The organism is Bartonella sp. CB10SXKL (genome assembly GCF_042195515.1).
Lineage (GTDB): Bacteria > Pseudomonadota > Alphaproteobacteria > Rhizobiales > Rhizobiaceae > Bartonella.
This window is the reverse complement of record NZ_JBHION010000009.1, coordinates 13,516-71,186: the sequence shown is the minus strand read 5'-3', so window position 1 is coordinate 71,186 and position 57,671 is coordinate 13,516. Positions and strand designations below refer to the sequence as shown.

Here is a 57,671-nt window from a genome sequence, read left to right as displayed (position 1 = left end):
GCATTATCTGCTCTGTCCCCACATTATCCCCCATCTGCGCTGAGGCATTTTGCTCTTCTTGAAAAGAGTTTTGCGCCTTTATCGCAATTTTATGAATAAGTGAAGCCGGTAAAGGCGAATAGCGTAAGAGATCGAGCATAATCTCAGGCGTTGTAAAATTTTGCATCAAAGGCAGCAATTGCATGATCAGTGCAAAAGTACGCTCTTTTTCATTAAGACTTGTTGGCGCATCATCCACGACAATATCATATTCCAAACTTGTCACCATTTCGCGTGTCAGCGGCACATACTGGGCATTTTCATCACCAGCAATACGCACCAACCGCCCATCGGACAGATAATTTTGAATAAGATAGAGAATAATTTTTCCCTGTCGTTGCCGATATCGACGCAACCCATCAAAAAAGGAAGCCAAAAGATTAAGTGACGATTGTCGCCGTTGTTGCTCAAGAATGCCGGGCTGATTGACAGCTCGCGTCCCAATAAATTCAGAAGACAACCCCGTCACCTGTTCGAGAGCGCTCTTTGCTTCATTAAACAATTGGAAAAACCCTTGCGGAAATTGTGCCATGGGTTTAGGCTGGATTCTTCCCCCAGACACCGCCCCACTTTTCAACCAAGTAATACTATCGGCTCTAGCCCAACTCTCGAGGGCTTGTCGATCATCATCAAAAGCATCGCGCTCTGCCATAATTCCGCCTTTTGATTGGCTATTGAGCAAATGCATCACTTGACTAAAATATTTGTTTGCCCACCGTTGCGGATCTTTTGTAGGGCGCACAATTCCATAAAATTGCCGGCTTAACTTATCAAAAGTACCGGTAATACACTCCCATCCCAATTGATTGGGTGGAACCAAAGGCTTATCAGGCGCTTCAAGCAGCTTTCTACCTAAAAATGCCCGTTTGACAATTTTTCTGTTCAACCTTGTTGCTTGAACATGAGGAAAGGTTTTGCTTAAATTTTGGAAATCCTGCTCTGAATAATCGACAAACTTTCCACTTAGAGGCTCAAGAACTTTATAAACCACCTCGCGTTCAAACCAGCGACATTCTACCAATGTCACCATTTTAGGACGTTGATAACCACTCCCCTCTTCTCCTTGAGACCCCCTCTCGGACTGATAACTTTGTGTCATCCCATCGCTGGTTGAATGTAAAAAACTCTGATGTTTAACCCAATCAGCATTAAGGTCACTCCAATGAACATGGGGAAACATTTCCTGCGCCACAGCAAGGGGTTTTTCATCAATATACCATAAGCGTTGTGCATCAATAAGATTAGACTTGACAGCACTTGCATCCCACACCATTTTCATCGGGTCTAAACGTGCAATGATTGGTTTTCCTTGCGGATCTTGTTCATAATCAAGGCGTGTATCTGTCCAGCCCATTCCGCAAATAATTGCATCTTGAAAAGCATCGGAATCTTCGTATTCCCCGTCAGCTTCATCACGAAACCACTCAGCCGCCCCTGTCAAAATCTGGTTTGCAAAGGCAGCCCCTTCTTGTCGTGGAATAAATTGCACTTGTCTTTTATTATTGCGCTCAGCCCCAATCACGGCATTAATTAAAGGCGCAATACGGTTAAAAGTCATAACCGGTCTGTTTTGTTCGTGCAAGACAGCCAAGTCTTGCTCATTCCATTGCCGTCCATTATAAAAATCGTAATCTTCTTGGGCATTTTTTCGCCATTTTTCGACATGATCAATATCATCCTGATACCAACCCACGAGTTTTTTAAAGAGAGCTTGATTTTCAAGCGTTTCGATTTGATTAAAAGAAGAATCTGTAGAACTATTCATTAAAAAGCCATCCATGAAGTTTGAGAATGGTGAAACGAGCGATAAGGTTTTTTTCGCGCTCTAGCATTTGGCTGTTCATAAGCCACACACATCAGTCCAAAGGCATCGGCCCCATGGCTTGCCCAATCATGTTCAGCGCCTAGTCCGATATTGCGCTGTTCGTCGCGCTTTTCATGATACCAAGCAAGCGCTTTTCTGCCCGCACATGTCGTTTCACGATTAAACCATAGTGCAGGAAACAACCGCCTTACGGCTTCGATACGCATTTTCACAGCGCCTGTTCCTTGGTTAGGAATTATTTTGGTTTGAAAACCGGCTTGTTGAAGGGCACTTTCAAAACTCACATTATAGACACGATCTTTTGTTGCGCCATCATGAGGCAAAACCATAAGAGCCTTTTCATATCCCCTTTGAAAGACCCACCCCACATGTTCTGAGAGAGGTTGACCTTGGGCTTCATAATAATCGAGCACTCGGATTTCCCGTCCAACAAACTGCGCGACCCACAATGCGGTAGCATCAGCCTTTGCGCCTGTTCCCCCGATATCCCAAAAGATTCTCACCTGCATCAAAGGATCACGTGGAACAGTGGTAATCCGCCCTTCCATTTCGGCTTCGAGAAGACATTTCTGATAATAAGCCCCTTGGACAGCTTGGAGATATTCGCCTTCCCAAATATGGTTATACTGCTCTGGTCTTTGCTGCAAATCGTCCATTCGATCACGATTGAGTTTTTCAGGAAATTGCGGATTATCACGCCAATTGATTTCCACCCCTTTGATATGAGGATTATCGACATTTCGGAAACGTTTTTCCACGGCTGCATTTTCATGGCACGGGTTCCATGTGACCCATAATTCTGCATTCCAATCTTTTCCTTCTTCGCGCAAAGTTGGAATAAGTGTTTGCCAAGCAGTCTCAGTCACGGGCTCGGCTTCATCGACCCAACAAAGGAAAACGCGCCCCATTGATTTAATACTTGCGATATTGCGATCAAGCCCAGCAAACACATAGACAATCCGTCCATCTTTTGACTTAATATATTTATCACCGATTTCATAATAATCTTGTAAAAAAGGATAAGCTTCGATAGCGCGTTTAATTTCTTCCAAAGAACTTTCATTAAGAGAATTTTGAAATTGCCGTGCACAAAGAATAATACCGCGTTCTCCAGCCATTCCATGGCGATATCCCACCACAGCTGACATCAAAGCAAAAGAACGTGTTTTTCCAGAACCGCGTCCTCCCCAAGCGGCTCGCACATCGGCATTTCCAGTAAAAACAGGAATAAGCTTTGGAATAAGAGCCACTTGAGCCGTATTCTGCTCAATTTTTTGAGAAATTTTCTGAACAGTTTTCATTATAAATTTTTCATACTTTAGCAATAATTGCGCTTCACTCTTTTGCTTATCCCAAGTTTAATTATCCCAGAGCAATTGAACGAAAAACGCCCTTCTCAAAAGCAGCGCTTTACCTTCCTTCATCCTAATATTCAATAAATTTCACTTTTTTTGCATGAGATCCCCTTGACCACACCTATGCGCCCCAAAGTCCCTATCCCCCCAAAGATCATTATCTCCAAGGGGTCCCTATTTTCCCCCATCACCGCCCCTCAAACACCGCGCCTGTCATCCCCCAACCACAAGCACGGTATCCCCCACCCAAATCATAGCCTCAGCACATAGCTCTCGGGCATATCCAAAGCCCAATATCCTCCAATATCATGCCCTCTCAAGCATCACCAATCCTCACACTTGTCTATCCCCCAAGATACCCCCACCAAAACACATGTATCCCGCAAGCATAACACTTCTCTCAAGTTTCATGCCCTCACCTATCAAAACACTGTTCCATATCCACCACACAAATACCCTGCACCAAATCCCCTCCAGCACACGGGCCCTTACGGCATCATTCACCAAAGCCCCTTCCCAGTATCACGAGCGCCCACAAGCACGATAGCCTCCGCTTCAATTCCCTCAAGATAGGCAATCACCAAAGCAGCCCCCTTCCAAGACATCACCCCACATCACCCACCTCAGCCTAACATTTTTCAATATCACAAGCCTCAGTTATCGAGGTATCACACTTCTCCGGTTCGCTATTTTTTGCATTCACTGGTACAATCTCAATACGCGAAACTGTTTTTGATATCTCCACACCTTCAATAACGAGAAAAGACCAAATCTTCACAAAAATCCAAAACAGTAGATAACATCACGCCCCCTAAGCATTGTACCTCTCGAGTATCACCTCTTCAGCACACGCCCCTCTGTCATCGCCCATAAAATCCGGCGTCTCCACGTAGGAAGCCCAAATATCTCCCACCAAAATATTCTGCTCTCCAGTAAATGCACAAACATCACAGCGCCTTCTTCAAGCCTCAGTTATCGAAGTATCACACTTCTCCGGTTCACTATTTTTTGCATTCACTGGTACAATCTCAATACGCGAAACTGTTTTAACCTGCCCTTCTCCAGCCCCCTGAAGAGGCAACACTTTTGCCAGCAGCGAAAAAAACGGTACGGGATTATTGAGAGCATGATACTGAAGATAAGACACCAGCCCATCTTCACCATAGTGATATCCAGCCTGCTCCGCCGCTGTCAAAAGAGCTTCATTAAATCGCTTTGTTGTTTTATTTAAAGCCCCTTTTTTCCGCCCTCTTCGACGTAAGGGAAGACAATGTTCATCTACCATCATCATGTTCCTTCCAACTAAAGAGAAACCAAAACCTCAAACACAAAAAATGACATAAAAATCAGCAACAAAATTTGCCAAGCATTCAACAATTAAAAAATGGGACACACCCAAAAAGATAAGAGCCCACATAAAGCCCAAATCCTCCGCATAATTTTACAGATTCACATTTTTACGCTTTTACATCATTACAGAACGCAGCCAAATGAAACGCTCAAATCACTACCCCGCACCGTTCTGTAAACACGGGTGTGTCAACAAGCTGATTTCTCGTCTATCAGATTTCCCTGCTGATTATTTCATATGGCTATCCCACACTTCAAAGCATGGTGTTTCATCAAACACGCCAGATAAGCTCTGATCTACAATTCGGCTTCAAAAAGCAAATTTTCCTCTGCTGAATAAAGCTTCCACCCCGCACCGGTTTTAAACTATCATCCAACCTCTTACCCAATAAATTCCCCTACTAACATCAGATTACCGCCCCCAAACATTCCTATTTTACAGTATAACAAACTAAAAAATATTTTAATTTTCTTGCCAATCTTCTGAAACTACTTTATTGATAGTTCTGTGTTTTTGATCGTCCACGCAACGGTCAAATAGGGATTTGAAAGCCCGAACGCTCAGTACATAAATTTATCCCGCTTTGCGGATATCCCGGAATTCCGGGAGCTTTTGCTATGTCCAAGTGCTTGTCAGCACTAAAAGCAAAAGGCTGGCTGAGCTCAGTGCTTTCAAACTCCCGGAATACTCATGCGAGGGCGCTCGCAACCGGAGGGGGGCTTGAAGTGCCAACTAAAAATTCACATTTCAACGACATTTCAATAGGTAAAAGAATCCGTTATAGACGACTTTCAATGGGGCTTTCCCAAAAAGAATTAGGAAGCCATTTAGGTGTCAGTTTCCAACAAATCCAAAAATATGAAAAAGGTTTAAATCGTGTAAGCGCGGGGTGTTTGCTCGAAATTGCTAAAAAACTAGAGGTTCCTATGAACTTTTTTTATGCGGATCTTTTAACAGCAGATATTCCCACAAAAGAACATGCCTTACACCACGATCAAGACACATACAGCGAAAAAGAATACGCACTTTTGAAAAACTTTAGAGAGCTCCAGCCGAAAAAACAAAAAGCAATCTTGTGGTTGATTTCTGATTAGACAGTGGTTAATTTCTGATTAGGCAAAAGCGCATCAATCGACATCCGTTGCCAATATTCCCCTCTGCCTAAAGCCTTGCCCGCCTGATACCACCACATCTCAAAAAACGGTTTAGGCACCGGTTTACGACATCATAGGATAACAAACTTCAAAATAGGATAAAAACACCAAAACCTTGGAAAAACATCCCCACCCCTCTCACAGAATCTTATCAAAAGATCTCTTCTGATTTAAACGCACAATTCCGATTGTATCATTATGATACCTTTTTACATTTACCTTGTCAAGTTTTTATATTTTTCTTTTGATATTTTTGTGTTTTCTTTAAGGGAGCCACATCCCTCAAAACACTTTTCCTGCAAAATGCCCCTCATACAAAACACAATGTCTAAAACAACAAGAGCTAAAATAGGATTTTTCCTAAATAGGTATCCCTCTAAATGGGCTTCCCTCTAAATAGGATTTCCCCTAAATAGAATTCCCCCTCTAAATAGGATTTCCCCTAAATAGGATTTCCCCTCTAAATAGGATTTCCCCTCTAAATAAGATTTCCCCTCTAAATAGGATTTCCCCTCTAAATAAGATTTCCCCTCTAAATAGGATTTCCCCTCTAAATAGGATTTCATTGTATTGCTCATTCCACCCGCTTACTAAAAAAACACCTCTCAATGCTTCTCACACCCATTTCACGGATATCCCCCATACAAATATAGATGCAACTATAATTGTTAAGCTCCGCATAGAATATAAACGCCCACCACGATTTTTCTCTCTTCACATCTCTTTACACATCAGCTCTGCAATCTGTTCACAGCCATTCCCCACACACTCTTCTCCAGAAAACGCACTTCAACAGCACTCTTCATCCCAACTTTCTCCTCCATTCACGAAGACACTTTCCCCCAATCCTTCTCACCACTCCATACAATAACAATATATTGATTTATAAGGATAATTTAGCATTATTTATATTGATTGAGAGTTCCGAATATCGTAAGATTCTCTCATTTCAAATCCCTCCCATGTTAAATCAATCAAAATCATTCGCTTCCACGTTAAAAGCGAGGAGAACCCGTGTAAAACTATTAAGAAAGGAGTAAAAATGGCTCTTATGAACCTTTCCAAGAGCTGTCACAACATTAGGGGCTAGCAAATATAATGATAATACCCAGCTTGCTTCTTCATAAGTGTAAAGATAGGGGTGCTCAATGGATTTATCATTATACCATGACAAAAAACACGCACAATATATAAATCCACAAATCCCTCACTTCACTCTTACAGATTCACATTTTTACGCTTTTACACATTTACAAAACGCAGCCAAAGGAAACTCCCAAACCACCACGCGACAATTTGATAAAAACAAAACACCTTTCCAACAATCTCAAACAACAGATTTCTGTAAAGAGTTCATATGAATTTGATTGTTTAGATCTGACTATTAGATTGGCATATAGAGCCGTAGAACAGAAAGTAATTTTCTATAAGACAGAAACGATAAAAGCGCTATATAACTGAGACAGAACATGAAGGATTGCAAACAGATAAAACGACATCTTTCTTCGTTACAACACTGAAATTGTAAACGAGACGACGGATAATTGTCATCTGAATATGTAATTTTCACATCTGCAAATTTTTATTGATTAATTTAATCCCAACACTTCCCCTGAAATACATTTCTTCATTATCTACTTCTTTGAGACAAACCGGCAAAGGGGTTTCATCTATTATAAGTGCGAATATAATAACGCGTTACTCCAACCTCATCATAAGAAACCATAGACAGAATACCTATCTTTATTGGCGTTATTTGATAAGTCAAAATTACACCATTTTGCTGTTTGTTTGGTTGATCTGTATAGATCACGTTATATCCATTCCGTCGCAAGAGATTAATAAATACAGGAGTAAAGTTGTCTTCTGTTTTATTTTTTTTCACAATAAGTGTTGTTGTAGCGGGCGGTAAAGGTTTTTTAAGATTACGAACAAAATCGTTAGCAATTAATTTTATATCATCTTGCGTAATATTTGGACTGACATAATTTGATGAATAATTATTGATAGATGCACAACCAGCCACCAAGACAAGAGGCAACGGAAATAAATATTTTGACATCTAGACTTCCCCTATAAATTGTATTCTCTTCTGAGAAGCTCCTACACCAGAAATAAGAGCATCCTTTCAAAGAATAGCCTTAACAACATACTGCTTTACTATCAAGCATTAGTTAATCACTTTCTCGCTTGTTTAAAAAACGACCACCATCTCTCATAGTACTCAAAGCTTATGTTTAAGACACAAAATATATATGTTAAAAGTACGAAAAAACACATGTAAAGCATATAGTATATGTATACTTACTTTCATGGTGTGTTGCATTACATAAACCAACGCACAGCACCCTTCATTTCCCCTCCATTCACGAAGACACTTCCCCCAATCCTCGCACCAAATTCCACGCCCCCAAAAGCCCAAAGTGACAAAAAACACGCACAATATATGAACCCATAAATCCTCCACTTCACTTTTACAGATTCACATTTTTACGCTTCTCCACATTTACAGAACAAAGCCAAGGAAAGGTTCACCACCCCGTACCACTCTATAAACAACGGTCTGTAAAGAATTCAAATGCTTGCCTAGCAAGTTTCCACCACTGACCACTCATTCGTTTCAGATCACCCCCTTCAAAGAGCTGTGTTTTTACCTCATGAATAAGATAATGAGCGAACCGTCTTTAAAAAAAAGAAACGGCATGGAGATATCAAATATATCAATGGTCGTCATCAACTGTCGTGTTAAGGGGTGTTAACTCTTTATTTTTCTTAATTTTTACAACGCCAATAATTCCCGTGGAAATAATTAATGCGGACATCGCTAAAAAAGAGCTTAACAATCCCACGAGTGCCAAAAGTCCAGCAATAAAGCCAGACATTGCTTCCGCAGAGTTTGCTAAAGTTGAAAAGGTTCCAAAACTCTTACCAAAATCTTCACGACGAGAATATAATTGAATAGCTGAGACTAAACCAATATCCACAAAGGCACCAATAAATCCTAAAACAAATGCTAACACGAGAAGGAATTTTAAATAAATTTCTGCAGCTAAGGGCATAACAAACAGAATAACCCCATAAAGAAGCCAAAATATCATGAGCTTCAACGATGTAATATTTAATATAATTTTACTATATAACAAACCACCAACAATAGTTCCAACAGCCATGAGAGAAAAAATATAACTCACAAAGCTTTCCTCTCCCCCCACAAAAAGAACAAAAGCTGGAATTAAAAATCTTAAAATAGCACCCGTAAAGAGAATAGCAAACGACGATCCAACGAGCGTAATAAATAAATTATTATTTTCTGTAGAAATATATTTAAGATATGAAGCTGTTTCTCGATAAATTTTTATAAAATTGAATGATTTATTCTCGCTTGAATTTAAATTCATGAGATTAAATAACATGATAATAGATATAAAATAGGTAAAAAAATAAAAAATGAGTACTGCCGATTTATTTGCTAAAAAAAGCAGTATGGAACAAACCAAAGGGCCAATGACGGCTGCCGTTTCCATGATAATTTGAGCAATGCTATTGGCCTTTGTAAGATCTTTTATTGAAAACATTCTGGGAATAGCAGCTTGAAAACTTGGTTGGAAAATACTTCTTCCTATCGTTGTACATATTGCTGCAAAAATAAGAACAATGATATGTGCCGTACCTGTTATATAAGTTATAAAAACAAACAATGAAGCTAATAATCTAACAACTTCACTTAAGATCATATTTTTCTTCAAAGAAAAATTATCCGCTAACCAACCTCCTATAGGGCCAAAAAAGAGAAAAGGGATAAATCGAAAAAAATACACAAGACCTGTAAAAAAGGTGTTATCTGTTAATTCTAAGACCAGTAAAATAAAAACAACTTCATAAGCATAATCACCAACTTTGGAAATAAAGAGAGAACAAAAAAGAGCTAATGGACTCTTTTTTAAAAACAAATTCATATCAACCATCCGATATTAAACTTTTCTACACTTAAAGTTACACTTCCTTCGATACAATTGGTGATATGAACTTCAGAAGAGTCTTTTATTCTAATAAATCGCTTAATAAGTTAAGTGAAAATTTTTAAAGAAATACTCCTCTTGATATAAGCATTTACTCTAATATCAAGTAATATATTAATTTTTCTTGCTTATTTGCTTTAAAAAAAGAAAGAATGTAAAAATTATGAGATCAAAATCTGCTATATTAGTACACTGACTTCCAGCCCACGTCTCAAAGAATGAAAATTCCCAACCAGCACTAATCTACAATCCCACGTCAAAAAGCAGCTTTCCCCACAAAATAAAGCTTACACCCACCCACTCCTCAAACGACAGCACTTCGTCAGGCTCAACAAATCAAGCCCTATCTCCTCGCCATCCATCACGCATCTCTTTGCACCACCCGCCTTACCCACACTCTCCTCTTATCCATGCGCACTCTCTTCATCCTCCATTCCCCCCTTTTCTCTCCCATCACACACTTAACAACTGAACACCCCTCTTCCTCCCAGCTTCCCCCTCCATTCACGAAAACACTTCCCCCCAATCCTCGCACCACATTCCACGCCCCCAAAAGCCCAAAGTGACCAAAAACACGCACAATATATAAATCCACAAATCCCCCACTTCACTTTTACAGATTCACATTTTTACGTTTTTACATCATTACAGAACGAAACCGACGAAAGGTTCACCACCCCACACCGCTCTATAAACAACAGTCTGTAAACGAACAAAGCTTTTTGCCCAGTACCCTTAAACTTCAAATCTCCCTCAAACAAAAGCACTTCATCAGGCTCAATAAATCAAGCCCTGCCCTCAAATATTCTAGCTCTTCACTCCCCCTAAAAGAGCAGTGTTTTACGGCATAATAGAATAGAAAATTTTTAATTTTTCTTGCTAATCTTCTGAAATTACTTTATCACTTAAAGTGTAATTTTGGTCGCCTACGCAACGATCAATAGGGATTAAAAACCCGAAGACTTGACACATAAATTTATCCCGCTTTGCGGGTATCCCGGAATTCCGGGAGATTTTGCTATGTCCAGGTGCTTTAGCACTAAAAGCAAAAAGCTGAGTCAAGTCAGTGTTTTTAACTCCCGGAATACCAATGCGAGGGCGCTCGCAACCGGAGGGGGGGCTTGAAGTGCCAACTAAAAATCCACATTTTATCGACATTTTGATAGGCAAAAGAATCCGTCATAGACGCATTTCAATAGGACTTTCCCAAAAAGAATTAGGAAGCCATTTAGGTGTCAGTTTCCAACAAATCCAAAAATACGAAAAAGGCTCAAACCGTGTAAGTGCCAAATGTTTACTAGAAATCGCCCAAAAACTAGAAGTTCCCGTAAACTTTTTTTATGCAGACCTTGCCACAAAAGAAGATCTTTCAACAAAAGAAACTCTCTTACACCACGATCAAGAAACCTATAGCGAAAAAGAACAGGCACTTTTAAAAAACTTTAGAGAGCTCAAATCTAAAAAACAAAAAGCAATCTTGTGGTTGATTTCTGATTAGGCAAAAGAGCACTAATCAACGTTATTCGTTAATATATCAAACAACAAAACATCCTTAAGTCAAATTCAGATCAGCTCCCCACACCCCTTCAAAGAGCAGTGTTTTACGGCGGATAAACGGCATTTCTCTTTTACGCACAAAGCAATAAAGCAATCCCGCTTGTGACTTCACTTATAACATTGCAAGAAAATAGTTTTCACGACAATCAGAAGTAAAAGAATCCTACGATATTCGAGAACGCTCATTTAACATGCAAAAACACCGACCACTCCCTTTGCTTTGCAATAAAACACCGCTGCCTCATCGTGAATTTTTCTAAATCAGCACGCTTCAAAGAGCGGTGTTATCGCATAATAGGATTATCACCGCCCTTTATAGCGTGAATTTTTCCACACTTAATCTTCAGGCAAAAATTCCAACCGATCTCCTTGTTTTGTAATTTTCACCGTCGTCTCATCGTGAATTTTCCCAAATAAGATATTTTCCGCCAGTGGATCTTGAATTTCTTTTTGGATAATCCGTTTAAGCGGACGCGCACCATAGAGCGGATCATAGCCCTTATCGGCAAGAAATTTTCTCACCTCTGGCTCGATTTGCAAAGTTATTTTGCGTTCATTGAGCAAATTTTGCAAATGTTCTATCTGAATATCGACGATCGCTTCCATATCGTGACGTTGCAGCCTTTGAAAGAGAATAATCTCATCAATACGGTTTAAAAACTCAGGACGGAACGCGGCTTTCACGACATTCATAACATCATTTTTTGCCTGCTCAACGGTTTGCCCTTCAGGCAAAGCAGTTAAAAACTCAGCACCAAGATTAGAAGTCATAATCAGCAAGGTATTGCGAAAATCGACGGTACGTCCTTGACTATCGGTCAAACGTCCCTCATCCAACACTTGCAACAAGAGATTAAAAATATCAGGGTGTGCTTTTTCAATTTCGTCGAATAGAATGACCTGGTAAGGTCTTCTACGTACAGCTTCGGTCAGCACCCCACCCTCTTCATATCCAACATATCCAGGTGGCGCCCCAATCAGCCGCGCCCCAGCATGCTTTTCCATATATTCCGACATATCGATGCGCAACATGGCATTGGAGTCTTGGAAAAGAAAAGCCGCGAGAGCTTTGGTTAATTCGGTTTTTCCCACACCGGTAGGACCCAAAAACATGAAAGAGCCAAGCGGGCGATTGGGATCTTGCAACCCTGCGCGCGCACGGCGTACAGCGCGAGAAACAGCTTGAACAGCCTCTCCCTGCCCAATCACACGTTTGCTAATTTCATCTTCCATACGCAACAGCGCCTCCCGTTCTGCCTCCAGCATTCGATCAACAGGAATACCGGTCCAGCGTGAAACAATCCGCGCCACATGTTCAGCAGTAACCGTCTCTTCAACGAGATGATTTTGTTGATCATCATTTTCCGCAATGCTCAATTGTTTTTCGAGTTCAGGGATAACGCTATAAGCGAGCTCTCCAGCGCGTTGGAATTGTCCATCACGTTGTGCAATAGCCAAAGCATTACGTGCTTCTTCGAGTTGTTTTTTCAAATCAGCAGCATGCCCTAATTTTTGTTTCTCAGCCTGCCAAGCACTTGTCATCTCAGCGGACTGTTGTTCCAATGTTTTGAGTTCCTCCTGCACATTTTCCAAACGTTCTTTTGCTGTTGGCTCGACATCTGTTTTCAAAGCTTCCCGTTCGATCTTCAACTGTAAAATACGCCGATCAACAGCATCGAGTTCTTCCGGCTTTGAATCGACCTGCATGCGCAACCGTGCCGCCGCTTCATCGATAAGGTCAATAGCTTTATCCGGCAAGAAGCGATCCGTAATATAGCGGTTAGACAAACGCGCCGCCGCAATCAAAGCACTATCAGCTAAGCGCACTTTGTGATGTTGTTCATATTTTTCCTTAATACCGCGCAAGATAGAAATAGTATCCTCTAAAGAGGGTTCCGGTACAAAGACAGGCTGGAAGCGTCGTGCAAGAGCAGCATCTTTTTCGACATATTTTCGATATTCATCGAGCGTAGTAGCCCCCACACAATGGAGTTCTCCGCGTGCAAGAGCAGGTTTTAACAAGTTAGAAGCATCCATAGGACCGTCAGATTTTCCAGCCCCAACGAGATTATGCAATTCATCGATAAACAAAATGATCTGCCCATTTTCAGCTTGCACCTCTGCCAACACCGCTTTGAGGCGCTCTTCGAATTCCCCACGATATTTTGCACCAGCGATAAGCGCTCCCATATCCAACGCATGAAGCTGTTTATCCCGCAAAGTTTCAGGCACATCGCCATTAACAATGCGCAATGCCAACCCTTCCACGATAGCTGTTTTCCCCACCCCTGGTTCACCAATAAGCACAGGATTATTTTTGGTCCGCCGAGAGAGCACCTGAATAGTGCGGCGGATTTCCTCTTCCCGCCCAATCACAGGGTCGAGTTTTCCTTCACGGGCATCTTTTGTGAGATCACGGGCATATTTTTGCAAAGCATCATATTGGCTTTCGGCATGGGGGCTTGTTGCTGTTTTTCCTTTCCGCAAATCATTAATAGCCTCATTAAGCGCCTGCGCTGTCAACCCTCCGTTTGTAAGAATATCAGCAGTTTTTGCGGTCTTTTCCATGATCAGCGCTTGCAACACACGCTCAACGGTCACAAATTGATCACCGGCTTTTTTCGCCAAATCTTCCGCCATGTTAAAGACTTTTGCCAACGGCTGAGAGAGATAGAGCTGTCCATTCCCCCCTTGCACTTTAGGCAAAGCATCAAGTGCTTCGTTAAGCGCCTTTCGAATAAGAGTAAGATCACCACCCGCTTTTTGGATCAGTGATGCTGCCAATCCTTGAGAATCGTCTAACAACACTTTCAACAGATGCTCCGGCAAAAACTGCTGATGATCAGAAGCAAGGGCACCACTTTGTGCTGATTGTAAAAAACCCTGCACGCGTTCGCTATATTTTTCCAAATTCATTTTTTTTCCTTAAATCTCAAGCCACCACCGCACTTTAAATTCCCCCAACATTCCACAAAAGAGACATCTTCAAAGGACAGCCCCCCCCACAAAACACCGCAAATGATGCCGCATGAAGAAGAACCGTAGTGCTAAAAAGAATATGGGTTTTTACACGCCTCATAGCAAGAGGGAGAAAAAAATACGCTATCAATTTAAACAAAAACCGCAACTCCCCTATACGCCCCACCAGCCCAGCCTCCCCACCAGCCCAACCCCAACCGGCCTAGCCGCACTATTACAGTCTCTTCACCCCCAATGCTCCCATCGATGTCAGACAAAAGCCCACCATGACAAAAACACGCACCACACATAGCCCCCCACTCCTTTTTCACAAACACATTTTTACGCTTTTACATCTTTACAGAACGAAGCCAACGAAAGGCTTACCATCCACACCGCTTTGTAAACACTGTTCTGTAAAAGAACCCAGCTTTTTGCCTAGTACCCCCCTTACAGTCTTCAGACTCCCCTCCTCAAACGACAGCACTTCATCAGGCTCAACAAATCAAGCTCTATCTCCTTAAATCACCATTCCTTCACACATCTCTTTGCACCACCGCCTTACCAACACTCTCCTCCTATCCATGCGCACTCTCTCCATTCTCCCTTCCCGTTTTGCTCTCCCGTCACACACTCACAACTTAACAGCATTCTTCCTCCCAACTTCCATTCACAGACTCTTTCCCCCATTTATCTCGCCACATTTCTCACCATGACAAAAACACACACCACACATAGCCCCCCACTCCTTTCTCACAAACACATTTTTACGCTTTTACATCTTTACAGAACGAAGCCAACGAAAGGTTCACCACCCCACACCGCTCGATAAACACTGTTCTGTAAATAATTCAAATACTTGTCTAGCAAGTTTCCACCACTGACCACTCATTCGTTTCAGATCACCTTCCATTCCTCCCACACTCTTCTCCAACCAACGCACTCAACAACACTCTTCATTTCTCTTCCAGTCTGGCACCTCCCCCAATCCTCTCACTACATTCTATGTCAGACAAAAGCCCAACGTAACCAAAACACGCACAATATATAAATCCACAAATCCTCCGCTTCACTTTTACGGATATACATTTTTACGCTTTTACATCTTTACAGAACAAAGCCAACGAAAGGCTCACCACTCCACACCGCTCGATAAACACTGTTCTGTAAACAATCCAACTTCTTATCTCAAAGGCCCCCTACTGATTACTTTGTATAGTTATCACCCACCCCACAAACGAAACTGTTTCATTAGACTAGACAGATAAGTCCAGCCTAAAACATTTATCACACACTCTAAAAAACGCCTAAATGTGAATATTGATATGCTGATATCACACCCCTCCAAATAGCGCCGTTTTATGGCATAACAGAATAGAAAATTTTTGATTGTTCTTGCCAATCTTCTGAAATTACTTTATCACTTAAAGTGTCATTTTGATCGTCTACGCAGCGATCAACAGGGAAAACAGGCCCTAAACCCTAGCGTACAATTGAGCCTACTCTTGTGGGTTTCCCGGAATTCCGGGAGTTTTTTGCTATGTCCAGGTGCGTTTCCGCACTAAAAGCAAAAAGCTGACTAGGGTTCAGTACTTGTTGCTCCCGGAATACCAATGCGAGGGCGCTCGCAACCGGAGGGGGTGTAAAGTGCCAACCAAAAATCCAAATTTTATCGACATTTCTGATTAAGCAAAAGACGCGATTTATAATCCATATTTCGCACTTTTTAAAAAGTACCCAATTTTATAGTCTTTGAGATTATTTTCATTTCTCTTGCCAATCTTCTGAAATTACTTTATTGATAAGCACGTGTTTTTGATCGTCCACGCAACGATCAATAGGGAACTAAAAGCCCTAAATCCGAGCGTACAATTGAGCCTACTTTTGTGGGTATCCCGGAATTCCGGGAGTTTTTGCTATGTCCAGGTGCTTTAAGCACTAAAAGCAAAAAAACTGACTCGGATTCAGTACTTTTAGACTCCCGGAATACCAATGCGAGGGCGCTCGCAACCGGAGGGGGGGCTTGAAGTGCCAACTAAAAATCCAAATTTTATCGACATTCTGATAGGCAAAAGAATCCGCCACAGACGCATTTCAATGAGCCTTTCCCAAAAAGAATTAGGAAGCCATTTAGGTGTCAGTTTTCAACAAATCCAAAAATACGAAAAAGGCTTCAATCGTGTAAGCGCAGGATGTTTACTCAAAATCGCCCAAAAACTGGAAGTTCCTATAAGCTTTTTTTATGCAGACATTGCTACAAAAGAAGATATCTCAACAAAAGAAAATACCCCACTCCGTGATCAAGAAACCTATAGCGAAAAAGAACACACTCTTTTGAAAAACTTTAGAGACCTCCAGCCAAAAAAACAAAAAGCAATCTTGTGGTTGATTTCTGATTAGGAAAAAGAGCAACAATTAACATACCCCCGCCTAAAGTTTCCCATACCTGATATCACCATACCCCCAAGAGTGATGTTTTATGGCATATAAGATAATTCACACTATAGCTTGTTTTCTGTTTCCATTATTGCGTCAAGCCAAGCTGATTGAGGATTAGCAGCTGAGTTTTTAAGTTTGACTATTCGTAGCAAAGCGGAGTTAAACAAAAATGACATTATCGCTCAAAACCATGCCCCCTATTGAGTTTACGAGACGGTAGAACAGTGTCAAGAAAACAAAGCCCCGAAAAAAAAACAAAAATATGAGCGGTTAAGTAAAAATCAAAAATTGAATCTATAACGTTGAAAAAGCTGCTCTATGTTAGATTATCTCCACGTCCTCTAAACCTCAGAAAAATGATTTAAAACATTTGTTTCGTTGATGAGCCAATCATTGAGATCGAACAATAGACAAAGAACGGTTCACCAATATCCTGATAGCCAATAAACAGAATAATCCACTCAATCCAGAAAGAAGGAACAATTTTCCAGCCGAAGTGTGACCTAAAACAAACGCTCCAACAAACGGCGCCACCAACATAGCTAAATTTTGTATAGACTGCACCCATCCGGAAGCCAATCCAATCTGTTCATTGAAATTGCTTACCAGATAAACATTAGAAGATATGGAAAAGTAAGCGCTAACCATTCCAATAAGGAAAAAACAGAGCAACAAAGTCTCAATACGGAGTAAATCAAAGTAAAAAAAGCACACTGAGATCATGACAAAACCAATCATTGTTGACATTGCCGGCATTAACAACTCCGATATTTTGCCTGTAAGGGGTTTATGCTTTGATTGTTTCACACGCCAAAACCCATAGAGAAAATTACCAATCGCTGAAGCAGATACCAGTATTCCAAGAGTCTGTTTATTCATTTTCATTGTGCTGAGAATAACGGGCAACTGATTATTCACCATAAAGACCATGGCAAAATACACAAACACCACCGCCACATAGGCATACCAAGCTGTCCCATAAAGCCTCTGCTGTGCTTGCGTGGTATTCGCTTTTTTTATTCTTAGCGACGAGACAGGTTGTGCACCAAGACAACAAAACACGATAAAGCCTAGCAATGTCAAAAATCCAGAAAATAATAAAGTATATGTATCTGATAAAAGTACAGACAGAGCACTCCCCAAAGCAGGTCCTATCATCTTTGCTGCGCTATTGATCATGTTAAGCACAGAATAGTAACGAGTCCGTCCGTGTTCAGGCACAGAATTTGCACTAAGAACGGAAATTGCAGGCATGGCTAGACTGTTGAATGTCGCTCGAATAACTGCCAGTATAATAAATCCTTGCAGACTCGTCGCCAGCAATAAACCGACAGTACATAGCGCCCGTAACAGCAGTGACGCCCGCAACCAATGGATCATAGAACGGTGACTTACCAACATTCCAATTGGCTTCGACAGAACGATACCAGGGAATAATGTTGCCGCTCCAATAAAAGCGACATCATATTGATTAGCTTTCCAAGTGAACACAGATACGGTCAAAATCACGATATAATCAATCCAGCCCCCAAATGACACCATACCATTACCCAGCAAAAGCACCAACAAGCGATTTTTTATTGCCCCACCTCTTTGCACCAAAACACGCACCCCTCTTTTTTCGTTAGCAATACTGATTAGATGATCAATTTTTTCTTACACCCTAAAAGCACCAACAAGCGATTTTTTATTGCCCCACCTCTTTGCACCAAAACACACTCCCCCTCTTTTTCGTTAGCAATACTGATTAGATGATCAATTTTTTCTTACACCCTAAAAGCATCAACGACCTTCCTGCAACAAAGCACCAACAAGCGATTTTTTATTGCCCCACCTCTTTGCACCAAAACACGCACCCCTCTTTTTTCGTTAGCAATACTGATTAGATGACCAATTTTTTCTCACACCCTAAAGGCACCAACAACTTTCACGCAACAAAGCACCAACAAGCGATTTTTTATTGCCCCACCTCTTTGCACCAAAACACACTCCCCCTCTTTTTCCTTAGCAATACTGATTAGATGATCAATTTTTTCTCACACCCTAAAAGCATCAACAACTTTCACGCAACAAAGCACTATCGACCTTCCTGTAACAAGGCAATTTATAATTATCCATGGAAACCACTGGGGATAAGTCTTAGATATGTATTAACACTTCCACCATTGATTGAACTTAATCTGCGTCTTTGCGAATGACGACAATAACCAAGCCGTTAATCCAGCTCTTGAATCCATTGATATAGGATAATCCCGCGCGCCTTCCTTTAGCTCCCACACAAAAAAACGCTCTGAGCGTCCTCTTCTCAAGAGGAAGACCCCTTTATTCTTCTTCATCACTTTTCTGTGGAGGAGGCGGTAAAATATAAGAGCCTGAAAGCCAACGATTAAGATCAATGGCTCGGCACCGTGTGGAACAAAAAGGATATGAAGATTTTTGTGACATTTGACCACAAATAGGACAAGGATGCGGAGGACGGGTCTCTTTTTGCAAATTTAGCTCTTTTTGTTCTTGGCGCACCTTTGTCTTCTGCTCGTTCATTAACTTTTCTTCTGTTCCTTTTTTTTCATTTTTTTTCTCTTTTTGTTGCTTTTCACCTTGCATTGAACTTGCCTTACAGTTTTTCTAATGCGTTTCTTCAGCCCAGTGAGTAAAAAGTGGATAGTGATAAGCGATCAAGAGATCGGCTGTTTCAGCCAAAGGCAATCCCACAACATTAGAATAAGATCCCCTGATATAGACAACAAAAGCACCGGCTTTTCCTTGGATAGCGTAGCCACCCGCTTTCCCTTGCCATTCTCCTGAAGCAAGGTAAGCCTTCATCATGGCAGAGGTTAAGCGTCTAAAACGGACACGACTTTCAACCAATTTTACGGTTATTTTTCCATGTTCATTGAGCGCACAAATGGCGCCATAGACCTTATGCGAACGCCCAGAAAGGTATCGTAAACATTCATAAGCCTCATCCTCGCTTTCTGGTTTGGGGAGAATGGTCCGCCCCACAGCCACCACCGTATCAGCCGCTAAGATAATCATTTTCTGTCCAGGTAATTTTTCTTGACCATTCTGCAACTCGTCTTGACCATTCTGACTGTACCAGCGCAAAATCTCTTGGGCTTTCAGCGCTTTTTCTTTTGCCAAACGTTTGGCAAGCTTTGCAGGATGTTCTTTTAATTTTGGTGTTTCATCAATATCACTTGCATAAACCTGCTGCGGATCAATCCCTATTTGTGCCAAGAGCGCTAAACGCCTTGGCGAAGCGGAGGCAAGCACCAAATGAATTTCTTCTGTAAGAGTATCTGCCAAACGTTTTTCCCCCCACTCTCTTATATTTCTCATTTCCACCCCTTCACAATTGACTTCCCTCTCACCCCCCTTTTACGCACCCCCTTTTTAAGCACTCCCTTTTAAGCGCCCCTTTTCACCATTAATCTCCTTATCCTTTTTTTGCATTGATTTTACAGTTTTTCAAGGACCTTCAAATACTTCCCTTTTCTCACTCATGAAAAGCAAACTAAAAAACTGTTAAAAAATAATAGAAATAATATGATAGCTTTTAGAAAAAAGCACAAGCCACCCACGAGGCTACTTATAGCGATATGTAATACGCCCTTTTGTCAAATCATAAGGTGTCATTTCCACCATGATTTTATCACCGGCCAACACCCGTATACGATTTTTCCGCATTCTACCAGCGGTATGGGCAATAATTTCATGATCATTTTCCAGTTTCACACGAAACATCGCGTTAGGTAAGAGTTCAGTAACGATACCAGAAAATTCTAAAACTTCTTCTTTTGACATAAACAAACATTTCCTTTACAGTGCACATATTTTGTTAAGCTGCGCGTTATTTCCAGCGTTCATACCCTATTTTCTTAAGTTTGTGAATAAAAATTCCACAAAAAGGGAAAGGTTTTTCAAGTTTACTCTCTCATGTTCTCAAAAAACATCACCTCACACCTTAAGAATCAAAACTTTCTCTCCACCAATTTTACCCGCTAATTTCCTTCAATTTTTATGATGATTTTGGTTTCAGTATGACAAGAAATTACGCTAATTTTTCCCCTAAAGCATTTTCCCAATACCTCTGAATAATCCCTCCACAACTTACAAACAATCCTCCTCCCTCCAACTTTTCCTCACCTTCCGCCTTCCACACCTTAAACATGCGCCCTTCAGATAAACACCACTCCCCACACCAAAAGCCCCCTCCTTTTTTCAAAACCTTGTCCATTCTTCACACACCATTCACAACATGCTTCACCGCCCCCCTACACACTCTATGTATTCCCGTACACCCTTGCCCCATTTTCTCTCTCTCCACACATTTCCTCTAAGCCACTCCTTTCATTTATGTTGCTCTCCCTACCTTCGAAAACACGATTCCCATACATTGCGTATCATTAACCACAACGCCCCTAACAACATAAAGCCTTTCCTTTTTTGCACATTTCCGTTTTCACGCTTTTACAGATTCACAGAATAAAGCCAAATGAAACTTCCACCCCTTGCCACTCTATAAACAATAGTATTAACCCAGCTTCTTGCCTAGCCAATCTCCCCCAAGCACTTCAGATCACCCACCCTCAAACGAGCTTATTTCATCAAACGCGACAAAAAAATCCAGCCTAAAATATTCATCACACTCTAAAAAAACACGTTGATAAATTGATATGCCGGATATCACCACCCCTATAAGCTCCCCTTCTAATCATGATTTCGGAGCCGCGTGAGAGGGACAAAACAAGCCGTTAAGTTCTTGGGTCAAGGACGCCGTTAGGCGCCATGTAATGGTCTCCTTGACCTTAAGAACCTAGGATTGTTAGTCCCCTCATTAAACGCGGGTCTGATCTCATGATTTTGGTGAGCGTTCCGGAGAGTTTGAGAGGCGGAAAGCCTCTCATTAAAAAATAAAGTTTATAAATAAAAACTATTTTTATTTGCCAATCTTCTGAAATTACTTTATCACTTAAAGTGTAAGTTTGGTCGTATACGCAACGACCAATAGGGAACTGAAAACCCGAAAGCTTAATACATAAATTTATCCCGCATTGCGAGTATCCCGGAATTCCGGGAGATTTTGCTATGTCCAGGTGCGTTTCCGCACTAAAAGCAAAAAGCTGAGTCAAGTCAGTGTTTTCAGACTCCCGGAATACCAATGCGAGGGCGCTCGCAACCGGAGGGGGGCTTGAAGTGCAAACTAAAAATCCAAATTTTATCGATATTTTGATAGCAAAAAAACGCGATTTATAATCCATATTTCGCACTTTTTTAAAAAGTACCCAATCTTATAGTCTTTGAGATTATTTTGATTTTTCTTGCCAATCTCCTGAAATTACTTTATTGATAAGCACGTGTTTTTGATCGTCCACGCAACGATCAAATAGGGAGCTAAAAGCCCGAAAGCTTAATACATAAATTTATCCCGCATTGCGGGTATCCCGGAATTCCGGGAGATTTTGCTATGTCCAGGTGCGTTTCCGCACTAAAAGCAAAAAGCTGATTAAGCTCAGTACTTTTAGACTCCCGGAATACCAATGCGAGGGCGCTCGCAACCGGAGGGGGGCTTGAAGTGCAAACCAAAAATCCAAATTTTATCGACATTTTGATAGGCAAAAGAATTCGTCAAAGAAGAATTGCCATGAGGCTTTCTCAAAAAGCATTAGGAAACTATTTAGGCGTCAGTTTCCAACAAATCCAAAAATATGAAAAAGGCTTCAATCGTGTAAGCGCAGGATGTTTACTCAAAATCGCCCAAAAACTACAAGTTCCCATGAGCTTTTTTTATACAGACATTGTGACAAAAGAAGATGTCTCAGTAGAAAAAATTGCCTCACACCATGATCAAGAAACATACAGCGAAAAAGAACATTCACTTTTGAAAAATTTTAGAGAGCTCCAGCCGAAAAAACAAAAAGCAATCTTATGGTTGATTTCTGATTAAGCAAAAGCGCACACAAAGCATAAATCCTCCGCATCATTTTACATTTTACGGATCAACGTTTTGATGCTTCTCCACATTTACAGAAAGCAGCCAAATGAAACTTTCAAATTCCCCTCGCACCACTTTGTAAACATAGGTTTGTCAACAATACAGCTTCTTACTCTAGCAAATTCCCCTGCTGATTTCAGATCATGACACCACAAAGAATGATGTTGCATCAAACGCGACAGATACGTCCTATTTTAAAATATTCTTGCCCCTTCGCTATCCTAAAGTAAGATCACACAAAGCACCGGTCAATCTCACTTCAAAAGCAACTTTCCCCACCCCCACACCCTCTCTCCTCTCTCCTCAACACACCCGCCTCTTCATCCCAACTCCCCTTCCCTTCATAAGACTCTTCATCCCCACACCCTCTCTCCTCAACACCCCCACCTCTTCACCCCCCAACACCCTCTCTCCTCTCCCGTCAACACCCCCACCTCTTCATCCCCACACTCTCTTCTCCTCTCTCGTCAACACCCCCGCCTCTTCATCCCAAATCCCCTCCCTTCATAAGACTCTTCACCCCACCCCCAATCTTCTCTCCACATTCCATACCATGATAAAATCATACACCACGCATAAAGTCCCAGCTTCCTTTTTTACATATTTCCGTTTTTACGCTTTTACGCATTTACAGAAAGCAGAAAATCTGTAAAAAATGCATTACACAATAACGTATTCAACAACTGTCATTAAAATCTCGCCTCCCTTTTCATCTAAATCCCCCCTATTTTCACTTAAATCATAGATATAAACTGCCCTATTATTTGTATTAACCAGCATAAAATTTTTTGACAAATTCTAGCCATCAAAAGGGGTTGTAAGAAGCATTTTACGACTTTTAAAAGAATTTTTATTTACATCCAGTGCTTTTTTGTAACGTAGAAGAGTACATTTAATTAATTGACTATAAGAAAGTTTGAGATGAGAGAAGCTTTTCGTTTTTCTCATTCAACATTCGCAACGATAACTTATCCTTATAAGTCAATATTTTTTCGTAATACAAAACGCACCAAAAGGAATAGACTTGCGTTGCATATTCACACGCTTATTTTAAAGAAAGATCTCTCAACGCTCGTCACACCCATTTTGCAAAACGCCGCCCGTAAAGAAATGGTAAGCCCCCATGAAGTGTATAAAATCCATTCAGCCCCCTTATCTTTACGCTTATGGAGAAACAAGTTTACGCTTATGGAAAAACGAGGCTGGCATCATCACAAAAACTCTGCCAGCTCCCAATGTTGCAGACAGCCTTCGGTTCAAGAGACTCTTCATTAAAGGCATGCCTTTCTTGTACAGTTTTGCCCCACATGCCCCCCGCTTATGATGTACAAGCAAGTAATTTTAATTGATTTAATATAAGAGAACTGGTGATGAGAAATTTTTATTATATTCAGCGAAGTGCTTCACGTTAAAAATGGTTATTTATCATTATAAATCAATATATTAATAAAAAAAGAGGCATCATCAAGACGCTTACCTTTTTCTCAAAAAAGGCTTCACACTGAAAGAAAACATCTAAAAGTTAGATAAAAAAAAAGGTTTGCCTCTAATAAACAAACCTCTGCAGAAAATTATTCACATAACTTTCAAAATTTTAAATTAATCCCTCTAGAAGCAATAAAAACACTTTAGAAGCACCAAAATGAATACAAAAACTTATTTAACACAATGTTACGAAAAATCAAGAACAAAAATTTTTTATCGTTAATGCTCTAAAAAAACGAGGCTTCTTAACCCACGTGGCTCAGCAGTCCGGGGCTTCTCTACAAACGCCTCCAAGCCAATCAATCCCTTCATCTCTCTCAAAAGACAGCATAAAAGGTGCACAGTACAAATCTTCGCTAAAAAAATATCAATCGCCAGCGCTCATAAAAGCCAGCGTTAGTATAAAAGATCAGATTATCGAACAATCTTGCTAAAATGTCTTCCCAATAAATAAAAAAGAAGCGGATTTTTAAATATTCCGCCTCTTTAACAATAAAAATTACGATGAGGGATTATTAAACAAATTCGAAACTATGAAGGGAACCAACTTGATAACAACTCATACCTTACAGGATCATCGGCACATTGCCCACCACCACATTCCAGTATGGTAGAAATCAAATTTGCCGCAATCAAAAATACAAATAAGAAACTTGCTGCTTTACTCAAGACTGGAAAAGGAGAAAATTCTTTGAACTTGTGTGCCAATTCGCCTAAAATCATGACAAATGAGACAGCAAAGATACAAAGGACAGAAATAATGAAAGCCCAAGTATAAAAATGCAATCCAAAGAACGTTGAACCGTATCCTAAATCATCGGGTGTGATATGCAAAAACACTTGTCGTGCTGCCACAGCACTGGTTACCATACAACCGAGAATAACCATACCATAATGGGTATTTTTCACCTTATGGTGAATATTGAGCAAGAACCCACAACCTGCCAGTATCAATCCAACGCGCTGCAGCAAACAAAGGGGACAAGGTAACTCAAACTTTACCAATTGATAATAAAAAGCCACCACCAAGACAATGGATAACCCAAAGAGTCCTAGCGTATTCATAAAGATGACGAAGTGAGGGTTTTTTTGTTCAACATGTTCCATGGCTATTCTCTCAAAAAGATAAATTTAAAGTAGAAGTTGCGTGATGATTGAAAGTGAGAAGAATGACAACGAATAAAATTGCCCACAAAGCATAACTTATATTTTTTTTACCACACATAGTCGTTACAGCAGTACCTAAAGCGATTAAAAATGGAAGAAACATAGCTTTTAAATCTCCTTTACATCCGTTGTTTAACTCTTATTTATTTCAGCGTTCACCATATTACAAAATTGGGCAAAAAAGAGACCATAGATTTATTATTCACAATTCGTCATTCGCGATTGATATTGCCATTATATTTAAGGGAAAAAACGATATAATCGCTAAGAAACAGATCGCAACAAAAGCGTTAAAAGCACAAAAGCGTTGATTATTCGCTTCCCCTTAATATCAGCCATTGTTAAATATATATTGACAATTATAAAGATTATATCCCCCCACTCACAAAAGAATCACTTGAACAACAAAATAAATAGGCTTTGAAATCGAGAGATATACATCTCTTTATTTCTCAAAAGAATATCCTTATTTCTCAAAAGAATATCCTCACTTTGCAACGCATTTTCGCCATAAAAATCTCTTTTTCTCATAAGCAATGTTTCAAATTGCAACAGATTTTATATCATATGGTGATCTTGTTTATTTTAGCAAATAAAAAGTAAGACATTTTTTTAAAAAACTTATAATCAATGTATTTTTCCCAATATATTTTTCCCTTTTACAATGCCGCAAGCTTAACAGCCTCATGGATCCAACACCACCCCTTAACACCTCTCCTCAAAATTCATCTCCCCCCAAAAAAAGAAGTGCTTCATGCCTTCAATACTTTAGTTTTTCATCTCTTGGTCTCCCCCTTTAAATTTTTAGCTTTCCACCTTATTTGAAAAATAACTGTTTCTCTGTCATCAATTGGCTTTGCAAAGAGAATATAAAACTTTAAAAAAATAATGATAAAGAATCGCATTGAACCTTTGAAAAGGATAGTGAATGATGAAAAAATCATGTGATGTCGCGATTTTAATGGGGAGCCAATCGGATTGGCAAACGATGTGCCATAGTGCAGATATTTTGACGAGTCTTGGTATTTCTCATAGTTCGCATATTGTCTCAGCACACCGAACTCCTGAACGCCTTTATCAATTTGCAAAAGAAGCAAAAGAAGCAGGGTTTAAAGTTTTAATTGCCGGAGCGGGGGGTGCAGCGCATCTTCCAGGTATGTTAGCAGCCCTTACTCCTCTTCCTGTTTTTGGCGTTCCAGTGCATTCTCATTCTCTTTCTGGTCAAGATTCTTTGCTTTCAATCGTGCAAATGCCAGCAGGGATACCCGTTGGCACATTAGCAATTGGCAAAGCAGGCGCAATTAATGCAGCACTTTTAGCCGCAGCCGTTATGGCCGTTTATGACCATGATCTCGCCCAACGATTAGAAGATTGGCGTCAACAACAAACAGCCAATGTTGCCCAAACGCCTGTAACGGAGGTTTAAAATGGCACCGTTTTTCAACGCCCCCTCAGCCAACACTACTCCCTCAGCCAACACTGCCCCTTCAGCCAACACCGCTCCTTCAGCCAACGCCGCCCCCTCAGCCAACACTACCCTCTCCTCCAACGCCACCCCTTCAGCCAACGCCACCCCTTCAGCCAACGCCACCCTCTCCTCCAACGCTACTCCCTCAGCCAACACCACTCCCTCCACCATGTTACCTCCAGGCAGCGTCATTGGTTTAATCGGGGGCGGACAATTAGCACGGATGCTCGCCATAGCGGCCGCAGAATTAGGATTTCGAACCGTTATTTTTTGCCCTGAGGCCGATTGCCCAGCCGCTCAAACAGCAAACAACCATATTGTTTCCTCCTATGACGATACATCAGCTTTAGATCATTTTATTTCTCAATGTGATGTTGTCAGCTATGAATTTGAAAATCTTTCTCTTCAAACGGTTCAATATGTAGAAAAGAGTAAGCCTGTTTATCCTTCTTCCAAAGCATTAGAGATCACACAAGATCGACTTTTTGAGAAGCAATTTTTGCGTGATCAAGGGATTGGCACCGCGTCATGGCACGCTATTGACAATTCTTCTTCTCTTCTTTCCGCTCTTGATACTTTAGGCGGACGTGGTCTTTTAAAGACGCGTCGTTTTGGTTATGACGGAAAAAACCAGATCAAGCTTGATCACCCCAATGAACAAACCCTTGACGAAGCCTTAAGGACTTTTCAGGAACAGCCTTGTATTTTGGAAGAAATAGTTCCTTTTTTATCGGAAATTTCGGTTCTTTCTGCCCGCACAAAACAAGGGGAACATATTTTTTATGATTGCCCTGAAAACCAACACAAACACGGAATTCTTCATAAATCCTTTGTTCCATCCCATATTCCACTTGACGTGCAAAAAGCAGCTCAAGAAATCAGCTTAACAGTCATGGATGCCCTCGATTATGTTGGTGTTCTTTGTATTGAGTTTTTTGTCTTAACGGATGGTCATCTTTTAGTGAATGAATTAGCGCCGCGTGTCCATAATTCTGGTCATTGGACACAAAAGGCATGCATAACTTCACAATTTGAACAGCATATCCGTGCTATTTGCGGACTTCCCTTAGGCAGTCCCTATCGCCATAGCGATTGCCAAATGACCAATCTTCTTGGTAACAATTTTAGCACGTTAAAATATTTTCTAAAGCAAGAGCACACCTCGATCCATTTATATGGCAAAAGCACTGTTCACCCCCACCGCAAAATGGGGCACGTCATCCAATTATTGGGACCAGCCAACAAATCTTAAGCCCACATACATACAAATGCTTTTTCACACTATCCCCCAATGAACTGAAAAAACAAAGCTTCACCCCACACCGATATCCAGCGGCTTCAACAGCGCCCCTAACCTTTTAATTCGCCCTGAAAGGGCGTGAAGCCCTCCTACAAGCTCCTTCTCTTCCATGCCCCCACCCTCAAAGATACAAAACCACACCAATCAACAATCCAACAGCTCCTCCTCCTTTTCTCAAAAAAGTCCCCCCACGACTAAAAGCAATTCGCCAGCCCCCAAGTTCATCACCCCTCCACCTTCCACCGCATAAATATTCCCCCATAACATACGCTGCCCCTTCATTTTTCTTTTAATGCCAATCTTTAGGCCTTTTAATTCCAACCTTTAGAGGATAAACTTACCTCTTGCAGCCTATAGAGAGCATTCTAACAATGCGTTCTCATTGCCTCTAGTCTCCCTTCTTGTGTTCATTCTTTCACAAAAGTGCCAAGCGCCGCTCCGCACCACCCCTTGAGTTTCATGTCAAAGATATAATTACAGTACTAAGCTTATCCATCATAGCAATATCCTCTCTCCCCTCATAAGGCGATATTACCTGTGTCGTATTTTCTAGAGCTTGAAGCGTCTCTCCTTATTTCATTTCGCAATAAAGCTTAAAATAGCAGATAAACATACAACTACACACCGAAAGAAAACCGTAAATTTAGCTTACACTCTAAAACAACAACCGTTTAAAATATCACTCACTTTAATATCTGTAATATTTGTCACCTTCGTTATGTCTATCGCCTTCGTTCTTTCCCCTATAAAATTACGTTATTCAAATTTGAGCGCCTAACCGCGCTCAAGGACGAAGATTCCTGTGCCGATCTGTCAACAATCAAGCTTTTCTTAAGTAAATTCAACCGGCTAAACACTTCAATATTAAATGCCTCTTCGCCTGTAGTTTAGTGATAAAATATAATTGTACTCACAAAACGAATCTTTTATACAGCGGCACGAAAAATTGTACATGCCTCATAATAATAAAGGGAAGATGCGCTACAGACGTAGCAAGTCATTCGTATTATCATTTTAACAAGTACAGAAATCTTTTTTCATTTCATAAAAATAGTCTGAGAAACTGAGTTATTCGCTTTATCAAAAAACAAAACCCTCAAGAAACAAACGAATATCAACATGACAAAACCAAACCTATCAAATGCATCACCAAAAGAACAAAATGATACATCTTCTCAATGGGACTTAGTCCTCGATATCCAAAAAGAAGTTAAGGAAACATTAAAGGCTGGTGTTGTTTCACTGAGAGAGTTTATATTCATAATTTTTATAAGCGTCTGTTTATACATTTTCCTCTCAATATTAGGCAGTGCGGATAAACCTCAGATGAATGTAGCAACTGCAATCGGGCTGATATGCGCATTAATTCTGTACGGTTCGATACCAATCTTTTTGGTGCTACGGATCATAGTAAAGAAGAAACTGAAAAAAGTAATGAAACAACTAGACGAAGCGGTTGCTAATCAAAATACAATAAGGAGAGAAAATGACTGAAGCTATAATATTAGGGCGCATTCTAGGGATCATTGGCGGTTGTGCAATAATAACATTATCCGTTTGGCTTGTTTATTCTACCATTAAATATCGAAAACTGTACCGTAAAGCGCTTACAGGACTAAACTTAGCAATTCAAAAATGGAATAAAGAAATTAATAAATAAAAAAAATCGTGAAAAACGTGGTATTAAAATACCATAATTCTTATTTTCATATTTCTAGACGTATTTAATGTGATTCCCAGTTATTGAAGGCCCATATTGAGGGTATGAGATTTTTCATAAGGGGACGTTTGAAACTATAGGCACGGCGTACACAAATACAAGAAACAATTCCAACGGCGCCCCCTCTTCCCCCCACTTCAAGCATTTCAGCCGGCGCACGTACCTGACAGGGCTTCACGAGCCCCCACAAACAAGCCTCTTGCGTTTTAAGAAGCCCCCCCTTGCCCTTAACGACAAAAAACCACACCAATCAACAATCCAACGCCTCCCCCTCTTCCCCCCACGTTAAGCATTTCAGCCGGCGGCACGCACCTGACAGGGCTTCACGAGCCGCAACAAACAAGCCCCTTGCGTTTTAAAAAGCCCCCCTTGCCCTTAACGACAAAAAAACCACACCACTTCAACAATCCAACGACTCAACAGCGCTCCTGATCTTTCAACACTCCCTAACAGAGCTTATTTGTTTAAAGCTGAAAAGGCTTTTACTTTTTTCCACTCTTTGTGCTTTTTTGTGTCCTTTTTTTACGAGAAAATTTTTACCTTCAAGGCAACCATTAACACACCCTAAGGAATTTGTAAGGGATATACCCTTGACAAGAATAAGACTTCTTGTTAAATCTCTCCTACTTTTTTTGCAATTTTCACTTATCGTTGTGCTAATGAAGTGTGTTAATGCGTACCTTAAGAGTGCGCTTTTCTTTTTGTGATCACAGTGAAAAAGTGTATCGTGTGATGTTATAATGCAAGTACGATATCGCAATGCAATGCTCATAGAGTAAGCAGTCTATTGGGGTTGTGGTATTATATTTTAGTGTTGTATTATAGTATTATAGTGTTGTGTTACGTAAACTATTTAAACGGTGAATATGATGAAAATTAAAAATTCGCTTAAAGCACTAAAAGAGCGCCACCGTAACAATCGTTTGGTGCGTCGTAAGGGTCGTGTTTATATTCTGAATAAAACGAACCCACGTTTTAGAGCACGTCAGGGCTAATTCTTTTAGGGCTAATTTCTTTAAGGTCAATGTTTTTATGCCTACTTTGATTGTAGGCTTAAAAATTTTTTCTTGCGTTTTTTTGGTTATAAGTCCGTTGATTACAAGTCTAGTATTTGATAATATTTGGTGATTTATCTTTTGGGGGCTTGTTTTTATGGATTCTTCTATTTTTTTAAAAGCCTTTCGATTTTTTCAGCTGCGTTTTTTCTGTATTTTTCAGCGCGCGTTTTTTCTTTTTTTTGTTGGCGTTTTTTGTTTTGTTCCCTCGAGCTATGGGCAAAATCCTCCTTCTCTTCCTGAAGAGCGGCCTTCTCCACAATCGCTTTTACCGTTAGATGATCTTATTCCCAATTCTCCTCCCCCTTCCTCAACGCCCTCCGATTCTGATTCCTCGGCGGTTATTCTTGAAGATCTTGACAAAGAGCAGCTTTCCCATGTTGACAGAGTTAAGCAACGCAAAGAAGCAGAAATTTCACGTTTACTCAAAGAATTGAAATATTGTGCTGATGTTGCTAAAGCGAAAAAGATCAGTCAACAACTTCAACATTTATGGTCCCAATCGGGGAGTGAGACGATTGATCTTTTAATGTCATGGGCTGAAAATGCACTCAACAGCGATGATTATGGACTTGCGCTTGATTATATTGACAATGCTCTTGCACTTTTACCTACTCATTCTGAAGCTTGGGTAAGGCGTGCTTGGATTCACATTCAACTGAACGATTTCAAGCTTGCCCTGCTTGATCTCAACCATGCTCTTGAACTTGAGCCGCGCAATTATAGTGCTTTTTTTGAACTTGGCGTTGTCATGGAAGCAACGGAGCGTCCAAAACTTGCTCTTAAAGCTTATGAAACAGCATTGGATTACTATCCACAAATGCGCAGAATTCAAAAGCGCGTGCAAGCTCTGTTAGACGAACAATCACCCCAAGCTCTTTAAAACCATTCAAGAACGAGACACTTTACGGCATGCTTTCAAACCTAGATAAAACGCAAGCCGGCTTCACATTCCACTCAATAAACTGCCCCTGCTTATAACCACACCCCCCACACACAATTGACAGTGCCTTTTTTTGAAACTTAGCCATTACCATGGAAGCAACAGAGCGTCCAAAACTTGGCTCTTAAGATTGATGAAACAGCATTGGATTACACTCCACAAATGCGCAGGATTCAAAAGCGCGTGCAAGCTCTGTTAGACGAACAATCACCCCAAGCTCTTTAAAACCATTCAAGAACAAGACACTTTACGGCATCCTTTCAAACCTAGATAAAACGCAAGCCGGCTTCACATTCCACTCAATAAACTAAAAGCCCCCTGCTTATAACCACACCCCCCCACACACAATTGACAGTGCCTTTTTTGAATTTGGACCTTTTTTGTATTGCAGGCAGCGTCCAAACATTTCCAATATACCCCCTTCAGAATTTCTTCTCATAGCAAGCAAACGCTTCACGCTTGAGTCCTCTTCAGCCGTTTCTTCTTTTCACACCTTCCATCATGGATAAAAAAAATTTGTAAACACGATCCTCAAAAAATACTTTTTTAAAAAAGCTTACAACATCGCTTAGCGCCTCTGATAAACTATCATCATCTGTTTTTTATTTTTAAGCTTCAACCATAGCAGCACATACCGTATCGGCTCTCCTCCCCCCCCCTCAAAGTTGATAAAACAGCCCTAAAATATGGCTTCACAAGGCAAAAACTTCAAAGGTGCAACACCAGTTCAACCAACATCCTTGAATAAGAAATATTCCCTTCAAAGCTCCTCCAAGTATTCCCGCGAAACATAAAAATCAAGCATTGTCCCAAAAGAGCCAATCAAGCCATTGCCAATAAACCGTTCTACGTCACTCAAACACCCACCCCCACTCATATTTTTGCTTTTTTACTTTGAATAAGCCATCCATCATACAGCCATTTCGAGCAACCACCAACAATATCATCAATCTCTCCTGAAATACTTTATGAAAAAGAAGAGAGCGAGGTTATTTTATCTCTAGCAGAAACTCTGAAATTGTTTTATATTAAGGAGGGTGTTCTGCGCTTCTCGACAGGAAATAACGTATTCCTGAGACCTTAATGATCTCCAAGGGAGCTGTCCCTGATCAAGCCCGTGGGCTTTTTCATATGGCGCCCACCTATTTGTATAGGTTCCCGGGATCAGCTTTTTCCATCGGCTGTTGTGGATCACCCTTTATTTGTATAACTTTTTTGCATAAAAATTTTTCCAGCTAAAATTGAGAGCGTCCTTTTACATAAGACCAATGATGATACTCTCTTTTCAAGAAATAAAAATGACGAGGGGCTTTATTTTATAAAACAGACAGCACTGACAAAATAATCCCCTCTGTGAATCTGCTTCATCCCTTCGCACGCAAGCAACGCAAGAGCGGCTTGTTGCACCAAGATACCCCCTATAAAGAGCACACACTTTTTTTCATGCTTTTTTTCATGAGCACAGCTCTTGTCCTAACAGAGATTTACAAAACGCCAACAATGGATAAAATGCCAGCATCTTATTAAAACAATTGACGAGACAATGACACAAAATCCCCTCTGTGAATCTGCTTCACCCCTTCGCACGCAAGCAACGCAAAAGCGGCTTGTTGCACCAAGATACCCCCTATAAAGAGCACACACTTTTTTTCATGCTTTTTTTCATGAGCACAGCTCTTGTCCTAACAGAGATTTACAAAACGCCAACAATGGATAAAATATCAGCATCTTATAAAACAATTGACGAGACAATGACAAATAATCCCCTCTGTGAATCTGCTTCATCCCTTCGCACACAGCAACGCAAAAGCGGTTTATCGCGTCGTGATGCTCTTTTAACAGAAGAGCGCGCACTCTTTTCGCAACGTGCTTGTTGCCACTTTATTGAATACCTTGAAAAGAAGGGAACCGATTTTTCACGCCTCATTTTAGCAGGCTATTGGCCCATTAAATCGGAAATTGACCCGCGTCCTTTACTGGATGCTGTAGCGTTACGCGGTGGACGTTTAGCCTTACCAGCAGTGCTTGATTCCACCACCATGATTTTCCGTGCATTTTCGCCCAGCACGATTTTAGAGCCCATGCGTTTTGGCACCTTTGGTCCCAGTGCCGACAATGAGGTTGTTGTCCCCAATAATATTATTGTTCCGCTTTCTGCGTTTGATCGTCACTGTCACCGTCTTGGCTATGGAGGAGGATACTATGACCGTGCTGTTGAAGCTCTTGAAAAACAAGGGCATCAAATGACATTATGGGGCATAGGGTTTTCATGTCAGGAGGTTTTCTCTATTCCCGCAGCAGAACATGATCTACAGGTACAAGGAATTTTTACAGAAAAAGGTTTCTTAAAATGTTAAAGTGTGATTAAAGCGCCTATGCGTTTTTTATTTTTAGGTGACATTGTTGGTAGCACAGGCTGTAAAGCTGTTTTTGAACACCTTCCTCAACTGATTGAGAAATGGCAGCTTGATTTTGTTGTGGTAAATGGTGAAAATGCCTCTGGTGGTTTTGGTCTTAAGCAAGAGACATATCAAGATCTTTTGATGACCGGTGTTGATGTTGTCACCACGGGCAATCATGCTTTTTCTCACAAAGAAGCATTGCAGTATGCCCATGAGAGTGATCGTTTTTTACGCCCTGCCAATTTTTCGAAAGAAACTCCCGGAAAAGGTGCTGGTGTTTTTACGGCAAAAAATGGCGCCCGTGTTCTTGTCGCCAATCTGTTGGGCAACGTTTTTATGCCGTGCAAAGTAGAAGATCCATTTGAAACAGCGGAAAATATTCTTCTTGCCTGTTCGTTGATGGAGCAAGCCGATACGATTATTTTTGACTTTCACGCAGAAACGACAAGCGAGAAGCAATGTTTAGGCCATTTTCTGGATGGTCGTGTGAGTGTTATCGTTGGCACACATACGCACATTCCCACGGCTGACGCGCAGATCTTAGAAGGTGGGAGCGCCTATTTAACAGATGCAGGCATGTGTGGAGATTATAACTCCTCTCTTGGAATGGATAAAGAAGAACCCTTACACCGTTTTCTTTATAAGACGAAGCAAGACCGTTTTGAACCGGCGTGTGGTCCCGCCACCCTTTGTGGTTTAGCGGTTGAGATTTCAGATCGCACCGGTTTAGCAGAAAAGGTCTCAGCGGTACGGATTGGTCCTCATTTAAAGCCTGAAGTTCCGGATTTTTGGTAGCTTCTTTTAAAGCCGCCCCTTTGATGATCGCTCTCCACTGTGCGCCCTTTGGATGATTGCTCTCCAAGATTTCCTTTTGAGAACTCTATTTGGCAAGATGATTTTTCCAGCCCTTCCCAAATCCCTACTAAAAACACCCCGCCCTCCAATTTGCCTAATACAGCAACTTTTCTAGCACAAATAAGTCACTCTTTTTAAAAGGATAAAAGATAAAGGATAAAATTTTTCGTGATTTTTAAAATGATGAGAAGGAGGTTTTATTTGGACATTTCTGCGGGGGGGGGGGAGGAGAAATGTTAACCCCCTTCTCTAGAAAAAGCTTTATATAATAATTTATTATTTAGCAAGAGCCTCTTTAATTTTTTTTTGATTCTAACGAAAATTTAATCTTAAAATTGCTTTCTGCTTTTTAGGTTTGAGCTCTCTAAAACTTTTCAAAAGGATATGCTCTTCTTTACTTCCGATTCTTTCATCACAGTAATACAAAGCATTTTCTTTTGTTGAGAGATCAGCGTAAAAAAAAGAAATGGGAACATTGAGAATATCGGCAATTTCTTGTAAACGCCCCGCCCCCTATACGATTAGAGCCTTTTTCATATTTTTGGATTTGTTGAAAAGTCACACCTAACTGACTGCCTAATTTCTTTTGCGACATTCCGATCATTGTTCTTTTAAAGCGAATTTTTCTACCTATCCAAATATCGTTAAAGTGTGGATTTTTAGCTTTCACTTCAAGCTCCCCTACCGGTTGCGAGCACCTCTTATGCGTATTCCGGGAGTCAAAAACACTGAGTTCAGTCAGCTTTTTTGCTTTTAGTGCTCATCGCACTTGGACATGGCAAAAACTCCCGGAATCTCGCGATACTTATAAAGCAGGCTAATGTTTCATCTTGGATTTTCAGGCTTTGGGTTCCACCATTCAACCACACTGTACGACGAGAACCCTGGTGCTTGTTCATAAAATAATTTCTGGAGACCAGCAATAAAATTTAAAACAGTTTTTTTATCTCATGAGACAATCAAACACAAAATTGCCTTCTGCTTTTTAGGTTTAAGCTCTCTAAAACTTTTCAAAAGGATATGCTCTTCTTTACTTCCGATTCTTTCATCACAGTAATACAAAGCATTTTCTTTTGTTGAGAGATCAGCGTAAAAAAAAGAAATGGGAACATTGAGAATATCAGCAATTTCCTGTAAAAGCCCAGCTCCTATACGATTAGAGCCTTTTTCATATTTTGGGATTTGTTGAAAAATCACACCTAACTGACTGCCTAATTGCTTTTGCGACATTCCGATCATTGTTCTTTTAAAGCGAATTTTTCTGCCTATCGAAATGTCGTTAAAGTGTGGATTTTTAGCTTTCACTTCAAGCTCCCCTGCCGGTTGCGAGCGCCCTCGCATGAGTATTCCGGGAGTCTGAAAGTACTGAGTTCAGTCAGCTTTTTTTGCTTTTAGTGCTCATCGCACCTGGACATGGCAAAAACTCCCGGAATCCCGGGAAACCCACAAGAGTAGGCTAATCTTATGTACTGAACTTTAGGGCTTTCAGACCCTACTGATCGTTGCGTAGACGACCAAAACATTCTCTTACCAATAAAGTAATTTCATGAAATTAGCAATAAAATTTAAAAACAGTCTTTATTTGTATTTTTATCAGAGGCAGATAACCTCTCATTTTTGATTAAATTATGTATGAACGAAGTGAGCTCTATTTATTGAAATAAGTATAAGATCATAATCATGAGATGCTAGACGTAGTAAAAACCTTTCATAGGCATCATGAGCAAACAAGCAAAGAAATATCATGATGATACCACCAATGACCATTGCTGTTTGGTGTTCATAGGGAGCAACTCTCGCTGTGTATCCGAAAAAAAGAAAAAATAGGAATAAAGCCAAGCCACCAGCAAAGAAGTTTAAGAAGGCAAAAACTGGTTTACGAATGAATAATAAAATAAGGAAGATTGCGTAAAGCAACCTTTTAAATATCACAGCCAATATTCTACGTATTGTTTTAAATATCCAAACAAATATTCTACGTATTATCTTGAACACCCCCACGCATTATAATTGAAGAAATGCTCTGTTTGCATCTAACCTTTCTTCTTTGGTGTTTTGTCTTCTTAGAAGAAAGACTGCTCATGACTCTCCCATTTTCAAGCCACTGTACTATAAAAATGTACTATAAAAATAATTTATCTCTAATTATATCATCCAAAAATACAACAATATTTTATTCATTTTAACTAAAAACAAGTGCTTTATTAAGAAGAAAAGCTATTTTCATTAGTAAGAGCTGTTAAATCCTTACGTCTAAAATAGATAGAGCGTCCACAACGAACAGGTGGTTGCCCTTGCATAAGAATAATCTGTTCGTCTTTTCGCATTTCTTGTGTTATTTCATGTGGATATATTAAAGGTCTATGCTGGGTGTTTATATTTTCTGTCCCTCTTGTATGGAATCCTCCTAGAGGTTTGCTTGAATCTTTCACTTCAATGGTCATTTGACCACATGCCTTAGATATATTTTCAGCAGTTTTAATATCTTTTATTGCGGCATAGCTTACAAAAGCACAATTTTCAAACCATGTCATAACGCCTGACGAACCGAAATAGTGTTCTATTTGATCTACAGACTTGTAAAAAAGCATGAGAGATATACCATATTTGCGTCCATGATCACGTGCTTCTTCTAAAATGTTCATATATCCTAAAAGATCAGCATTATCTAAAATAAAGAGCGCTCTTTTTGCATAATTACCATTAGCAGCCTCCATAGCTCTGAGAAAAGAGCCAACAAGGACACGCCCAACACCTGGATAAGATTTTAAAATTTTTGAGGGGATATTTAGAAAAATATCAATATTTCCCTTTGTTATATCGGTAGTTTTAAAGTCATAACCACTGATAAGATCTGCATAATTAGAGAGGGAAAGCCATTGTATATCTTTTGCAGCAGTAGAATAGACATCTGAGAAAGTTTGCGCCGCCATATTTGTAAAAACGCCAAGGGTTTCACGAATAAATTGGGATGAAGAATTTGATCGTATAGATTGCAATTTTCCAATCACGAACGGTTCTGGCATTGACATGATCGTATGAAGCGTTTTTAAGTTTTTTTCCTGTAATGTGTATTCATCAGAAAAGACCACATGCGCAAGTATTCCTGTTAACAAATTATGTGCGTGTGATACAAAGAATTGGTCTGTCGAAGTTGATTTGTCGTTTTCAGAAAGAAGGAGTCTAGCAACTTCAACCACACCCGCTTCTCTTTCATAAAGGGGTAGATTTTCATCTAACAGCCAATCTAAAGGATTAAAAGTTTCTGTTGAAGAACCATGAGGATCAAGAACGTATACTTTTCTGTTTGACAGCTGCCTTGTTTTTTTTACCATTGGAGCGATTTCAGTTGAAGGGTCAAAAACGACCAGTGGACCGGAATATTTGAGACAAGTTGGAATAACATTACTGGTTGTTTTATAACTACCAGAACCAGCAAAAAATAACATATGGGTTGAATCAAAATTAAGTTTGTATGTCAACAATGGCTGTCTACCACCTTTTCCCCATGTTGTTTTGTCTTTAGGATTAAAAGGGACATCTTTAACAATATCTTTGTCGACTCTATAGCGCTCTCCTATGACGACTTCACCATCACGAGGAAAAATCTCTTCAATCTTTTTCATACTCATCCATTGAACACCACCAAAGATCGTATTTTTTGAAATTTTCAAAGGTGAAGCTTTAGGTAATGATAGTTTTATCGTGTAACCAAGGATAACAATGCCAACAATAACACCCCCTAAAACCATCCTATCAAAGAAAGGAAAAACATCCGCCCATGTCATATTATTTTGACCTACATAGGGACTAAGTCTGATATATTCATTTGCACTATAATAAGTTGCAAACAAACCAAAGATGATCATGGACGAAATAGTGATATTTTTTCTGGTATGCCTTTTTTGTAATAAGATGAATGAAGAACATGAAAGTGCAATAAGGATTAAAATATCCAGTGGCTTTGATCTTACAAACCAATAAGCATCAGGCGTCGTTCCATTTTCTGTAATGTTATTGATGATTATATTGACCAAAAAAGCTACAATGATTGAAAAGATGAGTGGCAATGCTAAAAATATAATCTGTTTTTTGTCTAATTTATTGACCATTTTCCCCCCTGCATACCAGAAAAAGCTTCTCTTCCTATTTTTTTCGAAGTTTTTATATTTTTTGAATTTTTATCAAGTTTTGAAACGTAAAGCAAACCATCTTAAGATGAAAGACTTATCTGCCTCTCTAAGACAGGCTTTTATAAAAAGCTCTCCTAAACTAATTTTTTCAAAAATTTTTCCAAAGTTTCTTTGATGCTTCACGCGCTATTTAAATTTCTTACTTAACTCTTTTACGACACTGTATACGCTTCTTAACAGAAAAAAAACAATAACAATACGTATTAGTGTTCACTGAAAAAAAGCGCGGTTTATCATGTTGTGCCGTAAAACATCGTTGTTCAGAGCGGTAATATAAGGCATGTAAAACTTCACATATTTAAGTATTTTTAGAGTGTGCAATAAATGGGCGTGGCTTGCCCCGTAGAGCCTTGTAAAGTGGACTACATGAATGGTCAGGAGTAGGTCACCCCCCACCAACAGAATCCGAACTTTTTACAAAACAGACCTTAAGTCAAGAATATGCATTCTTTAGAGCGGGAGGAAAACAAAGACAAGAAAAAGCACGCAAATCAGGCGTCATGACGAGCCCCCCTACTCTGTTTTATGAGATGCATTTCCTTCTAGTCCATGGGCGCTTTATCGGTACCCATTAACAATGTCATCCTCAGCTTTTAAAGAATGAAGCTACTTTTTTGTTATGGTCGTCTTTATAGGTTTTCCATGTTCATTTTTTCATCAATTAAAGAGATTACATCGCCCTTTTGATCAATACCCGTGCCCAAGAGTTCTACTAAACTTCCATGGATTGCGAGATTTTAAAGGATTACACTCCGGATTCTTGTCATGTACTATACACCATTCTATGTAAGCAGGGTCATTCTGAAAATCTTCAGGGTCATCATAAAGAACTTTTTTTTCAAGTTGATTTGCACCAGACTTTTTCCATGTACCTGCAATCGTTTGAGGCAATTGAGCTTGATAAAATCCAATCATAATCAATAAAGTACTCAATAATTTAAAAGTCTTCTTCATTTCAATTTCCTTGAATACTATAAAAGTACATAAGTTATTTTATTACCATATTTTTATATTAAAAAACAATAAATACTTTGAATATTTACTATCATTTTGAATATAAATTATTTAATACATTGCTTTGACAATGATAATACAAAGAACACAAATACGAGAGAAACAACAAGCACGCAAATACAAATCCGTCGCCATAACGGGAGCCCCTTGCAAATTCTCTGTTCCAAATTCTCTGTTCCATGAGACAGTTTCTCTCTCGCCCATGGCGCTTTATCGGCACCCTCAAGCGATTGAGTTCTTGAACATGCATAAAACGATTTTCGAAAACCGTCTCTGTAATTTCGTGCGGTTCCCTCAACCCCGTGTTATAAGCGCCGTAAACGACACTGAGAACAATAATCTCTACCCCCTTGTTAGAGGGGCAAAATTCTTCAAAAAAGACAACCATTACGAAAAGAAAAAAGCAGCCACAAAAGCCATCCCCTTGACATACCCTTGAAAGGTGGAAGTTTGAAAGAGCTATTTAGAAAACCATCAAGAATATACGGCTCCAAAATTCCACAAACAAGAGAGTAAATCATTAAAAATGCGCCAGCAAGCCCAGCCTCACAAGCCAAGCCCAGCCGCCCCTAAAAGCCAAGCCCCACAAGCCCAAGCCCAGCGCCCCTAAAAGCCAAGCATTGTGCTAAAACACCCCCCAAAGCGCAACCTTAAAGCATGGCCCGCCCACACAACAGCCACCCCCCAAGCAACCTCTCAAAGCCATTCTTTTGGGCATATCTTTGAAAGCTTTACACTGTGATACGTTGGATTTTTGCACCACAACGGACTAATTTTTCTTCTAATCTCTCAAATCCACGATCAAGATGATAGACACGATTGACGATTGTTTCCCCCTTTGCCGCCAACGCTGCAATCACAAGAGAAACAGAAGCACGCAAATCCGTCGCCATAACGGGAGCCCCTTGCAAATTCTCTGTTCCATAGACGGTTGCCGTCTGCCCATCAAGCTTTATCTGTGCTCCTAAGCGATTGAGTTCTTGAACATGCATAAAACGATTTTCGAAAACCGTCTCTGTAATATGCGCGGTTCCTTCAGCCCGTGTCATGAGCGCCATGAATTGGGCTTGAAGATCGGTTGGAAAAGCAGGATAAGGTCCTGTTTTAATATCAACGGGCATAATTTTGGTGTTCTTTGGATTTCGCTTAACATGAATTCCTTGAGGTTCTATTTGAATCTCGAGTCCTGTTTTTTGGAGCACCTTAAGCACTTTTGTGAGATGATTAGGATTTGCATTTTTAAGAAAGACATCTCCTCCTGTCATAGCAACAGCCATTGCATATGTCCCCGCTTCGATTCGATCAGCAATAACGCGTATTTTTGTCCCTTTAAGTTTTTTCACCCCTTCAATTGTAAGTGTTGTTGTTCCTTCACCGGTTATTTGAGCCCCCATAGCATTCAGGGTTCGAATAAGGTTTGTCACTTCTGGCTCACAAGCCGCATTCTCAAGAACGGTTGTTCCCTTTGCCGTTGTCGCCGCCATCAGCAGCACATGGGTTCCCCCAACAGTGACTTTAGGGAAACGATAGTGAGCACCTTTTAAGCCCCTTGGCGCTTTTGCATGAACATATCCATTTTCGATCGAAATCTGTGCGCCTAAAGTTTTGAGTCCTTCAAGGATAAAATCGACAGGTCTTGTTCCAATAGCACATCCTCCAGGAAGCGAAACATAAGCCTCTGCGCATCGTGCAAGCAGAGGTCCGATAACCCAAAAGCTTGCACGCATTTTTTTCACCAGTTCGTATGGCGCCCGTGTTGTGGCTATTTTTTGCGCCGTAAAATGAATTGTTCTTGAATTCACACATTCATCGTTAAACTCTTGTCCATCAACGGCATATCCCACACCATGATTATTGAGAATACGAATAAGCAATTCGACATCGGCCAGATGAGGAATATTTTCTAAAGTAAGCGTTTCTTCTGTCAAAAGCGCCGCAATCATAAGAGGCAAGGCAGCATTTTTTGCTCCTGATATAGGAATTGTTCCTTTAAGTTTTTCTCCCCCAACAATTTGAATAGAATCCATAGTGTTTTCCCTCTTTTCCTTTGTGCCTGCCCTTCCAAAGGATTGTCCCCCTTCGGGAAGTTATGCTTTATTAATCGTTTTAGAACGCATTCTAAATATGAGAACAAATTATTGAGAAGTTTGGTTGCAAAGCTTCACTAAAAAACATTTTTTTGCATTTTAGAGCTTTTTGCATTTTAGAGCTCTGTTTGTGCTCTTTTTCGGCATTGTTCTTTTCGACGTTTCAGGTTTTGACGCAATTGTTGCGCCAATCTTTCTTGACGTCGTTTTGCTTTTTCATCTTGATGATTCATTTCATTTTGTTTTTGTTTTTGATACATTTGTGTCATTGCGCAACCTTTTAAACAGTGTTGAGCTTCTATCCAAGCAACTCATAACCTTAAATATTTAAGCATATAAGAAACATATGTCATGACATAAGATACGTTTTCTTGCAAGAATATACAAATGTTCTCTTGCCTATTTTCTGACAATATGGCACAAGACAGCGCAAAGATTGAAAAGGGCTGCGGTAGCTCAGTGGTAGAGCACTCCCTTGGTAAGGGAGAGGTCGAGAGTTCAATCCTCTCTCGCAGCACCATTTTATTCTTCTTTTGCCTCTCTCTTCTTTCCCCTATAAGCCTTCTCTATAAGCCTCAATTTTTTCCCCCAGCCTCCATTGGCTTCATCAAATCCTCCATCCTTTAAACCATGCGCTTCAATGGCTACAAAATCAATGGCTTCAATGACACGCTTAATCTCCAAAATGCTTTATGAGCGGCTTTTGAAATTGACACACCCCAAAGAATAGCCCCCCTCCCATTGGCTTCCCCCTTTTTTCCCTAAACCACCGGTTGTCCCCAACACGTCCCCCACAGTTCCTCATGCATAGGCTCTTCATGCCCCTACATCCCTTTTTCCCATATCGGCTAAAAAAATCCTCGCAAAGCCCCCCTAAGCTTCCCTCCAAGAACGAAAGCATAACGCACACCATTGTCACCGCAATGAAAATTGGGCCCTTTCATTGCGGCGCTCTCCCCCAGCACGCACCACAAAAGCTCCCAAAATCCCCCCTCCATACCTCTAAGCACTTGGCCTTACTCCCATTCTCGTTTTCCTCTCCAGCATACGCCTTGCATGCGCTCCAAGCACCCTTTCTTCCCCCCATTTCCCAACATGCTTTCACATTCATGTCCCTTAAGTTCGCTACGCTCCCTACTTCCCTGCGCCCCCTTGTTTGGCACCCTCCTCCAACATAAAAACCGGCTCTTTTCCCCCTCTGCTCTTTCCTTTTTATAGAACTTTGCCTCTCCTCAACGCTGCACACGATCCCTTTCTTGCCCGCCTCATTCTTGTTTTGCCCTCCAGCAGACGCTTTGTCTTCATTCCAAGCACCCTTTCTTCCCCCTCCTTCAAAGCAATTTCTGTCCTTAGATGAAAACCTATCCCAACACTCTTAATTTGCTGTACCATCTTCTCCAAAGCCTCATTAAAACGGCTAATTTCATTTTCAAGCTTGCAAATATACGCTTCATCACGATAAGCCCGTTTAATCAAAGGAGGCATATCCGGCCAATAGAGCATTAAATCCACCCATTCGCGTTGAGAAATCCATAATCCCCCTTGACATTGTGCTTTATGTTCTGCTGGAAAATTCTTTTGCATGAAATGAGGGATCAAAATTTCAGGTTTTTTTGTTTTAATTTCTAATAAGCCATTTTTTCCCACAAAAGCATCGGGGGAAAATCCTTGTCCACGATCATCAGCCAAAACAAAGCCAATACATTCAGGTTCTGTATGTGTAAGTTCCCCATAAAGCTGTCGTGCGATTGGTTCTAATTCTGTTCCACGTCGCTGAGAAAGCGTTGTTCCTTCCTCAACGGTTTTTCCTGTAATTCTTTCTCCCGCCAATTTCATCATCACACTCTGATAGCGTGACGTTTTTTGCCCCTGTTTTTTTTGTGCCATAACCATCTCAAACAAAGAAGCCGTAATCAAACCATTACGCACTTTCTGCCATTCTTCTGTTCCTTGAATACAATCGATAATAATTGGCATGACCTTTCTCCCCTTCATCTTTAAAGTGTTTTTTGCAATATATCCTCTTTGAAACATTCATATTTTTAAAGCCTGTGTCCCTCACACGGACTAAAGGCGACAACATCCTTCAATGCATCCTTCAATATTGCGCCGCTGAAAACACAAAAACTGCTGCCCCCCTCAACATCCCCCCTCCGCAATTTCTCATATATAGGCTCTTTTCTTCATGCCCCCCTTTCCCATGTCGGCTAAGAAAACCCCCGCAAAGCTCCCCCCTAAGCTTCCCCTAAGCTTCCCTTCCAAGAACGAAAGCATAATGCACACCATTGTCACCGCAATGAAAAAGCACTTGGGCCCTTTCATTGCGGCGCTCCCCCAGCACGCACCACAAAAGCTCCCAAAATCCCCCCGTTTGTCCCAATACGTCTAAACAAGCTTTAACGACTCCCCCGTCAAACACCTTCTTCCATTTTCCAGCATGCTTTACGTATCATTCCAAGCTCCCTACTTGCGTACCCCGAAAACACAAAAACCGGCTCTTTTCCCCCTTGAACGTGCCTTTTTATAGGTTGGAACCTGTTTGTACTGCTGCTTCTCTTCCCCCTAAGCCTTCATTTTTATTTTCCAGCATGCTTTACGTATCATTCCAAGCTCCCTACTTGCGTGCCGCAAAAACACAAAAACCGGCTCTTTTCCCCCTTGAACGTGCCTTTTTATAGGTTGGAACCTGTTTGTACTGCTGCTTCTCTTCCCCCTAAGCCTTCATTTTTATTTTCCAACATGCTTTCGTGTCACTCCAAGTCACTGAATGACGACCTGCCCCACCATTGCCTTATCCCCCAATGAACCAGCCAGCAACTTCCCCCCCCACACACAAGCGCCCGCAATTTCTCATATATAGGCTCTTTTCTTCATGCCCCCCTTTCCCATGTCGGCTAAAAAAACCCCCGCAAAGCTCCCCCCTAAGCTCCCTTAAGCTTCCCTTCCAAGAACGAAAGCATAATGCACACCATTGTCACCGCAATGAAAAAGCACTTGGGCCCTTTCATTGCGGCTTCCTTTTTCAACCCTGCTATTGCACGACGGAAAAATCATGGCGGCAATATTCTTCCTCCAATTTTTTTGCCATAGACTGAGCCACCTCTTGCGATATAAAAAGTATAGCGTTGTGTTTTTGTGGTTCGAGTCTGATTAAATTTCGCATATTTCCAGCATAATAAAGTGGAATCCCTTGATAAGAAGTCTTGAGATAACTTGGCATGTTTACCACCAATAATCTGTCAAGACATCACATGGGCGTAAACGATGCTGTTTTTCATAAGAGCCATAGAGATTATCTTCATAATCGCAAGCCGCTCTTTCATTTAAACAAGCATGATAAGCTTCACTATTCAAAATGAAGGGCTGCAATTGTGTATTTTCTTCATTCATTTCATGATTTTCGACATAAAAATCAGCGATTTGTTCCGTAACATCTTCAGCATGAGAAGTTGTCAGATCGAGTCGTAAAACTCTATAAACAGTTTCACATTCTTCAATCAGTTCGAGCACTTCTTCGATTTCGTCGATTGGTCCTTCATAAGTACAAGGATTTTCCTCTTCGCATAAAACGATAATGATTTCATCCTCTTTAACGAATGAAATATTTTTCATGATTTCCCCCTTTAGATAGTTGATAAAGCATAGCCTTGTCTTGACAAGACTAAATATAGCGTTAGTCTTATCTCCTCTATAGGAGAGATGTCAACCATTTTATCCTTCATAAAAGATATATTTTAAATATCTACGGGGTTCAAATGACATATGTAAATAAAAATCTATTATTCTTTGTTCCTCTCATGCCCCTTTGTTGTTCTCTATTTGTTCTTACAAAATTGCAATTATAAACACACAGGAGAGATAAAATGAGTGACATAATATTAATAAAATACTGGAGTCGCCTTGATTCAAAAGCACAGAAGGAAGTTATTTTGAAGCTTCGTCAATTGGCCGCCGCAAAAGAGTCAAAATCGCCTGTCTCTCTTGCGGAGAGAGTTTCGAAATAAGCTCTATAAATTCTTTATCTTCAGGGCTAGCCCCTTTACCATAAAGAATATAATTCATACTGATATTAATTTCGTGACAAATTCGCGAGAGAGATTCGATTGTTGGTTCTTTTCCTTCAGAAAGAATAGAATGAAGGTACCCCGCGCCTTTACCGGCAGCGAGGGAGATAGATCTTTTTGACCGCCCACTTTTTTCCAAAGCGATTCTTAATCTTTGACGCCAACCATCGATATTCATAATTTCACCATATAGCGCGTCTTTTTAAAAAAACACGTCCTTTTTATAAAACGAGCTTGCATTATCCTCTAAAAAGGATAAAATTAAGGAAACAAATTTTACTTTTTCGGGGGAAATTTTTTTATTTTTGGATCATAAAAACACTTTAACCACCCTACAGGATATAAAAGACCACTCTCCAAAGCTTCTGCCCAAAAGCAAGTACGTTGAGAATGTGTGGTATTCTTTATTTTTTCCATCACCGCAATCTTAAATCGTAAGTTTGCATGCTCTTCAAGCACAGCCAATCATTTATAAGCGTCGTAAAGAAGCCTCTAGTCATCATCGAACAGAGCCAAAAGCAACACAAGTTAAATCCTTATTTGAGCTTTTATCATCAATAAAAATGTATAAAAAAGAAGAAAGTAGATTGCAGTATGAAACACGCTAATCAACAAGAAACTCCTCATTATGAATCGTCTAGGCTTCCATATGTTTGTTGGTATCAAAATGACTTTCTAGGAGGTGTACGTGGGATGCGCGCACACGAAATTGGAATCTATACGATTCTTCTCAATGAAATGTATGCCCGTGGACGACCTTTAGAAATATCGAAAGAACGTTTAGCGCGTCTTTGTGGTTGTGACAAGCGAACTTTTGTTAATGTTTTAGAAATGCTCATCCAAGAGGGTAAGATTTTAAATTTAGCCAATGGATTATGGAACAAGCGTTGCGAAAATATTTTTCAAGAGCGTGAAAAATTGCTTGAACAAAAATCCTTTGCGGGTCGTTCTTCGGCAAAAAAACGCAAAAAAATCAATGCAGAGATGCAACAACTGCTTAACGAAAGTCCAAAAGATGCTGCACAAAGCTCAGAAGCTCAAAAGACAGAAGAAAAGGAAACACCTTACGGTGTTTTAGAAAAGAAAATTTTGTTTGATGAGACAGAGTCTTGTTTTTCCTTCGAAGAGAACTTTGAACAAAGCGATCATCCATCCTCCTCATCGGCTATTGATTCACCTCTCTCTTCCCCTCCACAAGAAGAAGCGGAGCAAAAAAACGCCCCCTCTTTAACTGCTCCCCAAGCCGAGTTTACCTCCGCCCCTATCGCGCAAATTGTCACGGGGGAAAAAACAAAATCCGCCACCACTCTTCCCCCCAGCAATCTTTCTGCCTCCATCCCGCTTTGCACCAACAAAAAAACCACTTCCTCAGTTGCCAAAGGGCACCGTCTTCCTGAGCATTGGCAAGCAGACATCAAGGCGGCAGTTTCAGAAGGTTTGAGTGAAAGCCAAGCCCATTGGCAAGAAAAGAAGTTTCGCGACTATTGGCAAGCCAAGAGCGGCAAAGAAGCTCTCAAAGTAGACTGGCAAGCCACATGGCGCAACTGGTTTCGCCGTGAGATCGAACGGCAAGAACAGCAAAAACAGGGAAGCTCCTCATCTTTCATCTCTGAGAACAACGACACCCTTTACCGCAGTTTGATCAACTATAATGACAATTTTTGACATCACAAAAACAACGTATTTTTCAAGCACGCGCGGGGATAAAAATGTTTCAAAACCACAACAGCATCGGACAAAATAACACAGAACAAAACAAAGGGCGGCAAAACAACACTTGGATAGGCGATTCACACAGCAAAACGCGTCAACATCGACCATTTTGCTCTCATCACAAAAGCGTTTTCCCCACACAAGGACATCCACAGGCACCCCAACACAAGGCACCCAACAGGACTCCAGCATGCACCACACCCTCACAGGCATCCGCCCCACCTTCTTGCATCCTTCCTCCTTTCCGCCTTCCTCCTTTTCTCAAGGCGCCACTTCCCATGCTCTTGGCAAACAAACACCAACAGAGCCATTTCAGAAAAACTCAATGAAAAGCAAACTCTTTGGCAACAAACCCACCCCCTCCACACAGGCACCCCAACAGGACACTCCAACATGCACCACACCCTCAGGCATCCACCCCACCCTTCTTGCATCCTTCCTCCTTTCCGCTTTCCTCCTTTCCTCAAGGCACCACTTCCCATGTTCTTGGCAAACAAACACCAACACAGCCATTTCAGAAAAACTCAATGAAAAGCAAACTCTTTGGCAACAAACCCACCCCTTCCACACAGGCACCCCAACAGACACCCCAACACAAGGCACCCCAACACATGCCCCAACAGGGACACTCCAACATGCACCACCCCAACACAAGGCATCCCAACAGGACACTCCAGCATGCACCACACCCTCACAGGCATCCGCCCCACCCTTCTTTCACCCCCTTCCTCCTTTCCTCAAGGCACCACTTCCCATGCTCTTAGCAAACAAACACCAACACAGCCATTTCAAAAAGGTTTGAGTGAGAGTCAAGCCCTTTGGCAAGCCAAGAGGTTTCGCGACTATTGGCAAAAAAAGAGCGGCAAAGAAGCTCTCAAAGTAAACTGGCAAGCCCCATAGCACCACGGGACTTTACGATCAGATCGAATGGTGAGAACAGCAAAAACAGAGTCCTCACCTCCCACATCTTGAGAAAAACGACAATAATATCACGAATGATCATGAGCACAATTTTTGAAATCAAACAAAAACTTATCTCACAAGCCGATAAAATAGTAGAAATGCTTCTTCCCCAAGGGCACAAACGAGGCAACAATTGGATTGTAGGCAACACACGTGGTGAAGCGGGTCAAAGTTTATCGATTTGCTTAAGTGGTAGTAAAGCAGGACTTTGGTATGATTTTGCAGAAAGCACAGGAGGAGATCTTTTAGACCTTTGGTGTGAAGTCAAAGGCATTAGCCTCTCTCAAGCCTTAGAAGAAGCACGCGCGACTCTCAATTTGACACGCCCCAAACCCTTTATGGCGCCCCATCGTTCCTATCGCCGTCCACCGGTTCCTACAGGGCAGAGCCCGCAGAATCTTGTAAAAACCTATCTCCATGAAGAACGCCGCATTCCTCTAGAGATTATAAAGCGTTACCGCATAGGAGAAAATGGCGAAAAAATCATTTTCCCCTTTTATAAACCCGACGGCACCCTTGCTTTAGTCAAAGAACGGCTTGCGCAAACGGGAGCAAAAACCAAACCAACAGCCTCCCAATGTGAACCGATTTTATTTGGTTGGCAAGCCCTTTACCCCACAAACCACCCCTCCACGCACACATCCCAGCAGGCAACCCAGCACACACCTCAGCAAGTATTCCAACACACACCTCAGCAGGTACCCTCAACCAACCCCACCTCTACACAGGCACCCCAACACACACCTCAGCAGGTACCCTCAACCAACCACGCCTCCACGCAGGCGCCCCAAAACACCGCCTCAACCAACCACGCCTCTACACAGGCATCCCCGCACACATCCCAACAGGCAACCCAGCACGCACCTCAGCAGGCACCCCAAAACACACCCCAGCAGGTACCCTCAACCAACCCCGCCTCTACACAGGCATCCCCGCACACATCCCAACAGGTAACCCAACACGCACCTCAGCAGGTACCCTCAACCAACCACCCCTCCACGCAGGCACCCCAAAACACCGCCACAATCAACCCCGCCTCCACACAGGCACCCCAAAACACCGCCACAATCAACCCCGCCTCCACAAAGGCATCCCTGCACACATCCCAGCAGGCATCCCAACACGCACCTCAGCAGGCGCCCCAAAACACCGCCTCAACCAACCACGCCTCCCCGCACACACCCCAGCAGGCACCCACGCACGCGCCCCAACAGGCGCCATTCCCCAATTTTTCTTCAACAAACCGTACCATTGTTATCACTGAAGGAGAAATTGATGCGCTATCCTTAGCCGCCTATGGATATCCGGCGGTTTCTGTTCCCTTTGGAGGAGGCAGTGGAGGAAAACACAACTGGATTGAAAATGAATTTGATCATTTAGAATCTTTTGAAACGATTTTTTTAGCCACCGATATGGATCCGCCCGGAGAAGAAGCAGCCCGTGAGATTGCCAGCAGGCTTGGACGCCACCGTTGCTACCGTGTCCGTTTACCCCTTAAAGATGCCAATGACTGTTTAACCGCAGGGATCGATAAAGCCACCATAAAAGCTGCCTTTTCCTCAGCACAAAGCTTTGCACCAGAAGGTTTACGGCGCGCCTCAGACTATAAAGATCAAGTGATTGGGCTTTTTTGGCCAGAGCCTGAAAAACATCTTGGTTATACGGTTCCCTATCCTAAACTGAAGGACAAATTGCATTTCCGCCCAGCAGAATTAACGCTCTGGAGTGGTGCGAGTGGTGCAGGTAAAAGCCAATTATTATCAGACTGTATTCCCCATTGGATTGCACAAAAGAGTCGCCTTTGCTTAGCGTCTCTAGAAATGAAAGGAGAACAATCACTTCGCCGTTTAACCAAACAAACGGGCGGCTTAGAACAGCCTACAAAAGAAACGATTGAACGGATTCTTCATTTTTTAGACGAAGGGCTTATTCTTTATGAGCATGTTGGCAAATCGAGCGTAGATACCTTGCTTGAAGTCTTTGACTATTGCCGTGCGCGCTATGGCTGCGATCAATTTATCATCGACAGTTTGATGCGGCTTGGCATTGCCTCTGATGATTATGCAAGACAAGAACAAGCGGTTTATAAAATGGTTGATTGGGCTGTTTTAAACAATGTGCATATTCACCTTGTCGCCCATGCTCGCAAAGGCGGTCTGGATAAAGATATCCCCAGCACAGAAGACATTAAAGGCGCCTCAGAAATTGGTGCCAATGCCTTTAATATCATCACCATTTGGCGCAATCGGTCGTTGGAAGATAAAATCTTTGCCGCCTCTCTAGCACAAGAAAAAGCAGATTTAGCAAAACGCCCAGGCGTTATTATGAATATTGCCAAACAACGTTCTGGTGATTTTGAAGGCAAAATAGGGCTTTGGTTTGATCCCCAAACCTACCGCTATCGCTGTTCTTTTGAACAATCATTCCCTCGACGTTATCTGTAATACCCCATAAACCCCACTCTCTTTAAAAACGCCTCCGCCTTCACACGCGCACGCCTTGCTCCCACAGAAACAACAGGAAGGATCAATCCACAAATAATGAAAAACACCCAATCCTTCGCAAACCAAAGCCAGCTCAACCCCATATTCTCTGCTCCCAAAGGCAAACAAAAAAAGATCGCTCCAGCAATGGCGCAAAACACCAACCCCTTCAATAACCACAAACAACGCGTCACCACTCCATTTTGTCGCCCCCTCATATGCAAAATCAAGAACCACTCCAACAGTACAGCAAACACGATCCCCATCAAGGACAATAGTCCCCACGGTATGTCCATACTCTCCATCCCCAAAAGAGCTAAAAAAAGGACGACTCCTAAAATACCGTAAAACAGCACTTCCTTCAAAAAGAGGGAAACACCAAAAATACAATAAAACGCCGCCCGCCACCACGGAATATCGAAGCGCTTGGAAAGCCTATAAGTACCAATAACGACAACAATAAAAAGGTAGGAAAACACCAACAACAGCAAAAAAACACCAGCTACCTCAAAAACCAAGCCCATAGAACACGCGCACACCTTATACCCTGATAAATCAAAGGAGAAAAAAATCCAACAATAAAGGGCAACACCCTCTCATCCGAGAACCAAAGCCAGCTCAACCCTAGATTCTCTGCTCCCAGACGGGTAAAACAAAGGAGAGTACCCAAAATGCAGGAAAACAGCACAAAATTCAAAACACGCAACGACCTCTGTAACACCGTATCACTTTGCTCGCGTATAAAGAACCCCAAGAGCACTTTCAACAATACAGACAAGAGCAAAACCTTTAAGAATACCGCCCTTATGCTATCCATATCTCTGACACCCACAGCAGCAAACCACAGGATAAAGCCCATCATGCAACAAAACATAACCGCCTTTAAGAACACTTGCCAAGCAACAGGCATGCTCTTGACGCCCAGATGCACCAAACCAAGGACAGTTGCAAAAATGCAAGAAAACACCGCCCCCTTCAAGAGCAGCTCCCCGTCAACAGCGCGACGACCCACGCCCACATAAACAAAACCAAGATAGGTGGCAACAACGCCATAAAGCACCACCCATCTCCAAAACACCCACTCTGTAACAGAGCGACGCTTTGCTCCCTTATAAATAAAAATCAAGGCCAGAGCAAAAAAGCAGCAAACCCCCAACAACAGCTAAAACATCACATCGTTCGACATCAAATACCCCTCACAGAAAGAACATCAAAGACCACGCCCGTGGAAAAGAAAAATGCTCATTTTTTTAAGCACCACCCCAACAGTACACGCACACACCGTACCCCCTCCAAAGCAAAAAAAGGAACAGCTCCAACAACGCAGCAAAACGCCAGCCCCTTCAAAAACATGTCCCGCGCAACCACCATACGCCCCGCTCCTTCATAAGTAAAAATCAGAGACCATGCCAAAAATGCAGCAAAAGATCAATCCTTTGCAAAGAATGAAAGCCTAAACCCAAGACGTTTTGCCCCTAGACAAATAAGCCCAAGGATAAGACCAAAGACAACGCCAAAAAGAATGTGAAAGACCCACTTGTTTGAAAACCACACCTGAGTCAAACCAAAGTGCTCAGCTTGCCCATAAACAAACTTAGAGACAGCGATAATAATGAAGCTCAACGCCAAATTTTTTAAAAAAGCCTTCCTTGTAACCCCGAAAAACCTCATTGCCGCATAAATAGAAACAAAGACAAGAGCAACAAAGCAGAAAAACCCCAACAACAGCCAAAACATCACATCGTTCGACATCAAAGACCCCTCACAGAAAGAACATCAAAGACCACGCCCGTGGGGAAGAGAAATGCTCATTTTTTTTAAGCACCACCCCAACAGTACACGCACACACCGTACCCCCTCCAGAGCAAAAAAAGGAACAAGTCCAATAGTGCCCACAAACACCAACCCCTTTAAAAACATGTCCCGCGCAACCACCATACGCCCCGCTCCTTTATTAAGTAAAAATCAGAGACCATGCCAAAAATGCAGCAAAAGATCAATCCTTTGCAAAGAATGAAAGCCTAAAACCAAGACGCTTTGCCCCTAGACAAATAAGCCCAAGGATAAGACCAAAGACAACGCCAAAAAGAATGTGAAAGACCTAACTGTTTGAGAACCACAACCAAGTCAAACCAAAGTGCTCAGCTTGCCCATAAACAAACTTAGAGGTCACGCCAACAAAGAATGCAAGCACCCCACCCTTAAAAAAGTCCTTCCTTGTAAACCCGAAAAACCTTATTCCCGCATAAATAGAAACAAAGGCGAGAACCAAAGGACAGAAAAGTGCCAACAACTGCAAAAACATCACATCGTTCGACATCAAATACCCCTCACAGAAAGAACATCAAAGACCAAGCCCGTGGGACAGAAAAATGCTCATTTTTTTAAGCCCCCCAACAGTACACGCACACACCGTACCCCCTCCAAAGCAAAAAAAGGAACAAGTCCAACAACACCGCAAAACACCAGCCCCTTCAAAAACATGTCCCGCGCAACCACCATACGCCCCGCTCCTTTATAAGTAAAAATCAGAGACCATGCCAAAAATGCAGCAAAAGATCAATCCTTTGTAAAGAATGAAAGCCTAAAACCAAGACGCTTTGCCCCTAGACAAATAAGCCCAAGGATAAGACCAAAGACAACGCCAAAAAGAATGTGAAAGACCTAACTGTTTGAGAACCACACCTGAGTCAAACCAAAGTGCTCAGCTTGCGCATAAACAAACTTAGAGCTCACGCCAACAAAGAATGCAAGCACCCTACTCTTAAAAAAGTCCTTCCTTGTAACCGCGAAAAACCTCATTGCCGCATAAATAGAAACAAAGACAAGAGCAACAAAGCAGAAAAATACCAACCACGGCAAAAAAACCAAATCATGCGGCATCAATATCCCCCACAGCAGTAAAATTACAGGTAACGCCCATCATGCAAAAAAATGCCAATCCTTTCAAGAAGCAAATCCACGCGAGACAATACACTTTTCTCCCATACAGCCTCCCCTATAAACCCCTCTCCTATAAAACAATGACAACACCCACAGAAAGCGACCCCTCACCCTTTTTTTGAAACTTCCCCTCACGCAAAAAGCAGACATAAAAACGTATCCCTCAACAAGCATACAACAGCACAATCCCGTTTCTTTGCATAAACATAAAGAAGCAAACGATAATTTTTAAGGAGATGCTATGACCCATAAGCAGAAAAAAAATATGCAAACCTGCCCGCTTGATCATCAAAATCAAGAAAAGCACATTGGTCATTTAAAGACGCAAGAAATCCCTGTTGAAACGCGTAATCCTTATTTTAAACCCAATCATCGAGAAAGTTCCAGCAACCCGCGCACCATCAATGCCATTGCCAATGCACAAAGCCATCCCATTGCACTTTTATATGCGAAAGGACATCTCAGCAAAGCCCAATATAAAGCGGCAGAACGTTTTTATTTTTACTGGCGTCAAAGCCAAGCCGATCTCCACATGAGCCTTGACTACACCCGTGAAAAGGTTTCCTGTAGCCAAGGGTACATACACCCCATTGAACGTCAAATAGAAGCCTCCAATCATTTAAGAACAATCAAAGTTCAACTGGGTATTCTTGGCTATTCACTGCTTGAACGCGTTATCGGCCATGGACAAGCGATAAAAGAATTAAGTTCTTCAAAACGCAAACAAAACTCCCTTGCCGATCATTTACGAGATTGTTTAGACTTGCTCGCATTTCATTGGGGATATGCAAACCATAAACATTTTGAATAATCCCCCTCCTCGCCATTTTAAGCGGCCTCCCATGTTGCCCCCGCCCCTCTAAAGAAACCTCCCCCACACGGGCTCAAGCATTGAGCAGCTCTCGCCCCCATTTTCATTACCTTGCCCCCCACACCCAAAAGGACAATACTTCACCCCCCACACATACTTAAGATACACCCCACACTCTTAAAAACAAAAAGCCTTCCCCCATATCAGTCCTATAATCATGAGGGGCTCTTAATTCGTTTTTGATTGAAGAATATTATCAAGATGCTTGCATGTATCATAATATTTTTAAATATAGTTTAATTAATATCGAGTCTTAAAACAAATATTCAATTGAAAAAAGTATTAAGTTTTAATGCAAAATGACAAAATTTTTTGTAAAAAGTATTTTTTATATTGCTATTTTTTCAATTCTCTGCTAATTATAATGTGGTAGGTTCTTTAAGTATGATTTTTTGTATTTAGTACGGCCTTTTGAATTTATTCTTTTTTGACACGTCCTGCGAGTCAATGTTAAAATTCTCCTGCTCTTTGGTCCTCTAATTGCGACGGAGGACTTTTTTTTATAACTGTACTTTTTTATGACTGTATTGTCTTAAATCACTTCCTTATGAGCTTTGTTATATTCCTCCATAAGGTCTACCCGCAAAATAGATCATTCTTTTGTCAAATTGACTTGCGTTTCATTCTCAAAGAACAAAGATTCTTAACTCAATCTGATTTACAAACAGCTTGGATACACTTCTCTCTTGGCTTCCATTTCCTCTTGGCTTCCATTTCCTCTTGGCTTCCATTTCCTCTTGGCTTCCATTCAGGGATTTTCAGCTAAACTCAAGGCGCAACAGAAGCTTGCTCTGTCTTAAAGATTCACCACGCCCTTAAAAAAACACTTAAAACATATCCAAAGAAGCCTGCTTCATATCACCAAACTTCAAATGACAGTGTTTTACGACATAACAGAATGACTTAACTACTGGATAACTTTCTTTATCGCATAGTCCACCAACAGGTTGATGTATCACGATAATACTTTGATTTATAATAATAATTTCCAGTTATCCATATAAAATTTAAGAGACCCGGATATCATAGGGATTCTCTCATTTTAAATTTATTTCATGTTGCATCAATCAACACCTTGTCTTTTCCACATTACAAACATGAGAGACATATGAAATAAAACACTAGCAAGATAAAGAATCAAAATGCCTCTTATGAACACGCTCAAGAGCCAAAGGCTGTCATCACATGAGGCGCGAATAGTATGATAGTGCAGGCTTTCCCCTTATGAGATTTTAAAGAAGGGCTTATCCACTTCGCAAGAGATTTCTCCATTATCCCATTCATCAACATCCCCATTCATCAACATCCCCATTCATCAACATCATTGTGATGATAAGACAACATAATGTTTTTTAAACAAGTACGTAAATGTGCAACACAAATATATTCTATTTAGAACATTCTGTTTTACATGATTCGCGTAAAACCCCATTAAAAACAAAATCTCTATGAGAAAAAATCTAAAGCGTGAGGATAAAAACATGAAGCAAGCGTGATTCCATTCAGCTATTGCTCTTTAACCGTCAAACCAAATAAAAATAGATCCGGCCAAATAAAAATAGATCCAGAAAGTATGTTAATCTTCCTACCTTAAGAGATAAGCTAAGAATATAGACAACATCTCTCCTAACATTCCCCTTTTTCTAGCATCGCGTAAGAATCAAAAGTTATACAGCTTATTTTGTCATATTATAAAGCACTGTTTTTTTAAGGCGGTATTGAAGCAGTTAAAATAATTGAAGTGTTTAGCCAACGCCATTAGCAAAGCTAAAAAAAACAAACTGTTGAAAAGCCGTGCATATCTTGTGTAAACACAAAAAAAACAAGAAAAAGGCACAAAAATATCTTAATTTTTATAAAAATGCTCAGCGTCTTTTACGATTGTATTGACGAACAACCCTTATCACATAATCATCTTAAATATTGAGAATAAAGAATGAATAGCCCTCGCAAATACAGCAACCTATCAATAAAAATATAAAAACAAATCTTTTGGTTATCTCTGTTTCTTATGGAATATGCCTTTCCCTATGGATGCACTTTAGCCTCCAAAGAGTGCGTTCAATCCATGGAAAGGATGCACTCCAGCCCTTAAAGAGTGCATCCTTCCCCTCAACGGAAACTGCCGAACCCTCATAAGGCAGTATCCAATCCATAAGAGGATGCACTCTAGCCCTCAAAAGAGTGCATCCTTCCCCTCAACGGAAACTGCCAAACCCTCATAAGGCAGTATCCAATCCATAAGAGGATGCA

58 protein-coding genes, 1 tRNA gene, 1 other RNA gene and 3 pseudogenes (1 of these 63 running past the window's edge) are annotated in these 57,671 nt (G+C 41.1%); 19 read left to right on the top strand and 44 right to left on the bottom strand.

Going from position 1 to position 57,671, the window contains the following annotated elements:
- The 4 genes from ACFIK3_RS06175 to ACFIK3_RS06160 form a co-directional block, all read right to left on the bottom strand.
- On the bottom strand, nt 1–1,819 hold the 5' portion of the coding sequence (locus ACFIK3_RS06175) for a portal protein (RefSeq protein WP_375676411.1). Its footprint begins 32 nt before the window's first position; the window shows 1,819 of its 1,851 coding nt (coding positions 1–1,819); the start codon lies at nt 1,817–1,819; the stop codon falls past the left edge of the window.
- Complete coding sequence (locus ACFIK3_RS06170; protein ID WP_375676410.1) at nt 1,804–3,165, bottom strand: PBSX family phage terminase large subunit; 1,362 nt, start codon at nt 3,163–3,165, stop codon at nt 1,804–1,806. The genes ACFIK3_RS06175 and ACFIK3_RS06170 overlap by 16 nt, the downstream gene beginning before the upstream one ends.
- Before the next feature lie 682 nt (nt 3,166–3,847).
- Complete coding sequence (locus ACFIK3_RS06165) at nt 3,848–3,997, bottom strand: hypothetical protein (RefSeq protein ID WP_273791299.1); 150 nt, start codon at nt 3,995–3,997, stop codon at nt 3,848–3,850.
- 183 nt (nt 3,998–4,180) lie between these two features.
- Nucleotides 4,181–4,507 carry a hypothetical protein gene (locus ACFIK3_RS06160; protein WP_273791298.1) on the bottom strand — a complete coding sequence of 109 codons (327 nt, stop codon included), beginning with the start codon at nt 4,505–4,507 and terminating at the stop codon, nt 4,181–4,183.
- A gap of 788 nt (nt 4,508–5,295) precedes the next feature.
- Here ACFIK3_RS06160 and ACFIK3_RS06155 point away from each other — a divergent pair.
- The gene (locus ACFIK3_RS06155) at nt 5,296–5,664 is read left to right on the top strand and encodes a helix-turn-helix domain-containing protein (protein ID WP_375676422.1); all 369 of its coding nucleotides are present in this window, start codon (nt 5,296–5,298) and stop codon (nt 5,662–5,664) included.
- Here ACFIK3_RS06155 and ACFIK3_RS06150 read toward each other — a convergent pair.
- From ACFIK3_RS06150 to ACFIK3_RS06135, 4 genes are all read right to left on the bottom strand, one after another.
- Complete coding sequence (locus tag ACFIK3_RS06150; protein ID WP_375676409.1) at nt 5,661–5,783, bottom strand: hypothetical protein; 123 nt, start codon at nt 5,781–5,783, stop codon at nt 5,661–5,663. The genes ACFIK3_RS06155 and ACFIK3_RS06150 overlap by 4 nt on opposite strands.
- Before the next feature lie 1,607 nt (nt 5,784–7,390).
- Nucleotides 7,391–7,786: a hypothetical protein gene (locus ACFIK3_RS06145; RefSeq protein ID WP_375663600.1), complete on the bottom strand. Its 396-nt coding sequence runs from the start codon at nt 7,784–7,786 to the stop codon at nt 7,391–7,393.
- Between the two features lie 658 nt (nt 7,787–8,444).
- On the bottom strand, nt 8,445–9,680 hold the full coding sequence (locus ACFIK3_RS06140; RefSeq protein ID WP_375676421.1) for an MFS transporter: 1,236 nt from the start codon (nt 9,678–9,680) through the stop codon (nt 8,445–8,447).
- 424 nt (nt 9,681–10,104) lie between these two features.
- Entirely contained in the window at nt 10,105–10,338 is a 234-nt protein-coding gene (locus ACFIK3_RS06135) for a hypothetical protein (RefSeq protein ID WP_375676408.1), read from the bottom strand.
- A 531-nt stretch (nt 10,339–10,869) separates the two neighbouring features.
- On the opposite strand from ACFIK3_RS06135, the gene ACFIK3_RS06130 reads away from it, so the two are divergent.
- The gene (locus ACFIK3_RS06130; RefSeq protein WP_273791324.1) at nt 10,870–11,241 is read left to right on the top strand and encodes a helix-turn-helix transcriptional regulator; all 372 of its coding nucleotides are present in this window, start codon (nt 10,870–10,872) and stop codon (nt 11,239–11,241) included.
- 395 nt (nt 11,242–11,636) lie between these two features.
- Here ACFIK3_RS06130 and clpB read toward each other — a convergent pair whose 3' ends face one another.
- The 5 genes from clpB to ACFIK3_RS06105 form a co-directional block, all read right to left on the bottom strand.
- On the bottom strand, nt 11,637–14,216 hold the full coding sequence (gene clpB / locus ACFIK3_RS06125; protein ID WP_375631423.1) for an ATP-dependent chaperone ClpB: 2,580 nt from the start codon (nt 14,214–14,216) through the stop codon (nt 11,637–11,639).
- A gap of 34 nt (nt 14,217–14,250) precedes the next feature.
- Nucleotides 14,251–14,418, bottom strand: coding sequence for a hypothetical protein (locus ACFIK3_RS06120; protein ID WP_375676407.1), 168 nt, complete (start codon nt 14,416–14,418; stop codon nt 14,251–14,253).
- The gene (locus ACFIK3_RS06115; protein ID WP_375676406.1) at nt 14,411–14,569 is read right to left on the bottom strand and encodes a hypothetical protein; all 159 of its coding nucleotides are present in this window, start codon (nt 14,567–14,569) and stop codon (nt 14,411–14,413) included. The genes ACFIK3_RS06120 and ACFIK3_RS06115 overlap by 8 nt, the downstream gene beginning before the upstream one ends.
- Nucleotides 14,570–14,819: 250 nt before the next feature.
- Nucleotides 14,820–14,948 (bottom strand): hypothetical protein, encoded by a 129-nt coding sequence (locus ACFIK3_RS06110; protein WP_375676405.1) that lies wholly within the window; start codon nt 14,946–14,948, stop codon nt 14,820–14,822.
- A gap of 118 nt (nt 14,949–15,066) precedes the next feature.
- The gene (locus tag ACFIK3_RS06105; protein WP_375631425.1) at nt 15,067–15,201 is read right to left on the bottom strand and encodes a hypothetical protein; all 135 of its coding nucleotides are present in this window, start codon (nt 15,199–15,201) and stop codon (nt 15,067–15,069) included.
- Between the two features lie 1,085 nt (nt 15,202–16,286).
- On the opposite strand from ACFIK3_RS06105, the gene ACFIK3_RS06100 reads away from it, so the two are divergent.
- Nucleotides 16,287–16,658 carry a helix-turn-helix domain-containing protein gene (locus tag ACFIK3_RS06100; protein ID WP_375643527.1) on the top strand — a complete coding sequence of 124 codons (372 nt, stop codon included), beginning with the start codon at nt 16,287–16,289 and terminating at the stop codon, nt 16,656–16,658.
- Nucleotides 16,659–17,087: 429 nt separating this feature from the next.
- On the opposite strand, the gene ACFIK3_RS06095 is transcribed toward ACFIK3_RS06100, so the two are convergent.
- The 7 genes from ACFIK3_RS06095 to ACFIK3_RS06065 form a co-directional block, all read right to left on the bottom strand.
- The gene (locus tag ACFIK3_RS06095; RefSeq protein WP_375676420.1) at nt 17,088–18,296 is read right to left on the bottom strand and encodes an MFS transporter; all 1,209 of its coding nucleotides are present in this window, start codon (nt 18,294–18,296) and stop codon (nt 17,088–17,090) included.
- A 551-nt stretch (nt 18,297–18,847) separates the two neighbouring features.
- Nucleotides 18,848–19,006, bottom strand: a complete 159-nt coding sequence (locus tag ACFIK3_RS06090) for a hypothetical protein (protein WP_375676404.1) — start codon at nt 19,004–19,006, stop codon at nt 18,848–18,850.
- Nucleotides 19,007–19,019: 13 nt separating this feature from the next.
- Entirely contained in the window at nt 19,020–19,301 is a 282-nt protein-coding gene (gene yacG, locus ACFIK3_RS06085) for a DNA gyrase inhibitor YacG (RefSeq protein ID WP_273790829.1), read from the bottom strand.
- 21 nt (nt 19,302–19,322) lie between these two features.
- On the bottom strand, nt 19,323–20,036 hold the full coding sequence (locus ACFIK3_RS06080) for a Maf family nucleotide pyrophosphatase (protein ID WP_273790830.1): 714 nt from the start codon (nt 20,034–20,036) through the stop codon (nt 19,323–19,325).
- A gap of 246 nt (nt 20,037–20,282) precedes the next feature.
- Nucleotides 20,283–20,501: a translation initiation factor IF-1 gene (gene infA / locus ACFIK3_RS06075; RefSeq protein ID WP_004857577.1), complete on the bottom strand. Its 219-nt coding sequence runs from the start codon at nt 20,499–20,501 to the stop codon at nt 20,283–20,285.
- A gap of 247 nt (nt 20,502–20,748) precedes the next feature.
- Nucleotides 20,749–20,934 carry a hypothetical protein gene (locus ACFIK3_RS06070; protein ID WP_375676403.1) on the bottom strand — a complete coding sequence of 62 codons (186 nt, stop codon included), beginning with the start codon at nt 20,932–20,934 and terminating at the stop codon, nt 20,749–20,751.
- 571 nt (nt 20,935–21,505) lie between these two features.
- Complete coding sequence (locus ACFIK3_RS06065; RefSeq protein ID WP_375676402.1) at nt 21,506–21,958, bottom strand: hypothetical protein; 453 nt, start codon at nt 21,956–21,958, stop codon at nt 21,506–21,508.
- A gap of 314 nt (nt 21,959–22,272) precedes the next feature.
- Here ACFIK3_RS06065 and ACFIK3_RS06060 point away from each other — a divergent pair, with 314 nt between their 5' ends.
- Nucleotides 22,273–22,644 carry a helix-turn-helix domain-containing protein gene (locus ACFIK3_RS06060; RefSeq protein ID WP_375676401.1) on the top strand — a complete coding sequence of 124 codons (372 nt, stop codon included), beginning with the start codon at nt 22,273–22,275 and terminating at the stop codon, nt 22,642–22,644.
- Between the two features lie 969 nt (nt 22,645–23,613).
- The gene (locus tag ACFIK3_RS06055) at nt 23,614–23,967 is read left to right on the top strand and encodes a hypothetical protein (RefSeq protein ID WP_375676400.1); all 354 of its coding nucleotides are present in this window, start codon (nt 23,614–23,616) and stop codon (nt 23,965–23,967) included.
- A gap of 741 nt (nt 23,968–24,708) precedes the next feature.
- On the opposite strand, the gene ACFIK3_RS06050 is transcribed toward ACFIK3_RS06055, so the two are convergent.
- Nucleotides 24,709–25,284, bottom strand: a complete 576-nt coding sequence (locus tag ACFIK3_RS06050) for a disulfide bond formation protein B (protein WP_375631463.1) — start codon at nt 25,282–25,284, stop codon at nt 24,709–24,711.
- A gap of 10 nt (nt 25,285–25,294) precedes the next feature.
- Entirely contained in the window at nt 25,295–25,447 is a 153-nt protein-coding gene (locus ACFIK3_RS06045; RefSeq protein ID WP_273790835.1) for a DUF5993 family protein, read from the bottom strand.
- A gap of 825 nt (nt 25,448–26,272) precedes the next feature.
- On the opposite strand from ACFIK3_RS06045, the gene purE reads away from it, so the two are divergent.
- Both purE and ACFIK3_RS06035 read left to right on the top strand, forming a co-directional pair.
- A complete protein-coding gene (gene purE / locus ACFIK3_RS06040) occupies nt 26,273–26,770 on the top strand; it encodes a 5-(carboxyamino)imidazole ribonucleotide mutase (RefSeq protein ID WP_273790836.1) in 498 nt (165 codons plus the stop codon).
- Nucleotide 26,771: 1 nt separating this feature from the next.
- Nucleotides 26,772–28,064: a 5-(carboxyamino)imidazole ribonucleotide synthase gene (locus ACFIK3_RS06035; RefSeq protein WP_375676399.1), complete on the top strand. Its 1,293-nt coding sequence runs from the start codon at nt 26,772–26,774 to the stop codon at nt 28,062–28,064.
- A 169-nt stretch (nt 28,065–28,233) separates the two neighbouring features.
- On the opposite strand, the gene ACFIK3_RS06030 is transcribed toward ACFIK3_RS06035, so the two are convergent.
- On the bottom strand, nt 28,234–28,374 hold the full coding sequence (locus tag ACFIK3_RS06030; protein WP_375676398.1) for a hypothetical protein: 141 nt from the start codon (nt 28,372–28,374) through the stop codon (nt 28,234–28,236).
- Nucleotides 28,375–29,231: 857 nt separating this feature from the next.
- On the opposite strand from ACFIK3_RS06030, the gene ACFIK3_RS06025 reads away from it, so the two are divergent.
- Nucleotides 29,232–29,606, top strand: a complete 375-nt coding sequence (locus ACFIK3_RS06025; RefSeq protein ID WP_273790838.1) for a hypothetical protein — start codon at nt 29,232–29,234, stop codon at nt 29,604–29,606.
- Nucleotides 29,599–29,772 (top strand): hypothetical protein, encoded by a 174-nt coding sequence (locus ACFIK3_RS06020; protein ID WP_375664268.1) that lies wholly within the window; start codon nt 29,599–29,601, stop codon nt 29,770–29,772. The genes ACFIK3_RS06025 and ACFIK3_RS06020 overlap by 8 nt, the downstream gene beginning before the upstream one ends.
- Before the next feature lie 64 nt (nt 29,773–29,836).
- On the opposite strand, the gene ACFIK3_RS06015 is transcribed toward ACFIK3_RS06020, so the two are convergent.
- Entirely contained in the window at nt 29,837–30,082 is a 246-nt protein-coding gene (locus ACFIK3_RS06015) for a hypothetical protein (RefSeq protein WP_375676397.1), read from the bottom strand.
- A 619-nt stretch (nt 30,083–30,701) separates the two neighbouring features.
- Here ACFIK3_RS06015 and ykgO point away from each other — a divergent pair.
- From ykgO to ACFIK3_RS05990, 5 genes are all read left to right on the top strand, one after another.
- Nucleotides 30,702–30,827, top strand: a complete 126-nt coding sequence (gene ykgO / locus ACFIK3_RS06010) for a type B 50S ribosomal protein L36 (RefSeq protein WP_004863016.1) — start codon at nt 30,702–30,704, stop codon at nt 30,825–30,827.
- A 157-nt stretch (nt 30,828–30,984) separates the two neighbouring features.
- Nucleotides 30,985–31,770: a tetratricopeptide repeat protein gene (locus tag ACFIK3_RS06005; protein WP_375676396.1), complete on the top strand. Its 786-nt coding sequence runs from the start codon at nt 30,985–30,987 to the stop codon at nt 31,768–31,770.
- Between the two features lie 1,096 nt (nt 31,771–32,866).
- Nucleotides 32,867–33,027: non-coding RNA, 6S RNA (ssrS, locus tag ACFIK3_RS06000), on the top strand.
- Nucleotides 33,028–33,581: 554 nt separating this feature from the next.
- Nucleotides 33,582–34,187 carry a 5-formyltetrahydrofolate cyclo-ligase gene (locus tag ACFIK3_RS05995; protein ID WP_375637716.1) on the top strand — a complete coding sequence of 202 codons (606 nt, stop codon included), beginning with the start codon at nt 33,582–33,584 and terminating at the stop codon, nt 34,185–34,187.
- Nucleotides 34,188–34,205: 18 nt separating this feature from the next.
- On the top strand, nt 34,206–35,027 hold the full coding sequence (locus ACFIK3_RS05990; RefSeq protein WP_273790841.1) for a TIGR00282 family metallophosphoesterase: 822 nt from the start codon (nt 34,206–34,208) through the stop codon (nt 35,025–35,027).
- Nucleotides 35,028–35,399: 372 nt separating this feature from the next.
- Here the strand turns inward: ACFIK3_RS05990 and ACFIK3_RS05985 are convergent.
- From ACFIK3_RS05985 to ACFIK3_RS05955, 7 genes and pseudogenes are all read right to left on the bottom strand, one after another.
- Nucleotides 35,400–35,757 (bottom strand): annotated as a pseudogene (locus ACFIK3_RS05985) (helix-turn-helix domain-containing protein).
- 278 nt (nt 35,758–36,035) lie between these two features.
- The gene (locus ACFIK3_RS05980) at nt 36,036–36,428 is read right to left on the bottom strand and encodes a helix-turn-helix domain-containing protein (RefSeq protein WP_375676395.1); all 393 of its coding nucleotides are present in this window, start codon (nt 36,426–36,428) and stop codon (nt 36,036–36,038) included.
- Between the two features lie 863 nt (nt 36,429–37,291).
- Complete coding sequence (traG, locus tag ACFIK3_RS05975) at nt 37,292–39,199, bottom strand: Ti-type conjugative transfer system protein TraG (RefSeq protein WP_375676394.1); 1,908 nt, start codon at nt 39,197–39,199, stop codon at nt 37,292–37,294.
- 768 nt (nt 39,200–39,967) lie between these two features.
- Nucleotides 39,968–40,234: a hypothetical protein gene (locus ACFIK3_RS05970; RefSeq protein WP_375676393.1), complete on the bottom strand. Its 267-nt coding sequence runs from the start codon at nt 40,232–40,234 to the stop codon at nt 39,968–39,970.
- A gap of 180 nt (nt 40,235–40,414) precedes the next feature.
- Nucleotides 40,415–40,574, bottom strand: a pseudogene (locus ACFIK3_RS05965) (UDP-N-acetylglucosamine 1-carboxyvinyltransferase); the annotation flags it as partial.
- A 451-nt stretch (nt 40,575–41,025) separates the two neighbouring features.
- Nucleotides 41,026–42,321, bottom strand: coding sequence for a UDP-N-acetylglucosamine 1-carboxyvinyltransferase (murA, locus tag ACFIK3_RS05960; RefSeq protein WP_273790844.1), 1,296 nt, complete (start codon nt 42,319–42,321; stop codon nt 41,026–41,028).
- 176 nt (nt 42,322–42,497) lie between these two features.
- Nucleotides 42,498–42,650: a hypothetical protein gene (locus ACFIK3_RS05955; RefSeq protein WP_273790845.1), complete on the bottom strand. Its 153-nt coding sequence runs from the start codon at nt 42,648–42,650 to the stop codon at nt 42,498–42,500.
- Between the two features lie 176 nt (nt 42,651–42,826).
- On the opposite strand from ACFIK3_RS05955, the gene ACFIK3_RS05950 reads away from it, so the two are divergent.
- Nucleotides 42,827–42,901, top strand: a tRNA-Thr gene (locus tag ACFIK3_RS05950).
- Nucleotides 42,902–42,903: 2 nt separating this feature from the next.
- On the opposite strand, the gene ACFIK3_RS05945 is transcribed toward ACFIK3_RS05950, so the two are convergent.
- From ACFIK3_RS05945 to ACFIK3_RS05925, 5 genes are all read right to left on the bottom strand, one after another.
- Nucleotides 42,904–43,065, bottom strand: coding sequence for a hypothetical protein (locus ACFIK3_RS05945; RefSeq protein WP_375663083.1), 162 nt, complete (start codon nt 43,063–43,065; stop codon nt 42,904–42,906).
- A 528-nt stretch (nt 43,066–43,593) separates the two neighbouring features.
- The gene (locus ACFIK3_RS05940) at nt 43,594–44,358 is read right to left on the bottom strand and encodes a lambda exonuclease family protein (protein WP_375676392.1); all 765 of its coding nucleotides are present in this window, start codon (nt 44,356–44,358) and stop codon (nt 43,594–43,596) included.
- Between the two features lie 1,054 nt (nt 44,359–45,412).
- Nucleotides 45,413–45,601: a hypothetical protein gene (locus tag ACFIK3_RS05935; RefSeq protein WP_273790850.1), complete on the bottom strand. Its 189-nt coding sequence runs from the start codon at nt 45,599–45,601 to the stop codon at nt 45,413–45,415.
- A gap of 2 nt (nt 45,602–45,603) precedes the next feature.
- On the bottom strand, nt 45,604–45,993 hold the full coding sequence (locus tag ACFIK3_RS05930) for a hypothetical protein (RefSeq protein ID WP_273790851.1): 390 nt from the start codon (nt 45,991–45,993) through the stop codon (nt 45,604–45,606).
- Nucleotides 45,994–46,305: 312 nt separating this feature from the next.
- On the bottom strand, nt 46,306–46,623 hold the full coding sequence (locus ACFIK3_RS05925; protein WP_273790852.1) for an XRE family transcriptional regulator: 318 nt from the start codon (nt 46,621–46,623) through the stop codon (nt 46,306–46,308).
- Between the two features lie 416 nt (nt 46,624–47,039).
- On the opposite strand from ACFIK3_RS05925, the gene ACFIK3_RS05920 reads away from it, so the two are divergent.
- A complete protein-coding gene (locus ACFIK3_RS05920) occupies nt 47,040–48,110 on the top strand; it encodes a YdaU family protein (protein ID WP_375676391.1) in 1,071 nt (356 codons plus the stop codon).
- 360 nt (nt 48,111–48,470) lie between these two features.
- On the opposite strand, the gene ACFIK3_RS05915 is transcribed toward ACFIK3_RS05920, so the two are convergent.
- On the bottom strand, nt 48,471–48,830 hold the full coding sequence (locus tag ACFIK3_RS05915; RefSeq protein WP_375676390.1) for a hypothetical protein: 360 nt from the start codon (nt 48,828–48,830) through the stop codon (nt 48,471–48,473).
- A gap of 6 nt (nt 48,831–48,836) precedes the next feature.
- Here ACFIK3_RS05915 and ACFIK3_RS05910 point away from each other — a divergent pair, with 6 nt between their 5' ends.
- Nucleotides 48,837–49,058, top strand: a complete 222-nt coding sequence (locus ACFIK3_RS05910) for a hypothetical protein (protein WP_375676423.1) — start codon at nt 48,837–48,839, stop codon at nt 49,056–49,058.
- Between the two features lie 101 nt (nt 49,059–49,159).
- A pseudogene (locus ACFIK3_RS05905) lies at nt 49,160–51,562 on the top strand (toprim domain-containing protein); the annotation flags it as partial.
- Here the strand turns inward: ACFIK3_RS05905 and ACFIK3_RS05900 are convergent.
- The 7 genes from ACFIK3_RS05900 to ACFIK3_RS05870 form a co-directional block, all read right to left on the bottom strand.
- The gene (locus ACFIK3_RS05900; RefSeq protein ID WP_375676389.1) at nt 51,556–52,128 is read right to left on the bottom strand and encodes a hypothetical protein; all 573 of its coding nucleotides are present in this window, start codon (nt 52,126–52,128) and stop codon (nt 51,556–51,558) included. The pseudogene ACFIK3_RS05905 and the gene ACFIK3_RS05900 overlap by 7 nt on opposite strands.
- The gene (locus tag ACFIK3_RS05895; RefSeq protein ID WP_375676388.1) at nt 52,107–52,667 is read right to left on the bottom strand and encodes a hypothetical protein; all 561 of its coding nucleotides are present in this window, start codon (nt 52,665–52,667) and stop codon (nt 52,107–52,109) included. Before ACFIK3_RS05895 ends, ACFIK3_RS05900 begins: the two co-directional genes overlap by 22 nt.
- A 179-nt stretch (nt 52,668–52,846) precedes the next feature.
- Nucleotides 52,847–53,017, bottom strand: a complete 171-nt coding sequence (locus ACFIK3_RS05890) for a hypothetical protein (RefSeq protein WP_375676387.1) — start codon at nt 53,015–53,017, stop codon at nt 52,847–52,849.
- A gap of 15 nt (nt 53,018–53,032) precedes the next feature.
- Nucleotides 53,033–53,356 carry a hypothetical protein gene (locus ACFIK3_RS05885; protein WP_375676386.1) on the bottom strand — a complete coding sequence of 108 codons (324 nt, stop codon included), beginning with the start codon at nt 53,354–53,356 and terminating at the stop codon, nt 53,033–53,035.
- A 24-nt stretch (nt 53,357–53,380) separates the two neighbouring features.
- Nucleotides 53,381–53,542, bottom strand: coding sequence for a hypothetical protein (locus ACFIK3_RS05880; protein WP_375676385.1), 162 nt, complete (start codon nt 53,540–53,542; stop codon nt 53,381–53,383).
- Between the two features lie 163 nt (nt 53,543–53,705).
- Nucleotides 53,706–53,924 carry a hypothetical protein gene (locus ACFIK3_RS05875; protein ID WP_375676384.1) on the bottom strand — a complete coding sequence of 73 codons (219 nt, stop codon included), beginning with the start codon at nt 53,922–53,924 and terminating at the stop codon, nt 53,706–53,708.
- Between the two features lie 56 nt (nt 53,925–53,980).
- Entirely contained in the window at nt 53,981–54,148 is a 168-nt protein-coding gene (locus tag ACFIK3_RS05870; RefSeq protein WP_375676383.1) for a hypothetical protein, read from the bottom strand.
- A 640-nt stretch (nt 54,149–54,788) separates the two neighbouring features.
- Here ACFIK3_RS05870 and ACFIK3_RS05865 point away from each other — a divergent pair.
- On the top strand, nt 54,789–55,358 hold the full coding sequence (locus ACFIK3_RS05865) for a hypothetical protein (protein WP_273790862.1): 570 nt from the start codon (nt 54,789–54,791) through the stop codon (nt 55,356–55,358).
- The last annotated feature ends 2,313 nt before the right edge of the window (nt 55,359–57,671 follow it).

What these genes read in the sequence shown, in the direction of transcription:
- ACFIK3_RS06160 (WP_273791298.1), bottom strand. Translation starts at nt 4,507, where the DNA reads ATGATGGTAGATGAACATTGTCTTCCCTTACGTCGAAGAGGGCGGAAA.
- ACFIK3_RS06020 (WP_375664268.1), top strand. Translation starts at nt 29,599, where the DNA reads ATGACTGAAGCTATAATATTAGGGCGCATTCTAGGGATCATTGGCGGT.
- yacG (WP_273790829.1), bottom strand. Translation starts at nt 19,301, where the DNA reads ATGCAAGGTGAAAAGCAACAAAAAGAGAAAAAAAATGAAAAAAAAGGA.
- ACFIK3_RS05920 (WP_375676391.1), top strand. Translation starts at nt 47,040, where the DNA reads ATGAAACACGCTAATCAACAAGAAACTCCTCATTATGAATCGTCTAGG.
- ACFIK3_RS05875 (WP_375676384.1), bottom strand. Translation starts at nt 53,924, where the DNA reads ATGTCGAACGATGTGATGTTTTTGCAGTTGTTGGCACTTTTCTGTCCT.
- ACFIK3_RS06145 (WP_375663600.1), bottom strand. Translation starts at nt 7,786, where the DNA reads ATGTCAAAATATTTATTTCCGTTGCCTCTTGTCTTGGTGGCTGGTTGT.
- ACFIK3_RS05885 (WP_375676386.1), bottom strand. Translation starts at nt 53,356, where the DNA reads ATGTCGAACGATGTGATGTTTTGGCTGTTGTTGGGGTTTTTCTGCTTT.
- ACFIK3_RS06035 (WP_375676399.1), top strand. Translation starts at nt 26,772, where the DNA reads ATGGCACCGTTTTTCAACGCCCCCTCAGCCAACACTACTCCCTCAGCC.
- ACFIK3_RS06050 (WP_375631463.1), bottom strand. Translation starts at nt 25,284, where the DNA reads ATGGAACATGTTGAACAAAAAAACCCTCACTTCGTCATCTTTATGAAT.
- ACFIK3_RS05970 (WP_375676393.1), bottom strand. Translation starts at nt 40,234, where the DNA reads ATGAAGAAGACTTTTAAATTATTGAGTACTTTATTGATTATGATTGGA.
- ACFIK3_RS05930 (WP_273790851.1), bottom strand. Translation starts at nt 45,993, where the DNA reads ATGAAAAATATTTCATTCGTTAAAGAGGATGAAATCATTATCGTTTTA.
- ACFIK3_RS05880 (WP_375676385.1), bottom strand. Translation starts at nt 53,542, where the DNA reads ATGGTGGTTGCGCGGGACATGTTTTTAAAGGGGTTGGTGTTTGTGGGC.
- ACFIK3_RS05865 (WP_273790862.1), top strand. Translation starts at nt 54,789, where the DNA reads ATGACCCATAAGCAGAAAAAAAATATGCAAACCTGCCCGCTTGATCAT.
- ACFIK3_RS05940 (WP_375676392.1), bottom strand. Translation starts at nt 44,358, where the DNA reads ATGCCAATTATTATCGATTGTATTCAAGGAACAGAAGAATGGCAGAAA.
- ACFIK3_RS06070 (WP_375676403.1), bottom strand. Translation starts at nt 20,934, where the DNA reads ATGGACAAGGTTTTGAAAAAAGGAGGGGGCTTTTGGTGTGGGGAGTGG.
- ACFIK3_RS05955 (WP_273790845.1), bottom strand. Translation starts at nt 42,650, where the DNA reads ATGACACAAATGTATCAAAAACAAAAACAAAATGAAATGAATCATCAA.
- ACFIK3_RS06030 (WP_375676398.1), bottom strand. Translation starts at nt 28,374, where the DNA reads ATGGGGGAATATTTATGCGGTGGAAGGTGGAGGGGTGATGAACTTGGG.
- ACFIK3_RS06170 (WP_375676410.1), bottom strand. Translation starts at nt 3,165, where the DNA reads ATGAAAACTGTTCAGAAAATTTCTCAAAAAATTGAGCAGAATACGGCT.
- ykgO (WP_004863016.1), top strand. Translation starts at nt 30,702, where the DNA reads ATGAAAATTAAAAATTCGCTTAAAGCACTAAAAGAGCGCCACCGTAAC.
- ACFIK3_RS05935 (WP_273790850.1), bottom strand. Translation starts at nt 45,601, where the DNA reads ATGCCAAGTTATCTCAAGACTTCTTATCAAGGGATTCCACTTTATTAT.
- ACFIK3_RS06045 (WP_273790835.1), bottom strand. Translation starts at nt 25,447, where the DNA reads ATGTTTCTTCCATTTTTAATCGCTTTAGGTACTGCTGTAACGACTATG.
- ACFIK3_RS06025 (WP_273790838.1), top strand. Translation starts at nt 29,232, where the DNA reads ATGACAAAACCAAACCTATCAAATGCATCACCAAAAGAACAAAATGAT.
- infA (WP_004857577.1), bottom strand. Translation starts at nt 20,501, where the DNA reads ATGTCAAAAGAAGAAGTTTTAGAATTTTCTGGTATCGTTACTGAACTC.
- ACFIK3_RS06110 (WP_375676405.1), bottom strand. Translation starts at nt 14,948, where the DNA reads ATGGGGGAAAGAGTCTGTGAATGGAAGTTGGGAGGAAGAATGCTGTTA.
- ACFIK3_RS06065 (WP_375676402.1), bottom strand. Translation starts at nt 21,958, where the DNA reads ATGGATTATAAATCGCGTTTTTTTGCTATCAAAATATCGATAAAATTT.
- clpB (WP_375631423.1), bottom strand. Translation starts at nt 14,216, where the DNA reads ATGAATTTGGAAAAATATAGCGAACGCGTGCAGGGTTTTTTACAATCA.
- ACFIK3_RS05980 (WP_375676395.1), bottom strand. Translation starts at nt 36,428, where the DNA reads ATGCGAGGGCGCTCGCAACCGGCAGGGGAGCTTGAAGTGAAAGCTAAA.
- ACFIK3_RS05990 (WP_273790841.1), top strand. Translation starts at nt 34,206, where the DNA reads ATGCGTTTTTTATTTTTAGGTGACATTGTTGGTAGCACAGGCTGTAAA.
- ACFIK3_RS05910 (WP_375676423.1), top strand. Translation starts at nt 48,837, where the DNA reads ATGCACCACACCCTCACAGGCATCCGCCCCACCCTTCTTTCACCCCCT.
- ACFIK3_RS05995 (WP_375637716.1), top strand. Translation starts at nt 33,582, where the DNA reads ATGACAAATAATCCCCTCTGTGAATCTGCTTCATCCCTTCGCACACAG.
- ACFIK3_RS06080 (WP_273790830.1), bottom strand. Translation starts at nt 20,036, where the DNA reads ATGAGAAATATAAGAGAGTGGGGGGAAAAACGTTTGGCAGATACTCTT.
- ACFIK3_RS06115 (WP_375676406.1), bottom strand. Translation starts at nt 14,569, where the DNA reads ATGTGTGGTGCGTGTTTTTGTCATGGTGGGCTTTTGTCTGACATCGAT.
- ACFIK3_RS05925 (WP_273790852.1), bottom strand. Translation starts at nt 46,623, where the DNA reads ATGAATATCGATGGTTGGCGTCAAAGATTAAGAATCGCTTTGGAAAAA.
- murA (WP_273790844.1), bottom strand. Translation starts at nt 42,321, where the DNA reads ATGGATTCTATTCAAATTGTTGGGGGAGAAAAACTTAAAGGAACAATT.
- purE (WP_273790836.1), top strand. Translation starts at nt 26,273, where the DNA reads ATGATGAAAAAATCATGTGATGTCGCGATTTTAATGGGGAGCCAATCG.
- ACFIK3_RS06140 (WP_375676421.1), bottom strand. Translation starts at nt 9,680, where the DNA reads ATGAATTTGTTTTTAAAAAAGAGTCCATTAGCTCTTTTTTGTTCTCTC.
- traG (WP_375676394.1), bottom strand. Translation starts at nt 39,199, where the DNA reads ATGGTCAATAAATTAGACAAAAAACAGATTATATTTTTAGCATTGCCA.
- ACFIK3_RS06005 (WP_375676396.1), top strand. Translation starts at nt 30,985, where the DNA reads ATGGATTCTTCTATTTTTTTAAAAGCCTTTCGATTTTTTCAGCTGCGT.
- ACFIK3_RS05900 (WP_375676389.1), bottom strand. Translation starts at nt 52,128, where the DNA reads ATGGGCTTGGTTTTTGAGGTAGCTGGTGTTTTTTTGCTGTTGTTGGTG.
- ACFIK3_RS06055 (WP_375676400.1), top strand. Translation starts at nt 23,614, where the DNA reads ATGAGAGAAGCTTTTCGTTTTTCTCATTCAACATTCGCAACGATAACT.